The organism is Pseudomonas sp. ZL2 (assembly GCF_054788455.1).
Window position 1 is genome coordinate 55,939 of record NZ_JBGOGX010000008.1, and the last position, 53,640, is coordinate 109,578.

General features: G+C 59.8%; 61 protein-coding genes and 2 pseudogenes (2 of these 63 cut by a window edge). 12 read left to right on the forward strand and 51 right to left on the reverse strand.

All coding sequences use genetic code 11. The features are described 5' to 3' along the window. The 3 genes from ABM562_RS09315 to ABM562_RS09325 all read right to left on the reverse strand — a co-directional run. Window positions 1-383, reverse strand: partial view of a hypothetical protein gene (locus ABM562_RS09315; RefSeq protein WP_460421562.1) — the 5' portion only. It extends 127 nt beyond the left edge of the window; 383 of the gene's 510 nt are visible here — the first part of the coding sequence; it begins with the start codon at window positions 381-383; its stop codon lies beyond the left edge, outside the window. Between the two features lie 41 nt (window positions 384-424). Beyond that, entirely contained in the window at window positions 425-1,102 is a 678-nt protein-coding gene (locus tag ABM562_RS09320) for a helix-turn-helix domain-containing protein (protein WP_460421564.1), read from the reverse strand. A gap of 480 nt (window positions 1,103-1,582) precedes the next feature. Next, complete coding sequence (locus tag ABM562_RS09325; RefSeq protein WP_460421566.1) at window positions 1,583-3,232, reverse strand: pentapeptide repeat-containing protein; 1,650 nt, start codon at window positions 3,230-3,232, stop codon at window positions 1,583-1,585. Between the two features lie 382 nt (window positions 3,233-3,614). Here ABM562_RS09325 and ABM562_RS09330 point away from each other — a divergent pair, with 382 nt between their 5' ends. The 4 genes from ABM562_RS09330 (at window position 3,615) to ABM562_RS09345 (ending at window position 8,252) form a co-directional block, all read left to right on the forward strand. Next, window positions 3,615-4,091, forward strand: coding sequence for a hypothetical protein (locus tag ABM562_RS09330; RefSeq protein ID WP_460421568.1), 477 nt, complete (start codon window positions 3,615-3,617; stop codon window positions 4,089-4,091). 1,194 nt (window positions 4,092-5,285) lie between these two features. After that, window positions 5,286-6,389 (forward strand): hypothetical protein, encoded by a 1,104-nt coding sequence (locus tag ABM562_RS09335; protein ID WP_460421570.1) that lies wholly within the window; start codon window positions 5,286-5,288, stop codon window positions 6,387-6,389. Between the two features lie 7 nt (window positions 6,390-6,396). Next, window positions 6,397-7,569, forward strand: coding sequence for a hypothetical protein (locus ABM562_RS09340; protein ID WP_460421571.1), 1,173 nt, complete (start codon window positions 6,397-6,399; stop codon window positions 7,567-7,569). Continuing rightward, complete coding sequence (locus ABM562_RS09345) at window positions 7,566-8,252, forward strand: hypothetical protein (RefSeq protein WP_460421573.1); 687 nt, start codon at window positions 7,566-7,568, stop codon at window positions 8,250-8,252. The genes ABM562_RS09340 and ABM562_RS09345 overlap by 4 nt, the downstream gene beginning before the upstream one ends. 480 nt (window positions 8,253-8,732) lie before the next feature. On the opposite strand, the gene ABM562_RS09350 is transcribed toward ABM562_RS09345, so the two are convergent. From ABM562_RS09350 to mobH, 4 genes are all read right to left on the reverse strand, one after another. Beyond that, complete coding sequence (locus ABM562_RS09350) at window positions 8,733-11,345, reverse strand: AAA family ATPase (protein WP_460421575.1); 2,613 nt, start codon at window positions 11,343-11,345, stop codon at window positions 8,733-8,735. Between the two features lie 308 nt (window positions 11,346-11,653). After that, entirely contained in the window at window positions 11,654-11,914 is a 261-nt protein-coding gene (locus ABM562_RS09355; protein ID WP_460421577.1) for a hypothetical protein, read from the reverse strand. Next, window positions 11,896-12,732, reverse strand: a complete 837-nt coding sequence (locus ABM562_RS09360) for a WYL domain-containing protein (RefSeq protein WP_460421579.1) — start codon at window positions 12,730-12,732, stop codon at window positions 11,896-11,898. The genes ABM562_RS09355 and ABM562_RS09360 overlap by 19 nt, the downstream gene beginning before the upstream one ends. 83 nt (window positions 12,733-12,815) lie before the next feature. Continuing rightward, complete coding sequence (mobH, locus tag ABM562_RS09365) at window positions 12,816-14,537, reverse strand: MobH family relaxase (protein WP_460421772.1); 1,722 nt, start codon at window positions 14,535-14,537, stop codon at window positions 12,816-12,818. A gap of 223 nt (window positions 14,538-14,760) precedes the next feature. Between mobH and ABM562_RS09370 the strand changes: the two genes are divergently transcribed. Both ABM562_RS09370 and ABM562_RS09375 read left to right on the forward strand, forming a co-directional pair. Further along, complete coding sequence (locus ABM562_RS09370) at window positions 14,761-14,955, forward strand: DUF7740 domain-containing protein (RefSeq protein WP_460421580.1); 195 nt, start codon at window positions 14,761-14,763, stop codon at window positions 14,953-14,955. A 126-nt stretch (window positions 14,956-15,081) separates the two neighbouring features. Beyond that, window positions 15,082-15,447 (forward strand): annotated as a pseudogene (locus ABM562_RS09375) (histone-like nucleoid-structuring protein, MvaT/MvaU family). A 128-nt stretch (window positions 15,448-15,575) separates the two neighbouring features. On the opposite strand, the gene ABM562_RS09380 reads toward ABM562_RS09375, so the two are convergent. The 3 genes from ABM562_RS09380 to ABM562_RS09390 form a co-directional block, all read right to left on the reverse strand. Further along, a complete protein-coding gene (locus tag ABM562_RS09380; RefSeq protein WP_460421582.1) occupies window positions 15,576-16,472 on the reverse strand; it encodes an ArdC family protein in 897 nt (298 codons plus the stop codon). 86 nt (window positions 16,473-16,558) lie between these two features. Next, window positions 16,559-16,882 (reverse strand): hypothetical protein, encoded by a 324-nt coding sequence (locus ABM562_RS09385; protein ID WP_460421584.1) that lies wholly within the window; start codon window positions 16,880-16,882, stop codon window positions 16,559-16,561. 267 nt (window positions 16,883-17,149) lie between these two features. Next, window positions 17,150-17,515 carry a DUF3085 domain-containing protein gene (locus tag ABM562_RS09390; protein WP_460421586.1) on the reverse strand — a complete coding sequence of 122 codons (366 nt, stop codon included), beginning with the start codon at window positions 17,513-17,515 and terminating at the stop codon, window positions 17,150-17,152. A gap of 466 nt (window positions 17,516-17,981) precedes the next feature. Between ABM562_RS09390 and ABM562_RS09395 the strand changes: the two genes are divergently transcribed. Next, window positions 17,982-18,338, forward strand: a complete 357-nt coding sequence (locus tag ABM562_RS09395) for a hypothetical protein (RefSeq protein WP_460421588.1) — start codon at window positions 17,982-17,984, stop codon at window positions 18,336-18,338. Between the two features lie 4 nt (window positions 18,339-18,342). On the opposite strand, the gene ABM562_RS09400 is transcribed toward ABM562_RS09395, so the two are convergent. The 4 genes from ABM562_RS09400 to ABM562_RS09415 are packed head-to-tail and all read right to left on the reverse strand — an operon-like array spanning window position 18,343 to window position 22,525. Beyond that, complete coding sequence (locus ABM562_RS09400) at window positions 18,343-19,881, reverse strand: conjugal transfer protein TraG N-terminal domain-containing protein (RefSeq protein ID WP_460421589.1); 1,539 nt, start codon at window positions 19,879-19,881, stop codon at window positions 18,343-18,345. 9 nt (window positions 19,882-19,890) lie between these two features. Then, entirely contained in the window at window positions 19,891-20,196 is a 306-nt protein-coding gene (locus ABM562_RS09405; protein ID WP_460421591.1) for a hypothetical protein, read from the reverse strand. Then, window positions 20,193-21,548: an integrating conjugative element protein gene (locus tag ABM562_RS09410; RefSeq protein ID WP_460421593.1), complete on the reverse strand. Its 1,356-nt coding sequence runs from the start codon at window positions 21,546-21,548 to the stop codon at window positions 20,193-20,195. The genes ABM562_RS09405 and ABM562_RS09410 overlap by 4 nt, the downstream gene beginning before the upstream one ends. Beyond that, window positions 21,548-22,525 carry a TIGR03756 family integrating conjugative element protein gene (locus ABM562_RS09415; protein ID WP_460421595.1) on the reverse strand — a complete coding sequence of 326 codons (978 nt, stop codon included), beginning with the start codon at window positions 22,523-22,525 and terminating at the stop codon, window positions 21,548-21,550. The genes ABM562_RS09410 and ABM562_RS09415 overlap by 1 nt, the downstream gene beginning before the upstream one ends. Between ABM562_RS09415 and ABM562_RS09420 the strand changes: the two genes are divergently transcribed. Beyond that, window positions 22,524-22,652 carry a hypothetical protein gene (locus ABM562_RS09420; RefSeq protein ID WP_460421596.1) on the forward strand — a complete coding sequence of 43 codons (129 nt, stop codon included), beginning with the start codon at window positions 22,524-22,526 and terminating at the stop codon, window positions 22,650-22,652. The two genes, ABM562_RS09415 and ABM562_RS09420, sit on opposite strands and share 2 nt — an antisense overlap. A gap of 93 nt (window positions 22,653-22,745) precedes the next feature. Here the strand turns inward: ABM562_RS09420 and ABM562_RS09425 are convergent, their stop codons facing one another. Genes ABM562_RS09425 through ABM562_RS09465 form a run of 9 tightly spaced genes read right to left on the reverse strand, consistent with a single transcriptional unit; the run spans window position 22,746 to window position 30,162 of the window. Then, window positions 22,746-25,487 (reverse strand): conjugative transfer ATPase, encoded by a 2,742-nt coding sequence (locus tag ABM562_RS09425; RefSeq protein WP_460421597.1) that lies wholly within the window; start codon window positions 25,485-25,487, stop codon window positions 22,746-22,748. Further along, window positions 25,487-25,906: a TIGR03751 family conjugal transfer lipoprotein gene (locus tag ABM562_RS09430; RefSeq protein ID WP_254468765.1), complete on the reverse strand. Its 420-nt coding sequence runs from the start codon at window positions 25,904-25,906 to the stop codon at window positions 25,487-25,489. The genes ABM562_RS09425 and ABM562_RS09430 overlap by 1 nt, the downstream gene beginning before the upstream one ends. Further along, window positions 25,869-27,377, reverse strand: a complete 1,509-nt coding sequence (locus tag ABM562_RS09435; protein WP_460421599.1) for a TIGR03752 family integrating conjugative element protein — start codon at window positions 27,375-27,377, stop codon at window positions 25,869-25,871. Before ABM562_RS09435 ends, ABM562_RS09430 begins: the two co-directional genes overlap by 38 nt. Continuing rightward, the gene (locus ABM562_RS09440; protein ID WP_460421601.1) at window positions 27,367-28,170 is read right to left on the reverse strand and encodes a TIGR03749 family integrating conjugative element protein; all 804 of its coding nucleotides are present in this window, start codon (window positions 28,168-28,170) and stop codon (window positions 27,367-27,369) included. The genes ABM562_RS09435 and ABM562_RS09440 overlap by 11 nt, the downstream gene beginning before the upstream one ends. Then, window positions 28,170-28,808 carry a PFL_4703 family integrating conjugative element protein gene (locus ABM562_RS09445; RefSeq protein WP_460421603.1) on the reverse strand — a complete coding sequence of 213 codons (639 nt, stop codon included), beginning with the start codon at window positions 28,806-28,808 and terminating at the stop codon, window positions 28,170-28,172. The genes ABM562_RS09440 and ABM562_RS09445 overlap by 1 nt, the downstream gene beginning before the upstream one ends. After that, window positions 28,805-29,206, reverse strand: a complete 402-nt coding sequence (locus ABM562_RS09450) for a TIGR03750 family conjugal transfer protein (protein WP_460421604.1) — start codon at window positions 29,204-29,206, stop codon at window positions 28,805-28,807. The genes ABM562_RS09445 and ABM562_RS09450 overlap by 4 nt, the downstream gene beginning before the upstream one ends. Window positions 29,207-29,213: 7 nt before the next feature. Then, a complete protein-coding gene (locus tag ABM562_RS09455; RefSeq protein ID WP_460421606.1) occupies window positions 29,214-29,585 on the reverse strand; it encodes a TIGR03745 family integrating conjugative element membrane protein in 372 nt (123 codons plus the stop codon). 15 nt (window positions 29,586-29,600) lie between these two features. Then, the gene (locus tag ABM562_RS09460; protein WP_460421607.1) at window positions 29,601-29,840 is read right to left on the reverse strand and encodes a TIGR03758 family integrating conjugative element protein; all 240 of its coding nucleotides are present in this window, start codon (window positions 29,838-29,840) and stop codon (window positions 29,601-29,603) included. Beyond that, entirely contained in the window at window positions 29,827-30,162 is a 336-nt protein-coding gene (locus ABM562_RS09465; RefSeq protein WP_460421609.1) for an integrative conjugative element protein, RAQPRD family, read from the reverse strand. Before ABM562_RS09465 ends, ABM562_RS09460 begins: the two co-directional genes overlap by 14 nt. A gap of 209 nt (window positions 30,163-30,371) precedes the next feature. On the opposite strand from ABM562_RS09465, the gene ABM562_RS09470 reads away from it, so the two are divergent. Beyond that, complete coding sequence (locus tag ABM562_RS09470) at window positions 30,372-30,581, forward strand: hypothetical protein (RefSeq protein WP_460421774.1); 210 nt, start codon at window positions 30,372-30,374, stop codon at window positions 30,579-30,581. Between the two features lie 9 nt (window positions 30,582-30,590). On the opposite strand, the gene ABM562_RS09475 is transcribed toward ABM562_RS09470, so the two are convergent. From ABM562_RS09475 to ABM562_RS09500, 6 genes and pseudogenes are all read right to left on the reverse strand, one after another. Then, entirely contained in the window at window positions 30,591-31,025 is a 435-nt protein-coding gene (locus ABM562_RS09475) for a bleomycin resistance protein (RefSeq protein ID WP_460421611.1), read from the reverse strand. Window positions 31,026-31,182: 157 nt separating this feature from the next. After that, window positions 31,183-31,332: pseudogene (locus tag ABM562_RS09480) on the reverse strand (lysis protein); the annotation flags it as partial. A 4-nt stretch (window positions 31,333-31,336) separates the two neighbouring features. Beyond that, window positions 31,337-31,546 carry a hypothetical protein gene (locus ABM562_RS09485; RefSeq protein ID WP_460421613.1) on the reverse strand — a complete coding sequence of 70 codons (210 nt, stop codon included), beginning with the start codon at window positions 31,544-31,546 and terminating at the stop codon, window positions 31,337-31,339. A 325-nt stretch (window positions 31,547-31,871) separates the two neighbouring features. Beyond that, window positions 31,872-32,528: a Bax inhibitor-1 family protein gene (locus tag ABM562_RS09490; RefSeq protein ID WP_460421615.1), complete on the reverse strand. Its 657-nt coding sequence runs from the start codon at window positions 32,526-32,528 to the stop codon at window positions 31,872-31,874. Between the two features lie 431 nt (window positions 32,529-32,959). Then, entirely contained in the window at window positions 32,960-33,229 is a 270-nt protein-coding gene (locus tag ABM562_RS09495; protein WP_460421616.1) for a hypothetical protein, read from the reverse strand. Between the two features lie 136 nt (window positions 33,230-33,365). Continuing rightward, entirely contained in the window at window positions 33,366-33,566 is a 201-nt protein-coding gene (locus ABM562_RS09500; protein ID WP_460421618.1) for a hypothetical protein, read from the reverse strand. Between the two features lie 264 nt (window positions 33,567-33,830). Here ABM562_RS09500 and imm45 point away from each other — a divergent pair, with 264 nt between their 5' ends. Further along, the gene (gene imm45, locus ABM562_RS09505; protein WP_254285004.1) at window positions 33,831-34,163 is read left to right on the forward strand and encodes an Imm45 family immunity protein; all 333 of its coding nucleotides are present in this window, start codon (window positions 33,831-33,833) and stop codon (window positions 34,161-34,163) included. A 193-nt stretch (window positions 34,164-34,356) separates the two neighbouring features. Further along, complete coding sequence (locus ABM562_RS09510; protein WP_460421620.1) at window positions 34,357-34,875, forward strand: hypothetical protein; 519 nt, start codon at window positions 34,357-34,359, stop codon at window positions 34,873-34,875. Window positions 34,876-34,994: 119 nt separating this feature from the next. Here ABM562_RS09510 and ABM562_RS09515 read toward each other — a convergent pair whose 3' ends face one another. The 13 genes from ABM562_RS09515 to ABM562_RS09575 form a co-directional block, all read right to left on the reverse strand. Beyond that, window positions 34,995-35,723 carry a TIGR03747 family integrating conjugative element membrane protein gene (locus tag ABM562_RS09515; RefSeq protein ID WP_460421622.1) on the reverse strand — a complete coding sequence of 243 codons (729 nt, stop codon included), beginning with the start codon at window positions 35,721-35,723 and terminating at the stop codon, window positions 34,995-34,997. Between the two features lie 35 nt (window positions 35,724-35,758). After that, on the reverse strand, window positions 35,759-37,885 hold the full coding sequence (gene traD / locus ABM562_RS09520) for a type IV conjugative transfer system coupling protein TraD (RefSeq protein ID WP_460421624.1): 2,127 nt from the start codon (window positions 37,883-37,885) through the stop codon (window positions 35,759-35,761). A gap of 9 nt (window positions 37,886-37,894) precedes the next feature. Then, window positions 37,895-38,314, reverse strand: coding sequence for an integrating conjugative element protein (locus ABM562_RS09525; RefSeq protein ID WP_460421625.1), 420 nt, complete (start codon window positions 38,312-38,314; stop codon window positions 37,895-37,897). Continuing rightward, window positions 38,311-38,865 carry a lysozyme family protein gene (locus tag ABM562_RS09530; RefSeq protein ID WP_460421627.1) on the reverse strand — a complete coding sequence of 185 codons (555 nt, stop codon included), beginning with the start codon at window positions 38,863-38,865 and terminating at the stop codon, window positions 38,311-38,313. Before ABM562_RS09530 ends, ABM562_RS09525 begins: the two co-directional genes overlap by 4 nt. Further along, window positions 38,847-39,566, reverse strand: a complete 720-nt coding sequence (locus ABM562_RS09535) for a TIGR03759 family integrating conjugative element protein (protein WP_460421629.1) — start codon at window positions 39,564-39,566, stop codon at window positions 38,847-38,849. Before ABM562_RS09535 ends, ABM562_RS09530 begins: the two co-directional genes overlap by 19 nt. A gap of 10 nt (window positions 39,567-39,576) precedes the next feature. Beyond that, on the reverse strand, window positions 39,577-40,248 hold the full coding sequence (locus ABM562_RS09540) for a hypothetical protein (protein ID WP_460421631.1): 672 nt from the start codon (window positions 40,246-40,248) through the stop codon (window positions 39,577-39,579). Beyond that, entirely contained in the window at window positions 40,245-40,754 is a 510-nt protein-coding gene (pilL2, locus tag ABM562_RS09545; protein ID WP_460421632.1) for a PFGI-1 class ICE element type IV pilus protein PilL2, read from the reverse strand. The genes ABM562_RS09540 and pilL2 overlap by 4 nt, the downstream gene beginning before the upstream one ends. A gap of 129 nt (window positions 40,755-40,883) precedes the next feature. Further along, complete coding sequence (locus tag ABM562_RS09550) at window positions 40,884-41,600, reverse strand: DUF5983 family protein (protein ID WP_460421634.1); 717 nt, start codon at window positions 41,598-41,600, stop codon at window positions 40,884-40,886. Window positions 41,601-41,665: 65 nt separating this feature from the next. Continuing rightward, the gene (locus tag ABM562_RS09555; RefSeq protein ID WP_460421636.1) at window positions 41,666-42,160 is read right to left on the reverse strand and encodes a JAB domain-containing protein; all 495 of its coding nucleotides are present in this window, start codon (window positions 42,158-42,160) and stop codon (window positions 41,666-41,668) included. A gap of 66 nt (window positions 42,161-42,226) precedes the next feature. Further along, on the reverse strand, window positions 42,227-42,484 hold the full coding sequence (locus tag ABM562_RS09560) for a hypothetical protein (RefSeq protein WP_460421638.1): 258 nt from the start codon (window positions 42,482-42,484) through the stop codon (window positions 42,227-42,229). A 67-nt stretch (window positions 42,485-42,551) separates the two neighbouring features. Then, complete coding sequence (locus ABM562_RS09565; protein ID WP_460421640.1) at window positions 42,552-43,091, reverse strand: STY4534 family ICE replication protein; 540 nt, start codon at window positions 43,089-43,091, stop codon at window positions 42,552-42,554. Window positions 43,092-43,833: 742 nt separating this feature from the next. Further along, window positions 43,834-45,801: a DNA topoisomerase III gene (locus ABM562_RS09570; RefSeq protein WP_460421642.1), complete on the reverse strand. Its 1,968-nt coding sequence runs from the start codon at window positions 45,799-45,801 to the stop codon at window positions 43,834-43,836. 97 nt (window positions 45,802-45,898) lie between these two features. Continuing rightward, window positions 45,899-46,243: a helix-turn-helix domain-containing protein gene (locus ABM562_RS09575; protein ID WP_105642033.1), complete on the reverse strand. Its 345-nt coding sequence runs from the start codon at window positions 46,241-46,243 to the stop codon at window positions 45,899-45,901. 199 nt (window positions 46,244-46,442) lie between these two features. On the opposite strand from ABM562_RS09575, the gene ABM562_RS09580 reads away from it, so the two are divergent. Next, window positions 46,443-46,610 (forward strand): hypothetical protein, encoded by a 168-nt coding sequence (locus ABM562_RS09580; RefSeq protein WP_460421644.1) that lies wholly within the window; start codon window positions 46,443-46,445, stop codon window positions 46,608-46,610. 93 nt (window positions 46,611-46,703) lie between these two features. On the opposite strand, the gene ABM562_RS09585 is transcribed toward ABM562_RS09580, so the two are convergent. From ABM562_RS09585 to ABM562_RS09625, 9 genes are all read right to left on the reverse strand, one after another. Continuing rightward, window positions 46,704-47,132: a single-stranded DNA-binding protein gene (locus ABM562_RS09585; RefSeq protein ID WP_460421645.1), complete on the reverse strand. Its 429-nt coding sequence runs from the start codon at window positions 47,130-47,132 to the stop codon at window positions 46,704-46,706. Further along, window positions 47,129-47,632: a DUF3158 family protein gene (locus ABM562_RS09590; RefSeq protein ID WP_460421646.1), complete on the reverse strand. Its 504-nt coding sequence runs from the start codon at window positions 47,630-47,632 to the stop codon at window positions 47,129-47,131. Before ABM562_RS09590 ends, ABM562_RS09585 begins: the two co-directional genes overlap by 4 nt. Then, entirely contained in the window at window positions 47,629-48,384 is a 756-nt protein-coding gene (locus ABM562_RS09595; protein ID WP_460421648.1) for a PFL_4669 family integrating conjugative element protein, read from the reverse strand. Before ABM562_RS09595 ends, ABM562_RS09590 begins: the two co-directional genes overlap by 4 nt. A gap of 150 nt (window positions 48,385-48,534) precedes the next feature. Then, entirely contained in the window at window positions 48,535-49,752 is a 1,218-nt protein-coding gene (locus ABM562_RS09600; protein ID WP_460421649.1) for an STY4528 family pathogenicity island replication protein, read from the reverse strand. After that, window positions 49,746-50,297, reverse strand: a complete 552-nt coding sequence (locus ABM562_RS09605; protein ID WP_460421651.1) for a DUF2857 domain-containing protein — start codon at window positions 50,295-50,297, stop codon at window positions 49,746-49,748. Before ABM562_RS09605 ends, ABM562_RS09600 begins: the two co-directional genes overlap by 7 nt. Window positions 50,298-50,313: 16 nt before the next feature. After that, window positions 50,314-51,852, reverse strand: a complete 1,539-nt coding sequence (locus ABM562_RS09610; RefSeq protein ID WP_460421653.1) for a ParB family protein — start codon at window positions 51,850-51,852, stop codon at window positions 50,314-50,316. A gap of 14 nt (window positions 51,853-51,866) precedes the next feature. Next, entirely contained in the window at window positions 51,867-52,745 is an 879-nt protein-coding gene (locus ABM562_RS09615) for a ParA family protein (RefSeq protein WP_460421654.1), read from the reverse strand. Between the two features lie 3 nt (window positions 52,746-52,748). Next, window positions 52,749-52,964: an AlpA family transcriptional regulator gene (locus ABM562_RS09620; RefSeq protein WP_460421656.1), complete on the reverse strand. Its 216-nt coding sequence runs from the start codon at window positions 52,962-52,964 to the stop codon at window positions 52,749-52,751. 113 nt (window positions 52,965-53,077) lie between these two features. Continuing rightward, window positions 53,078-53,640, reverse strand: partial view of a hypothetical protein gene (locus ABM562_RS09625; protein WP_460421658.1) — the 3' portion only. 175 nt of this gene lie beyond the right edge of the window; 563 of the gene's 738 nt are visible here — the last part of the coding sequence; the start codon falls outside the window, past its right edge; it ends in the stop codon at window positions 53,078-53,080.

The window sequence follows — 53,640 nt, forward strand, 5'->3', positions numbered from 1 at the left end:
ACCTTGCGCCCGCCGCTGAACATCACCACCTGCGCATGCTTGGGTTTGTTCAGGCCAACCTGGCTTTGGCTGCAATACGCGCTCGTTATGATCTCAAGCACCTCGTCAGGAGTGCACCCGTCTTTCATTTGCCGGGCGAGCAGTGGATGTCTGATCGCTTCCAGGTCAAATCGGATACCTCTGCAGTTTGGTTCCGGCCACTGCTGTTGGCGGCATATTTTCCGAATTCGATCGAACTGCTTCGCCGTCAGGAGGTAAGTGAACTCTGCGACGTGACCGGCTTGATCGAGGCGCAGGCCTGCTTGCTCTAGACGCGTCGCATGTTCTATTAGCACTCGGAACGCTTGAGCGACTATCACATCACCCTTCTGGCTATTGCCCATTGCTCAGTCCTCGCTGGCCGATTGCGGTGGCATGCGAGGCGTTATTGCGAGGCCTTTGCTGCAGCGCGCGTAGGTTTCTTCCGGCTTGTGGCTACTGCTTTTGCCTCGCGTTCAGCAATCATCTGTTTGGCGAAGGTGCGGGCTGTCTTGATGAGGCCGTCGAACGAGTAACTGTTACTGAGATTGCCGCCGCTGGTGGCGAAGCGCTTGGTACGCTCGATGTAACCCTTGCTCTCGAGTTCTGCGATGGCACGTTGCACCGTCCGCGGTTCAACCCCAATCTTGCGGGCCAGGGTTGCCTTGCTTGGGAACGGATCATTTCCTTTACGCCACCAGTAGCCGGCGAGGTGAAGGATGATCACCATATCGAGTGTTTTGAGGCCCAGCTCCTGAGAGTATTCGAACAAGACGTTGGGGATTGCCGTCCAGCCAGATGCCGTCAGGTCTTTGCCCCAGCGGTCAGCGATCGATTTGTCCTCGGCGGGCGGCTTTTTGCTTTTCTTAGATTTGGCAGGTGGGGTTGCGCTTGCTGCCGTGGTCTCGCTCGCAGCTGGCTCGTCCGAGGCTGCTTTTTTGCTGTCCTCTAGCTGCTCTGCGGTCGTGCCAGGGGCATTGATCCTGGAAGCGCTGGCTTTCGCATCAGCCTTCTTCGTGCTTGGAGTGGTTTTGGATGCAACAGGCTTTTTTCGAGCGCTGGCAGGCTGAGGGGTAGTGGCCATGATGGGCTCCGCAATGTCTGAGTCGGAGCCGATTATGGGTGCGTCAAAATCGGTGTGGCAATAGGGTGGGTGGCGACCAGGGTGTCTCCCCCGCACTGTTATGCTGCGTGTGGATTTCGCTGAATGTGCTCCACAGTTGATGTGGTTAATTGCTGGATATATTTCGTAGGACGTTGGAGTCTCCCGGGATGGGGGCTTGAGGATCTCCCCCCTGGGGTCATTCTCGTCCTCCTGGGGAGGCGTGAATGTCTTGGGTATGCGCAAAATATTTTTCATATTTTTGCGTTTAGACCCTATTTTTCTGACGATTAGAGGGCCTCATAAGCCCTTTCTTGAGAGTCGAGAATAGGCATGGAGGTTCTCGGCACGTGGGATATTGATCGCTTAAGGCTACTGAACACTCGGACGCCGGCGAGCAGGGCAGGTAGGGATTTTAGCGTGGCTTTCACGAGACCTCGCTTCCTGCGTCCTCCTGCGTCCTTATCGCTCAATTGACTTGCTGTTCTCTACTTGGCTCATTGAGTGCTGGCCCTCGGGCTTCGCCGGCTTGCTACGTGGGAGCGCAGAGTCACTGTGTGCCTGGGCAGCCTTGTCCTTGACTGCGGCTGTGAGAATGCCCGCTACATCTTCCCTGAGGCCCCGATCGGGCAGGTTGTCGCAACCTTTGATCTTCATGAATTCCTGAATGGCTTTGGCAACCTCCGGCTCCGTACGCGCAAGCAGTAGTTTCGTCTGGACAAACAAGCCCCATGCATATGCCCAGTCTGGGCTCGGTTTTGGCTTGCAGAGATGGGCTTGGACGCTGTCTAACGCAGCTTTGGGGTTCACTTCAAAAAAGGAATCTCTGCTTTCCAACCAACCGTCTGATTCAGCTCGGGACATGATTTTTATGGGTTCCCGAGTGGCGAAGCTCACCTTGTTCCCGTTGACCTCAAACAGAGAGGTGGCCGGGAAGGATGTGCCCAGGAACTCCACATGATCGAAGGAGACATTGAAGAATGATGCGAGGGAGAGGTCAGCATTAACAAACGCTGAATTTTTCACTGTCACGTTGTCCCAAAGCGTGCCTTTCAGCCTGGTTTGGGTGAAGTCGGTGGACACGAGGTCGATGTTCATGAATGTCGCCCCGTCTAGCGAGGCCATGTTGAAATTGGCGCCGTTCAGGACGGTTTCCACAAAGACTGTCCCGTAGAGCCGGGCGAATGAAAAATTAGCGCCTGCAAGATCCGCATGTTGCGCCCAGATCCGCGGGATGACCTGCAAGCTGATATCGAGGTAGCGTAGATTGCGTGACCGCAGATCCATGGCCACCTCACGGGTCATGAAGTATTCCTTTGGGTCGGCGTGGCCCGAGAATGCTGCAAGCCCCGCATCCGTCTTGGATGGCCCCTTCCACAGCTGCTCGCCTCTATCAATTTCAATATGAGGTACCCAGAAGACTGTGCCGCCATCTTGGTTGTCCAGCCAGTGCGTGTGGGTCTTCAGCCATAGCACTGGAGAGAGGTGCGTGGGTAGGAAGATCACATCAATGCACACCAGCAGCCAGAGCTCGAATACCCCCGTGGCTAAACCTCGAATCCGCTTCGTATTGGATTGGATGCGCGTGCTGAAACTGGCAGCGAGCAGTTCCCTAATGCGAATGCGTGTGGCATAGCAAGCGCAGTAGAGCGCCGCTACGTGTAGTACGAAGAGCAGCGGGCTCTGGTAGGCCGTGAAAGTGGTGAGGATGTAGAACAGAGTTGCCGGGCCCGCAGACAGTAGGCAAATCAGCATCGCCAGGTCGGTGCGACGACTGAGTTTTTCTGACGCATTTCTTGGGCGTGAGGACTTGAGCCCTGCAAACATCTTGGGGAGCCTTCTCAAGGTCACCAGATGCCCTACCAGCACGATTAGCGGGCTCAGGAAGTAAAACCCAACGACAGACACTGTGGCGCTCACCAGCGGCAGTTGAATGCCGTTATTTGGCATGAGCAGCATAGAGTCCTTGGTGGACGATACGCTGGCCAATACGTAGAGAATGAGAAGGGCGTAGGAGAGGAGGGACGACAGCTCAGTCTGGTTCGCTTCCTCCTTGAGTGACGCTTTGCGTGGGAATACCGCCCTGATGGGCTGCTTACGGTTCACGGACATGGCGACTGGTGCTTAGAAAGTTGAGGTCGACAGGGTAACGAATTGTCTTTCTATGAGACAGGTCAGGTAGGCGCAACATAAGCGTCAGCCCAGCCCAGCCCAGCTCAGCTTGGGTAAGTCTGCGGCCGCTCCCGGCCCCAAAGGGAGACGCTGCAGCATCCGACCCAGCGGTAGGCATAGGGGCTATCAAGCTCCTATGGCTCTTGAGCGTTAGATGTCCCATGCCAGTACCTGACCTACCTGTCCATCTTTGTGGATAGCGCACTGGCGGAGCGGCGTGGTAGTGCATAGAGGTCAGCCAGGGATAGAAGTGCCACCAAAAATAGTTGTCTGTGACTTTTGAGCTGTTTAACGTATCCGGGTGTCATTCACGAGAATCCCTATGGACGATCAAACCCACACAACGCCTGCAGGCGACTTGCCGGATTCTGATCCTGGGCAGCATGTGTCCATCATTGATGAGCTGAGATCCGAGTTCCGAAGGCTCGAGCGCGAAGAGGGTGGCTGTTTTGACCCGTCGCTTACAGACGCTGGGCGCCGTAAGAGGGCCCATGAAGTGATCGGCTACATCATCGACTTAACCCTAGGCTCCGGCAAAACCGCGCACTACAGAACAATCGTTACCGCCATTGAGCGTGCGCGATTGGTGTTGAACGCACTCGATGATATCAGCGCGGCTATCGGCTTAACTGCGGGCTTGCAGCGCCAAGCACGTATCTGGACGAGTGTTCTGACCTACAGCCTTGCCGTCCTGGCGAGACTTTATGCGCTTCTTGCCTACTCTCGGCATGCGGTCTTGAGTATCCCTTTGCATGCTGACGGCCCTGAGCTCAGCGGCTACAAGCACCGCCTTCGTTAACTCTCCCTTCGAAATTTTCATTTTTCCTTTTTCGAATGGGGAGCTTTGCTCGTGCCTACTAAAAAACGTCGTGCATATTCCAAGCGCCCACATAAGGGCCGAGAGAGAAAATCCGTATCACCTTCCAGCGAACAGCCTAAAAGCGCAGGTCGCGAAAGGCGGTGGGTTGCACGCCTGATTGACCTCCTGAAAATCGGTATTGGCTTGGCCAACCTTATCTTGGGGTTACTCAAGCACTGAGAGCGCCGCCACCGGCCGAACCAGGGCGGCCATTTAATGCAGGATATTAGGGATCAAGCCGCGGCAGGCCTGGAGCACACGTTGCTCTAGCCTGTGCCGGTACCAGCCCACCCAAAACGCCACTCTGGAATAGCTCGCATACTGCGAGCTATAAGGGCCAGTAGTCGATGTGTCAGACCTGGTTGCACGCTGCAAAGAGGTACTGAGGATTTTCTACCGGGGTTCGAGCGACGATGAGGTGGGGCGATTCATTATGTCGTTCACGGAAGCTCAAATCAGTTCCGCAATGGAAAAGCCGACCCTTGCAGCACATGGGATTCAGGTGGTTTTGCATTGGTGATTTGCGGAATCGTAACTCTCATATGTATCTGTTTTAAAAGGAAAATTTCATGGACTTGAAAACCGTCGATGGGCAACTATCCTAGAGTTCGAATCTCTACGCTTCCGCCACTAATTCTCATTAAAGCCCTGATTTTTCAGGGCTTTTTTGTATCTGGTCGGTTTCAGCCCATACCCTAGCCCATACTTTGGGCGCTGGCTTTCAGTGAGCTCGCCTGGAATTTTCTGCTCAGCGGTCCCGAACCTCTGAGCGCGCCAGCGATTTTTTCAGAGCAAATGTGCCCGCGAACATCAGGGCTATGGCTTCGTATGGGTTGAGAGGGGGGGCGAGTGTTCGAATCACTCCGTTCCGACCAAATAAGTCCAGAGAATCCAGGCACTTAGCGGTGACTAGATTTTTTATGAGTCAGTGTCTTTCTTCGTCCGTCTTTTTACCCCACCGAATGAGTGGCAGCAATCGCCATCCAGCGTGTAATGATCAGGCTGCCAGCACTGTGCGCCTCTCCGCATGCGGTTGATGGAGTGATCTATCACCAGCGGGTGGTCGGGCTCAACGTTTTACGGTAATTTGTGATGGCATGAAGCCACACTTATAGCAGGAAGCACCTCGACGACATGGGCCAACGCTCCGCGGCCGTTGCTGTTCCTGCGCATTCTTTTGTGACAGGAACGACCATGTCAGGCGGCGAAACCGAAAAAATAGCGAGGCTCGCGGAGCTCGTTTCCAACGACATCTTCAATTTTTTCCGCTGGAAAAAAGAGGGGCCTGCCAATCTCAACTTCGGCTGCGTGAAGAAGGAAACACACGCACCTTTGAAGAAGTCTGAGCACACGCACCCGACTGATGTGGTGTTCAAGTACGCAGACCCTTACCTGAACAAGGCCGTCTTCCTTCATACCGATTTGAAGAGCTACGCGGTTGGCTCCATTACGCTGGACTCGATCAAGAAGGCCTTGAAATCCCTAGGCAAGACCATCGACTGTGCCCGCGCCTCGCCGGAGTGGCAGACGCGCTATCACCTGAACAAGCGTGAAAAGTATGAAATTCGCGGCATGCTGTTCGTGTACAACCACGACGACGAGTACGACAAGGATTTCTACGATCACTTCAAGGACTACAAGGGCGAGAACCTGCACATCAAGGATTCTCAGCAGGTTCATATCGTCGAACCTTCACTGATCAATTACCTGAAGACCCTTCAGGTCGATGTGAACGCCCTCAGGGCGGCAGGGACATTTCCGAAGAATAACTACACCTTCTATTACCCCGACCTCGTCCTGCACAAGGCCAGTGGTGAGTACTGGGAGCGTGCGGCCACTGCAGAGCTCATCGCATCGCCCTACATGATCATCCACCACAAGGAGGTGATCTCGTACTGCGAGAAAGCCAAGGCACTGGCCGAGACGTATAGCGAAGGCTACCTGATCTATTATCGCCGCGATGGCAGTACCGAGATCGAGTTCAGATACCTTTTTGATGCCCTGTCCAGGTTTCAGATCCTCAACGCAAACAAGGACTTGAAGATACGGATCAGGGTTGCCAATCGCTACCATCACAGCAGCATCCTCAGCAACTTCAACGCTGCTATAAACAGCTACGTGACTGAGTGGGGCGAAGACGAGAATCGCAAGCGGAAACTGCAGGCGATCGAACTGGACATCGTGAATCACGCGATTCCGAACTATAAGCCCGAAGCGATCGGCTGGGAGCGTGATTGACATGAGAATGGGTAGCCTGTACTTCGCGTCCGACAAAGCGATCTTTGACGCGCTCACGCAGCGAAGCCTGACGAGCGCTGAGCTCCGGAAGGTCTTCCTCTCCAGAGGCATCGTGATCTCCAATGAGTCGGATAAAAAATTCCTGGCCAACCGGTTCAGTGCCCTGTTCCATGATTACTACGACTATCGGAACCTGTCGCTTCTGGTGGGTGGCCGTGACAGTCGTGAGAAAACCACGAATGTGGTCGTCACCACGGCGGTTACGAAAGAGCAGCTGACCGATGCGCTCACCTCCGTCAAGGAGTGGCTGATGGATGATCAGCATGAGCAAGCTGAAGTGGCGATCCATGGGGATCAGCTCAAGCTCACCGTCAAATACCAGAAACTGGATCTGAGCCAGGCCGAGTTCCGCCAAGTCGTTGAGAAGACGGCGGAGGTCATCGTTGAGAAGCAGGGCAGCGGCTGGAAAATCACTGGCCCCATGAACGACAAATTCAAGGACATCACCGATCAGCTGTATTCCCAGATCGAGATTGTCACTGACAAAGACGTGGCGACGCGAACCATCTCTCTGGAGGCGATCCCGGATGCCGATATCAGGACGAACTTCCTTCGCAGTTTGATTCGCAACCTCAAGGACATGGAGGTGGTGGATGTCGTCGACGTCTCCACGTTCAACCCAAAAGACCGTGAGGATGATGACTTGGATCTCAGTGACGAGGCCCTTGTAATCGAGGAATCGATCGAGGTTGAGTCTGGAGATGAAGGTGAGGAGGGGGAGGATGGCGACACCGAAGCCGAGCTGGCCAGGCCGCATACTGAAGCCAGTGTCCACAAGATCATCCGTATCGACAAGGCATCTCTGAAAGGCAAGGGGGTCTTGGAGTCCAAGCAACTGATGGAGCTTGAAGGCCACGGTTTTTACCTGTGGAAGATTCGGTGGACTGCTCGCGAGAAGCTTGTAGGGTCAGAGATCGTTCAGTTCGAGGCTCAGTTTGGTAACCAGGCCAAGTACTGCGATTTCTCCTACATCGTGAAAGGGGTCTACAACTACAACAACGGGAAATACGCCAAGAACCTGGTGCGCGCCGAGCCGTTGTTTGAGCAGAAGCTCAAGATCCGCTTGGAGGAAGCGGCGCAAAAGACACTGGATGATATCGAAAGGAGTTTGTTGACATGAAGTCAAAGCGGCTGAAACTATGGGTTCTGACCGCTCGCATTGACTTTCAGACCCTCGTGCATGGGCTTCGACAGCAGCCGTTCAACGACCAGAATCGGCTCGGTGTCGAGATTCTTGAGACCCTGGATGGCAAGGCAACCTTTCGGTATCACGAGCAGCGGGATATCACGCAGTCGTTCACGAACCCTCTAGGCGAAACGGTCGAATCGAGTTACTCCACATTCATCAGCTTCGACATGGTGTTCGAATCGCTAGGGGCGGATCGTTTTTCGATCTGCATGAGTTCGCCACCCAAGGATTTGAAGCCGTTCGTGGAGCTGATCCGTGCGGCAGCCGGGACGAACTTTGCGCTGGAGGTCGTGAAGCCAGATATCTCAATGGTCTATCAACAGCTCAAGGCTGACAAGCGCTTAACGAGGGTTATGGCCAAGCGCATCGTATCCGGAGCGGTTACGTTTGATATCGAAAGCAGCTATCGAGTGGATATCGCCTCTACCGGGAATGCGATGACGAAACTGCTGGAAATTACGGGTGGGCGCGCGGCGCCGATTGATAAGATCAAAATTGTCTACGTCTACAACTCAAGGCAAGTTCAAATTGAGCTGTCGCGTTCAGGTTCGGTCGCAGTGTCCTGGGATGATGAGGAGCACATGCACCTGTTGACAGCGCTCTTGATCCGGTAGATTGGCAATGGTATTGAGAGGTTGATTGGAATATTTCAGGGTTGATTTGGCCGGTTCGGTCCTTAGGGCGCTCATAAAACCTATTGCGGTCGAACATATCTCTGGCTGCCAGAGGCGACCTCTACCCCTCCGGCTGGGGGCGCCTGACTTGATGGAATGATGACCGGTATAACCGTGCTCGAGCGTACTGAGCGAAGTCAGGCTATTTATGGGATCTCGCCGGTACCGCTAGAAATACTTTGGCTTTCCGTCGAGGCAGCTTGTGCCTGATGCAGAACCCTGATAGGGCATAACTCACATATAACCGGGTAAGGAGCGGAAGGTGGGCCCGGTAAAAAACTGGGGCCAACACTCCCTGTTCAACACCATGCTTGTACACACGGAGGATCGTGTTGACCCGTACATGGAACAGGTGTGCTGGCGAAGGCAAAGGTGAAGCGGCCAGGACCGATAGGCCGCTATTACCCCAAGTCTACTAAATCATCCCCTAGCCTTTGCCGTCTCTCTCAAGCGCTTGTCCAGTGAGCCTCTCCACGTTGACAGTTTTTCAATGTCTTGCTCAAGCTCATCGGGCTCTGGCATAGGAAGTCTTCCAACCGGTGTTGCCGCGTCGTGTTCAAACTTTGAGCTTTTGGACATCCCGGACTCGACTTCCCGGTAATCGTCATCTGTCACGACTACAGATTTGAGGCGCTGCGTCGATACACCCTCGCCAAACCGTTGTACGGCACCGTTTAGCAACACCTCTTCTATACACCGTTCCCAAGCAAGACGAAGCCGGCCGTAGCACACCGACGTTAAACGTCGATGCTCGTCCTCCTCGCCAGCTTTCAGTGCTTGGCGTATTGCCATTAATTCCTGCCGCAGTCGCCCCAAACGATCCTTAGTTCCCAAGACGTCAAAAGGTAGGTCCTGCGAGTGAACACCATACCCCTGCGCAGTCCGGCGGATGTAGTTCTTGGTCAACGCACCACCCAGCTCCTCGAGCTTTTGCTCCAAAATGCAAAGGAAATAAATGTCGTGAGTGAACACTATGACCTGCCGGTTGAGCGACTCACGGGCCAAGCGTTCCGCCACTTCCCAGCGGCGGCGGTGATCCAGTGATGAAACTGGGTCGTCTAGCACAATCCCTCCACGGCCCTTGCCAAGCTTGATCTCGGCGAGGAAGGAGGCAATCGCGATTGCGCGTTGCTCCCCCTCACTGAGAATGGCAGAAGGAGTGCCCCCTCCGGGCAGTTGTAAAACTAGTTTAAATTGGGTTTTGCCCCCAGGAGACTCTGGTTTCATCACCACCTGAAGCTGGTGCACTTTGAGATGCTGGAGTTCTTGGTTCAGTGCGTCCGCTAACTCCTGGCTCGCCGTCGTCCGCGACAGGTCTGTCGACTTTCTGGATATGCCCCGTGTGTCCATGCTGTCAATGCATGCCTGAAGTTTGCCGCAGAGCTCATGCTTCGAAATTGCTTCGAGTACCGCAGCTTTGATTTCACCTAGGCGCAAGCGCGCATCCAGCTCCCGCTTCTCCGCCGTCATTTCCCCCCGCACTTTCTGGTCGGCAGTCGCTTCCAGCGCTTTGGCTTCATCCAGTAAGCCCTCGATAACGCGCGCCAAGCCCGGCTGCGGATCAGCCGGGAGCGCGGGGATCTGATCCCACTGAGCTTCAGCTGCTGCTGCCTGCATCACCGACTGCCGGCGACTGGTGAGGCACTCCTGCATGGACGAGCACGCCACAGAAAGCGCCGGATCTATCTCCGTCGTTTCTTCGACCAAACCATCGCGAAACATCATATCCAAAGAGGCCTTCTGAATTTCCCGGTAAGCCGTCGCGGCGGTTTCTCGGCTCTCCTTGGCGGTCTTCTCCGCTGCTTGCTGGATGAAGGTTTCGAATTGAATCAGTCGTGCAGCACCGTCCGGCCCAAGGCTGTTTTGACAGAGAGGGCAGTTTGCATCTGCCGGGAGGGCGGGAAATACATGTTCCGGGTGGCTCACCAAGGCATATAGCCGGGCTGCTTCAAACAGCGCCTTCCACTCATCACCGCCGGTACCCGCAAGTTGCCCAGGCGACTGTTTGAACTCAGTTGCAGCCAATTCTGCGGCGGCCTTTGCGCTGTTCGACTTATCAATGAGCTCCCTTAGTCGAGCGACCTTGTCATCATTGATCAGAGCCGCTGCTGCACCGATGCGGGCCTTCAATCCCGAGAGACGCAACGCCTTCTGGCGCAACGCCTGAGCCTTTTGCTTCGGATCTGCTTCGGCCAGGGTTTTAGTCAGCAGGGCTTGCCGATCAAGCTCCGCCTGGTTGAGGGTGGCCAAGAGTTCAATATCCCCGGGTCCGGTCTTGGCGGGGATGCCGGACAATGCTGCGGCCACAGCTGTCTGCTCTTTCGCAAGCATGCTGTACGCTGCGTCACTGGGCGCATTTGCTGCTTTCTCTTGCGTGGCCCGCTGTTTAAGTTTGCTGCAAGCGCCCGCCAACCCTTCCAGGATGTCTAGGCCGTAAGGGGCGTAGGCAAAATCGCCATGGTTATCGATATATGCGCGAGCGCAATGGGTGTCGAAAATGGCGATTTCCGAGAGCGGCTCAGGGGCAACTGAACCGTATTGCCAAGGAAGGTCTGTGGGCACGCCGTCGATGACTGCCGAAAAGACGGCTTGGGCTACACCGGTTTGTTTTGCATCTAGGTGCGCGTTCGGAAGTATAGGTTCACGTCTATCGCGAGCACGACAGGCATGCTTGAAGACCCTGGAGTAACCCGATTTACCCGCACCGTTTTCCCCGTAGATTACGGTCAGGCCGGTCAAAGCGATCGGTACGCCACCGCCATTTGCCAAGGCATTGACATGGTTCAGATCTTTGACTGCAACCAGCTGAACAACCCGAGCGGGGTCAGCCGGAGGTGCAATCTGAGCGTCCTCGAGCTTGCTCGGCTTTCGGCCATCGCGGTCCAGAATACCAACATCCGCCTTGGCTAGTGCGTAGAGGTCCTCCAAGTCCGCGGCACCGAGCGAGCGGTCTTGGTAGAGGCGTGCAATCGCATCTTGTTGCCAAGCAGGTAATCCTTTAGACCACTCATGAATTTCCTGAATAATAGACACCTGTCCTCCCTGGCGTATTTTCACGCACACCTGTTGGTTTTCAGTGATATTGCAATTTGCCCTCAACTATGTGTAGCAGGGAAAGGAGAACTTGGAAGTGCGGGGCGCAAAACCGGCCAGTAGCGAACAATTTGCTCGCCAGCTTGGCACTCGTTGTTGGGCGACTATGTCGCACAGCAAGTGCAGGTTTTGCGTGGTAAACCTCCGTCACCAACGAGCATTGACCGAAGCCCGGCTACAGTGCCTCTTGCTCGACCGTGAAGCCACAAGTCAGCTACGCTTCGCTCACTTCGTGCCAGCCAGCCTGTTCAGCAAAACGTGTCTTCCTCATCTTCTGGTTGCCAGTTCGGAGCAAAGCGGATGTGATCCTCAATCTCCTGGAGGAGTTCGCGCTGCACAAAACCATGGCTAGGTGGAAGCGGCGCATCGGGTCCAAAGCGGCGGCGGTACAAGTGGCAGAGTAGTGCCCAGAACTGATGCCTATTGGGTGAGGCCAGTGGACTGAAGAGCCGGTCTTGAGTTTTTTCGAATAGCTTTAACCCATCATCATCTAAACCGTGAACAGCCATGGTCGCAACTCCTCCATGTTCTCCACCGCAAGCTGGTACTCGGGTGGCAACTGCTTGGCAGGATCAGTGGCCGCCCATAGGCCTTGAATGAAATACGCCGCCATCGCGGCGCGACAGCGCTCAACTCGAGCGGCGGTACTCGCGAAGTATTCGAAGCGAATCATGTCCTGCTGATCCTGATCCATTGCTGGATGAGCAATCAGGCGGATTTCGAGCAACGTGTGCCAGGCAAGATCTTCATCGGCCAACCGCGCACTGGGTGCGCTGAGCAGGGTGGGGGAATCGATTCGACCTAGGGCGAAATCGCGAAAATCTTGCCTGCTTGAACAGAAGGCACGGACATGCCAACGTCGGCCAGCACGTACGACGCTGTGGGGTGAAATCACGCGTGAGTGCGGTCGGGGATTGTTCATGGACCGGTAATTGATCTGCAGTTGCCTGCACAACTCAATGGACTCGGTGATTTGAGTAAAAATACGAGCCGTGGGTACTGAAAGATCGGGAAAAGCGTTCCACAGCGTTCGCTTGTTGGGCGCTTCGCCTTTCGCGTGAGGGATGCCTACAAGCGACAGATATTGGCTTAGTGTCGCCGCCGAATCGAAACTACTGCGGTAAAGGGCTGGTGTGGCTCGATAGCCGCGTGAGATCGCGTCCCACTCCACCCAATCAGGGTGTGCTTGATGAAATTCACTGATCAACTGGCTGACCCGGGTAACCTTCATGCCGAGCAGCTCACGCAGTCGAGCATTGCCAAGGCGTCCACCCCAAAGCAACAAGGTCTTGAGCAGCTCAGTGCGAGCGCGGGGTTCTTTGATCATGGTTGATCGCCCCTCACAAGGGCATTCGGATCATGGCAGTGCTTACAAAAAATGTAGCTTACAAAAAGTGAAAGGCAAGGAGCTCAAGGCGTCGGAGACTGGAGAGAAAGGAAGGGGTTGTCTGGAGGAGGCGGCAGACCAAGGAGATTCATGTCACGCAGGATGTAGCCGTTGAGGGAGGTGGTTTTCCGCGGGCCTCGTACAGTGCAAGTCCAAATGTTCTGGCTATTGGGCTTTCTCAGATGAGCATCCAGCTTTTCAAATTGACGTTGGATTCGTCGCCAGGCGTCGCTTTGAGGGTCTGCTTCGGCCGACTCGGGGTGTTCGGCGGCGTAGCGTTGGAAAATGCCCGGGGTGACCAGGAAAAAAGTGCCGTCTACGGTATGGACCTTGGCCTTGCTGTCGTTGACCACCAAGCGATGATTGAGAACTGCTTTGCGCAGCCATTCGAGGAAGGCCAGCCCCTCGGCATCCTTGGGTGGCGCAGTGGTGGATTGCAGGCTTCCCGCACTTGGTCCAGTTTCGACCTCGCTCGGTTCTTGCAACATGTCCATCAAATCGTCGAGATAGTCAAAATCCTGGTTCGGGTGCTCGGGTACGGGCTGTTTTTCTTCCGGCGTTGGTTGCGGTCGATCCAAAGCCGACTCGCAGGTTTCACCGGCCGGCAGAGGATGTTCCATCATCGGCTCAACCGTGCCACCAAAGCATTCTGGCCGGGATTCATCGGCCCAAATTAGGCTCGGCTGCAGGCGGAGGAAGGTAAAGCGATGCTGCCAGCCATTGTCCGCTACGGTGGCGCCCCATACCGCTTTGCCCTCCGGTGTCGCATCCACCAGTCCATGTGACTGCAGCTCATCGAACAAGGCGATGTTGGAAGAGGGGATGCCATCCACCACCTGAGCCAGCAGGTAGGCGCGTAGTTTGTCGGTCGCGGTTTTACTGACCAACCACAGATGATCTTTGGTGAGCCAACCGGTGGCACCGGGCTGGTTGAGTTTGAACTCGTTCTTGACCAAGTGACGCAAGCCCGTCAACAAGTGATGCTGCAGCGAGTGTTTGGGTGCCTGCAGAGCCTTGGTGGGGTTGGCACCGATATTCTGCGCAGTGGATACCCGGTCAGCTTGCAGTACTAGTTCCCCGAGGGTGCCGGCATGCTCGTAGTGGTTGGCCAGCAGGAATAGTAGGTGGCTCCACAAGACCGGATAGCTGCTGAGCCAATCGAGGTGACGGGGCGCCAAAATATGTGTGTACAGCAGCCCCGTAGCGGCGCCGTGTAGCTTGTAGTCACGACCGATCACATAGCGAAACCGATAGGGCTGGTTCAAAGGGCCGTGCCAGGGGTGCCAGACCTCGCCATTCTGATACTCCACCTGCACGTCGACGGCAATCTTGCCAATGTCGTGGAGCAGTGCGCCGTAGGCAATCGCGGCGCTCCAGGCATCGGCCTGCGCGGCCTGGTCTTCCGGTGCGGCGCCGCTGGGCAGCAGGTAGGACTGGCGTAACTTCAAGCTGCACGCCACCAGTTCCAGTCCATGGTCGAGCATGCCTCCTGGATAAGCATGGTGATGGCTTTCGCTGGCCGGTAGCTGCTGCACATAGCTGGCATAGCGGCGGATTGGCTCGAGGTAGAGTTGCTCGAACTGCGGTTGGGAGACAGCAGTGTATTGCCAGATGCACTCGAGTAGCCTTTTCCGGTGGTCGGCGGCGAGTAGTGATTGCGCCGACATTGGGTCAAGGAAGCCCTCGGTGCCTGAAGCGGCGATCTGGGCATGGCCTTTTTCATATTTGAGCCACCAGCGTTTCATCGCATTACCTGCCTTGCGTTCAAAAGGTCCTTTTGCCTTTTTGGATAAGGCTCTTACCCTTGTGCCCCCTTCCATTGTCGCCATTACCCTTTACCGCCTTTGCCTTTTTTGCGGGTGTGGTAATCCGAAGTCTGGCACGTCGGGTTAGTCTGCTGATCGGCATAGCCGCCCCTTTCGAGTGGGGGTAGACTGCCCGGCATCGTTTTTCTGAGCTGGGGCGCTCATGACGCTGAGTGATGCGGTACTGATCGTTCTACTGGCAGATCGGATTCATGGCACTGATGTCGCCATTCGGTCTGCCGCCAAGCGCTGCGCGAAGCAGCTGCCGCGCAGCCAGCGCGACATTTTGTTCAAGATTGGGAACAGCGCGGCGCCCCGCGAAGTTGTGGCCCACCTTTGCCAAAATCTGGCTGACTGATCTGTCACAGATTTTTGTAAAAATCGACTACCAGAATGGATCTGCAACTGGGAATAAACGCTCGGATAAGATCTGTGCCTCAGTTACTATTCCTTCACGTGTCTCATACCTAGGAAATACTTCCCCATGTCCAAACTTGCTGAATTCAAAGCACTGGAAGCTCAGCTGGCCGCGCAACTTCAACAGCTGGACGCGATGAAAAACGATTCCGGTCTGAAGCAGTAAATCGAGTTTGAACAAAAGCTCAAGGTGTTGCTGGAAGAGTACGGCATGAACCTGCGCCAGGTGATCAGCATTCTGGATCCGTCCAAGGGCGTGAGCGTAAGTGCCGCGAGCGCGTCAAGTGGCACTCAGCGCAAGCCGCGCGAGGTCAAGCGCTACAAGAACCCGCACAGTGGCGAGGTCGTGGAAACCAAGGGCGGCAATCACAAGATCCTCAAGCAGTGGAAGCAGGAACACGGCTCGGATACCGTCGAGAGCTGGCTGCAGTAATCGACTACGGATTTGCAGCGGCCGATGCTCGGCGCTGCAGGCAAAACAAAGGCCCCGATCGGGGCCTTTTTGCTGGTTGAGGGAAGTCACGCCGTGAGTCGTTCCATCGATTCAATGGCCTGATCGGACTAGAGCGCCAGTAGGTACTCGGAGGCCTCACGGGCGTGGCCACTGGCGCGGAAGATCGCACGCTTGTCCTCCTTGAGGATCTTCAGCCAGGAGGCCAAGTACTCCTCGTGACGCAGCTCGCCCTGGGTGCCTGTCAGCGCGCAGAGAAACGCTGCGCCCATTTCCGCGACCAGTTCCTCGAAGGCGTATGCTGCGGAACCGAACGCATGCCCGCCGGTGATACCATCGCGGTTTAGACGCGATCGGTGACCCGACGAGTGTGTCAGTTCATGAAGGGCCGTCGCGTAGTAGCTGCCGACGTCCTCGAACTGGGCCTTGGTGGGCAATTGAATGCGATCGCGCAGCGGCTGATAGAACGCGTCATCGCCATAGCAATGCTCGATCTGCGCACCACTGGTGACCAGCAGTTGCTCGGCAGGGGCATGATCGATGAAGGTTGACGGCTCGGTGTGCTCGGCGAGCTCTGGCTCCTCGCCGGGCAAGCCTTCGGCCTGCTCTATATTGAACAGGCAGTGCGTCCGCAGGAGTGCGAACTGCACCATCTTGATATTGCCCTGTTCATCGCGAACGACCTGGCCGTCCTCGTCATGCGCTTCCTTGCTCATCGGTTTGTACAGCACTGCGAGAGTGGATTGCTCGCCCTTGCGCACATGGCCTCCGGCTTTGCGCGCCTGGTTGAAAGTGAGCCAGCGATCTTGTGTGAAACCTCGCAGGCGCGCCTCGGCCCACAGCAGCGGAATGTTGATGCCGACGTAGGGGCGCCGGGTGATGGCGTTGATGGGAAAAGGGCCGTCAGCGCTGGAGCCTGTGGTGGTCCAGGGTTTGATCCAGGGGATCACGCCCTGACTCAGGGCACTGACGATCTTGTTGGTGACGTCCAGGTAGATGTCGGACATGGCGTTCTCCGGTCGTGAAATGGGAACGCTGCCCGACCGGGAAGGGTTCCCGGTCGGGTAGAGGGGCAGTGGTGGTGCTGACAGGGTCAGAGGGCGGCGATGTTTACCGCACTCTCACCGGGCAGGCGGAGGAGCAGAAAAGCCGGGCCGCTGCGTGGCGTGATGCGAGCCAGCTGAAGTTGCGGCTGGGGGGCAGATACTGAAGTGCCGTTGCGCTGCGGGTGGTCGAGCTGCAGTTCGAATGGACACTGCAAGGCACGCGGTGCCGAGGTCAGCACGCTGTTGAGCAGGTCTGCTAAGCGTAGTGCTGACTGTCCAGTCGGTTCCTCGCCTATGGCAGGTTCAATGAACTGCTGCCAAACGCCTGGGCTCAACACCACGGCGTTGGAAAAGAGCTCTATCCTGGGCATTGGGACCTCCGAGTAGCTGATCCCGCGACACCTCATCTGAGGCTTGAACGTGGGAGCGTCCATGTATTAAACCGCACTTGGACGTGGGGTCAATCTCCGATCTAGACCTCATATGGAAGTATCTATCCAGGGCGTTCCAAGGGAGACTATCTGTCTTGGGAATCAGACAAACGGCGATCTCCAGTCGAATAATAGATGGTGCGAAAAACGCCCAGAGAGGCCCGGTTAAGGTGCCTCTCTGGAAGCGCGTGGTGGTTGCTTCTGTGTTCAAGATTGTCCCGCAGGATCAACCTCGGCGGCCAGGTACAGGTGGGTGGAGGTTGCCTCCACCACCAGCGATCCTGCCGTACCGCGAAGGCTGGCGAGGACAGGATCATCGATGTCGAAGTACTCGGCAAAGTCATCGCCGCCAAATTCATCGCGGGCGCGATTCCACCAAGTGTCGAAGTCGTCGACGTCGGGGTTGCAGCCGGTGGCATAGGCCACGCGTTTGCGGCCACCACCATCCGGTTTGCTTTCGCCGATCTCGGACATGAGGTAGACACCGTGGTCCTTGACCAATATCACTCTGCAGCCATTGATACCGGCCTCGGCCAACACGGCGTGAAGTTCAGTGCCTGTGAAGCGCAGCATGATGAGATCCTCCAGAGGGTGCGGAGGAACGCCACCCATGTGGGAGAGTTCCCAGCACTGGAATGGATGTGAGTAGGGTTGCATTGAAGACACAGGCTCATTGAGCCCGGGGGGGATTAGAAAGCGTCCATCACCGGGGAGCGGTGACCATGCGAGCTGCCGAACGCGAATCGCATTGGGGGATAACCATCACGTGAGTGATGTAGCCTCGAAGGCTATTGCTACCTGGGGTGCTGGAAAACCAGCGATTGCACAATTGGTGTACCAAGCGAACCGACATAGCGTCAATGGCGCTTATCGGTAGAATCAGCGGTACCGCTCCACTGAGCGCCACTGACGATAATCCGCGTTGTCCAAGTGATCAACGGTCATGGAAATCAGCAACAGAGGAGTAAGCTAAAGCTTGGATCCAAATTAGCTGTAGCGGTTTGGCCGCAAGCGCAGTGACGGGTAAGGAGGCAATCAAATGTCGACTCCAGCTTCTTCCAGTTCCGGCCGGACCGACACCGGCAAGTATCTCATTCGCGCTGCGGTTGGTGCAGGTCGGATGGTGAACAAATTCGAATCCAAGGTTTTGAATTCCGACGTTTTGGCTCCTGTGCCGTTCAAGTATCGCAAAGTCGGTTTCCATGTATTCAAGTTGGTGCTGGCGCTCGCAGTTGCTTCAGTTGCGTTGTTTCTCGCGGTCGGGATGATTGCTGTATGGACGATTGCTGCGCTGCCAATAAGTGCTGATAGACAGCCCCGGATCCATGAAATGAGCCACCCTCGACATCATCTCAGATTCCCTGAAATGTACGACGATAATGGGGCCCCCAGGTGATTGGTTATTTCAATCGACGGGCTCCAGACATAACCTGTGAAGATCCCTTCTCTGCTTGTACCTGAGCACCTTCTGTTCCCCGGGTGAGGAGCGTTTGCATACCGCTGCCCACGTTGTATCCCGCCCAGCTCATTACGCCGAGAAAAAACATCGGTAGTACCAAAAACATCGCGCCCATGACGTACTCGATCACCTGAGCGGTGACTGTCCCGTCCATGAAGCCTGCAGTCGGCAACGACAACAGCGCCTGGTCAGTGGCAGAGACTTGGTTGTATAGCGTTTCCAGCATGCTCGAGTCGATCCAGCGCGCGAGCTCCCACCAGAAGGTGAGCATGTGTAGGGTGAACAGCGCGAATGTGATCGTCATGAGCGCCTTGAGCTGGTAGGTGCTGATCAGCAGTACCAGCGGCAGACTGATGATCGTGCCCATGATCAGAAAGGCCTGGACCATCGGCAATGCCGCACGCAGCGCATTCATCGCCGGGAAGTTACTGAACGAGCCCAGGGCCAGGCCGGTGTTGGTGGCCAGGTTGTTCAGGCCTTGCGTCAGCGAACCGCCCCGCGCGCTACTGCCGTAGTCCTGGAGCACCTGCCCAGGCGCCATGTTCAATGACTGCTGCCGTGGGCTCACCAGCTCGCGCAATGTGGCGTCTTCGATCTCCGTAGAGGTGCGCCCCGTCAGCCAGCCCCGTAGCTGCGAGAGCAGTGATGGATCAACCTCGGCCACTAAGCGATCGCGCAGTCCGATCGTGCCGTCGCTCCACCACTGCTTGCAGGTAGGGTAGCCAGCGCCGCTGTCGAGCTGGGGCAGGGAGGTGTCCCGGGTCTCATCGTATGGCCAATCGACACGGGGCGTTCGCGAGCGGTCGGTATCGTAGTAGCCCGGTGTGTTGAGCAGGTAGTTCGAGCCTATCCAGGACGCATCGTAGCTTTGCGACTCGTCCAGCTCGGGCCGATTGGTGAACAGCCGCGAGCGCGAAAAGCCATAGCAGTCTCGGGTGAAGTCGGCGACTTCCTGCAGCAGTATCTGGTCGTTGATCCGCGAACTGTCGATCTCCATGCGCATCGCACGGATGTCGGGTGCACAGGGAATCGACGCGGTCGCGGCGGCGGTGATGCCTTTGCTCATGGCATGCACGAGAAACCACCACACCGGCACGTTCGCTGACTTCTCGCCGATGGTGTTGAAAGTCGTGCCCCAGGCCGTGTCGGCGGGTCTGGCCATTGACACCCCACAGCGCTGGCTCGCGGCATCGTCGAAGGTCACGGATGAAAGGTTCAGCGGGAAGAACGGCATGCAGCCGAACAGAATGACCACGTAGCTCATCCACAGCCGGTTCTCGACGCGAGGGATCGACAGCAGGCCCTTGTTACCCTCGTCGGCCCCCTGTTGGCGGGCCGAAAGCCACTCCTGCAGGATGATCGCACCGAAGGGGGCGGCGAACAGCCCGGTGTCCGCCAGCGTGTTCCAGATGCCGTTGTTGATGATCCAGGCCAGCAGTGACAGGTAGTACTCGAGGTAGCTGTTGGTGCTCATGTTCATGGCTGCACCTCACACACGAGACAGTTCGACCAGGATGATCGAGCTGAAGCCGATCAACCCCAGGCGCTTCAGCCGTTGCTGGTCCACAGGCGCAGCCCGCATGCGCAAAGCTGCGGCCCAACCGGCGAACATCAGGGTGTATAGAAGGGCGCGCCACCACGCGAAGTAGGGCGTAGTCGCCTGAGCAGAATCGAGCCTATCTAGGTGGATGGCGGGCAGTTGCAGCGCCATCCAGGCAATCAGCAACATGATCAGCATGGCCCCGAGGATCAGCAGCACGCGGGCAATCATGGACTTCATAGAAATCGGCATCATGGCGTGTTCCTCTCCTGTTCAACTCGACGCAGTCGGTCCGGCTGAGGGTCGCGCTGATCGATGCTGCGCGAGGCATCGGCGCCGCCGGCATGGCGATCGAGGACCAGACTGGCAGTATTGGTGGCCAGTGACTGGCGCACCTGCAGCTCGGTTTGCAGCAGGCGGATCTCGCGCTCCAGGCTTTCGACGTTGCTGGTCAGGGCAGTGGTAGCGGGTTGTGCCGAGGCGACATTGGGTTCGTGGCTGCCGGCGAATAGGATGCGCTGCAGCAGCATCGCCTTGTAGATGACGCTGGACAGTGCGGTCTCACTGGCCAAGCGACGGGTCAGCAGGTTCTGGTCGGGGTCGTCGCGCAGCCCCTCGATGACGCCGCGAGAGACCTGCAGCAAGGGACTGGAGACCTTGCTGAGGTTCTCCGGACTGGGCTGGTCGGCGCCCGAGACCATGCGCCCTAGGCCTTCCAGGTGTTCCGTGTAGGTTTCCTGTATCAGCGGCGAAAGGCCTGTACCGGCGGTTACGCGCAGCGTCTCGCAGTCATCGCAGGTTTCCACCTCGGTTTCACCGAGCACCCGTGTCGCCCATTCCGAGGCCTCGTCGGGATTCGACCAGGCCTGACAGATGGCGCCATTCTGGCAGCCCGAACCGACGGCCGAGGTGTCCTCGACGGATCGGTTGTGCAGCAGGTTGTAGCCAGCCCTGACCACGTCAGACGTCACCCGGATGGGTTGCTGTCCATTGCCGCCGGCTTTCTGCCCGCCGACCCAGCTGACGCCGTTGTTGCCGTTGTTCGACTCAGTGTCCTTCACTGCCGTCACGGCATCACCGCCGGACTGCTCGAGGTTGTGCTGCATTTCCTGATTCTGGGCCAGCGCGCCCCAGCCGGCTTGGTCGACTTTGTCGGCCATTCTCGCCGCCATCGCCTGGCAGGTGAGCTTGGAACGATCGAAGTCGATGCGCCCCTGCAGCACGCCATTGCTCAGCAGCTCATACAGACCAGGATTGGCGCGCTGGATGATCATCGCCGGCAGCGACATGACCGCCTGTGTGGCGTTCTGGATGACGTTCCCCATGATCTGCTGGAAGCCCTGGGTGACGCCATTTAGTTGGTTCTGCAGGGTGTTCGAGAGATTCATGTTTCCGCACATCATGTTGGCCCGCCATGACATACCGACGCCGAGGCCATTTGGGCGGTAAAGCGAGGAGGGCGCACCGGCTGCTGAGCCGCCACCGATGGTGTACATCACGCGGTCGTCCAGGACCGGGGCCTGGTCACCGAGGTGGTAGCCGTTCTCAGCGGCGTAGCCCGCGGCACACACAAGGAAGCACACCAGCCCAAGCGCGAGGTTTTTCATCATTGGCCTCCATCAAAGTCGATGCTGAACAGGAAGGTCTGGCCCATACGCTGGCAGCAGCGGTAAGGCCGCCACAGTGACCAGGCGTAGGCGCCGTCGGCGCTCTGGATCGTCGGGCTGGGGAAGATGGCGCAGGTGTTCTGGATCACCGGGGTGAGTAATTGCCAACGGTGATTGTTGACGTTGTTCTCGATCACCGGCTGCGGTGGCCAATAGCCGGGAGCTGGCTTCGGCTGCAGCGGTAGATAAACGTGCGGCTGGCCGACGCGGGTGATGAAGTCGCTGGCGCGCTGGGCCATCACGGCAGCCGCTTTGAAATCATCGGGCTGTACCAAAAAACCGTGGCGCGGATACACGCTGCCCCACATGTCCCCAAGTGCCTGGTTGCCGATCTCGCGCATCCCCGGGACCAGCGCCTGCGGGTAGACGGATTCGGGAACGGCCTGACGCCAAGCCAGCGGGTCGAGCGTGCTGAGGTAGTAGGGCGCAAAAGATACGGCCCCACTTGGGCAGGCATAGCCGAACGTATGCGCCAGGGCAGTCAGGGCTGCCCCGCCGGGATGCCCAATGCCGTCGACATTCTTGAACCTGGGCAGGTTATCGCGCTGCGGCGAAGGCGTGATCAGGTTGCCACCCCCTTGCGACGCCGGCGTCGGCGTCGACAGCGCCGACACCTCGCTCCAGGGATTGCCGCCGGTGTCGGCATAGCTCGATACCACCAGCTCGGGAATGAAGTGACGGATCTTCGGTGAGGTTCGCACCGTGCAGCCGAACGGTGTGCAGAGCAGCCAGTAGCAGATCCCGACGACCCGATACTCCAGGCACTGCAATGAAGTGACGGAGGCGGTGATGGTCGGGGTGGTCAATGCCAGACACTGTTCGGCGGCAACCAGCAGAGCTGCCGCGGTGAAGGCACGGCCACGGCGAGCCGTTCTGGGTTTCGGCGCTTTGCTTCGGGTGAAGGCGGTCACGTTCATGGGCAACGCTCGGCAGGTGGCAGCGGTGTGCATCCGTGCGCCAAGTTTCAGCATCCCGGATCCGGTGCTGGAGGGGGACGGACAAATCGAGTCCGGGGTGATCGGTTTCGTCGGGCGCTCGATTTAGCGGCGCGAGATAAGCAAAATGCCGGAGGAGTACAAATGTGCTCTTGTCGTTTTTTTCTGAACAGAAGGGCTCGAATTGCCCTGACGGTGTTGTTCACGAGATGCCGCGCAGGCGATCAATCTCCGCCGCGACCTGCAGGGCAGCCTCCAGCTCGGACTGCTGGTGCTTTTCCATCAATCGCCAGCGCTGGGCTTTTTCTTCGGGCTCGGTCATGGCCAACGCGAGGTACAGGCTCGGTGGCACCGCGCGGAATAAAGTCTCCAGATTCTTCGACAGGACCACGCCCTCGGTGTACTTGCCCGAGGCTTTGCTCGCGGAGAGCAGCAGTGCCTTCTGCGCCGGCGTGAGTTTCTTGAAGCGGGCAATTTCCTCGATTTCCGCTGGCGGCATATTCAGGCAGATCCACCACTCGATCATGTTGAGCATGGTCTGCGCCGCATCGGGCAAGTCGGCCATGTTCTGCGTTGCCAGCCAGAACCAAGCGCCGAGCTTGCGCCACATCTTCGTGCCCTTGACCACGAAGGGTGCCAGCAGCGGATTCTTGGTGATGATGTGGCCTTCGTCGGTGACCATGATGATCGGTCGCCCCAGGTACTGATCGCGCTCGGCGATGTTGTTCACCGTGTTCATCAGGCTGATATAGCTGATCGACATCTGCGCCTCGTAACCCTCACGGGCATAGGTGGCGAGGTCGACGATCGTCACGTCGCTCTCCGGCCAGGGCGTGCCGTGCCGGTCGAACAAGGCACCTTCGAAACCCTGACAGAACAGGTCGATGGACTCGGCCATTTCCTGTGCGCGCTCGCGGCGCTTGTCGGGCAGGTGGGTGTCGCTGGCGATCTTACGCAGGGCATCTCGTACATGGCGGGTCAGCACCTGCTGCTCAGTCGTCGCGCAGAGACGGGCGGCATCAAGGATGCACTCGCGGATCAGGCTGCGGTCTGCTCGGGTCAGGCGCGCCTCTTCCTTGGCTTCGCCACCGGTGATCATCAGCCGCGCGGCGATCTCCAGCTCGCCCAGCACGTCACGCTGTTCATCACTGTCCGGCGCGGCTTCATCCAAGTCTTCGGTCGACAAGCTAGCGACCTGGTCCGGATGCTCGATCAGACGCCGGGCATGGGCGAACGGCGCCAGGCTCACATCGCTGCCTGGTTTGAGCTGAACCTTGTTGACGGACAGCCCGAGGGTGGCGAAATAGTCGCCCTGCAGGCCAAAGGAGTTGCCCGCTTCGACGATGAACAGCCGCGGCCGGTACACGGCCATGACCTGCATCAGGATCGAGACCAGGGTGGCCGACTTGCCGGCACCGGTCGGGCCAAACAACAGCAGGTGGCCATTCATCGAGCGGTCGAAGCGTGACAGCGGATCGAACGACAGCGGCGCACCACCGCGGTTGAAGAAAGTGATGCCTGGGTTGCCGGTACCAATGCTGCGCCCCCAGAGGGGCAACAGGTTGGCGACGTGCTGGGCAAACAGCAGCCGGGTGTACCAATTGCGTGTGTCCCGCGCTGGGTTGTAGACCATCGGTAACCAACGCAGGTAGCTGTTGCAGGCGGCCACTTCATCGCCCTCGCGCACCGGCTGCAGGCCGGCGCCGAGCAGGACGTTGGCAGCTTGGACCGAGCGCTGGCGCAACTGCTGTTCATCGGCGCCGCGCAAGTACAGCGCCAACGTGCCGCGGTACAGTTTGTGTTGGCGCCCAATCAGCGCGCGGGCCTCTTCCACGTCCTGGCGGGTCTGGGTCGAGGCGAGGTTCTCGCCGATGGCTTTGCGCGCCAGGCGATTGAGCTGCTCCTCGAGCACATCCTGGGGCGTGATCACCAAGGTCAGGCTCATGACCGCCTGCTCGGGCAACTGGTCGAACAGGGCGTTTAATGCTTCGCCCTTGCGCGTCTCGCCGGTCAGCTGGCCGATATGTGGTGGCCTGCGCAGCTTGTCGACCACCATCACAGCGTGGGGCTGCTGATCGAAGTACCACAGACCTTGCTCGCTATCGGAACGTGGTTCATTAAAGAACAGCCGCTCGGCGAAATCGTGGTCGAACGGCAGCGGCAGCTCCTCGCCGTCATCCACTTCCGGGTAGGGCACACGTCGATAGAACGCGGCAGGCGATTCGTCGGTGAGGGCAGGGGCTGGGTTGAACCAGGGCAGCAACCAGGCGTAGAAGTCACGCCCGGTCAACCGTCGAGGGCTGACCCCGCAGACCTGAAGCGAGGCCACCAGGCGATCGCAGGTGCGGTTCAACAGTTGGGCCGGGTCCTGCCCATCATCGTCGGCCTGGTCTCCGAGCCAGCGGTAGACCACCAGGCGAATCCGCCGATTGCTGCCGCGCCACGGCAGGTGAGACACCACATGGTCGTCGAACAGCCCACCCGATTTGCCGACGGCGTCGAGGTGACGCTGCATCGACGCGAGGAAAGCCTCGGTGAACGCAGTGCCTCGAGCGCGCGGCGCGATATAGCGCTCCAAGCGTTCGAGGTACGGGGCAAAGTCTATGTCGTCCTGGCAGAAGAACTGCACCACCCAGGGCGCCTGGTCGAGCTCGTCGAAGCTGTCCTGCAGCGCGTCTTCCAGGGCGTCGCGCGCAGCCATCAGCCACTCGGGCTCACGGCCCTCGGTACCGATCGGCTGCAGCTCGAACACGGCTCCCACGGAGTGGTTGTCATCGAGCAGAAAGCACTGCTCATCCTCGAGGTATTCGACCCAGGGCAGGTGGTCGGCGAAGCTGGGGTTGTGCGCATACTGGGCGGCCTCGTCGGCCAGCGTGGCGCGCCGACGTTGCGCTGCGCGCCAAGGCTTCCAGGATGGCGGGTCGCGACTCGCGTCATCGGCCATCACAGACCGTCCAGGCGCTCGCCGGGGAGCGCGTACTGGACCTTCTCGTACAACGGGAACACGGTTGAGTAGCCAGGCACCGGCGTCTGTTGGGTGCCGGCCAGGTGCGGGTACACGTACATGACCAGGTCCGGGTTGGGCAGGCGCGGGAACTGGGCACGGATCTCGTTGGCAGCCGTGCGCGTGTAGGCGCTCTGGTCATTGATCAGGCGCTCGGGGTCCAGCACCGGGCGACGCAGTTCTCCACGTGCCTCCAGCAGCTGTTGCTGAGTACCGACCGAGCCACCGCCGTTCCAGATATCCAGCATGGTGTGATCACCGTGGGGCAACATTTCTTCCTTGCTGGTGGAGCAGCCGGCCAGGTGCAGGCCGAGCAGCAGGCTAATCCAGATCCAGTACCGAGACGGATGCGCTTTCATGGTTCACTCTCCGGCCTTTGGGTTCGTAGTCGATGCTGATCTCGTGATCCAGGTGCAGGGCCACTTTGGCCCCGGGTGGCACGTAGATGGCGGCAAAGGCTTCACCGTAAAGCTTGTTGATCCACTCACGGATGTCGCCGATGCCGCCGCTGATGACTGAGCTCAGCGCGCTGTTGCCGCTGTTCTGGGTCAGACCCAGGCTGCCGCTGGCCGAGTGGATGAACGAAGTGTTGGTCTGCTCGCTGCCCAAGGCTGCAGCGAAGCCGGCGCCGGCCGCGGTGATCAGGCTCTGGCTGCCCAAGTACTGCTGGGCGTTGGAGCGACGCTCGCCGGAAATACAGGGAATGCCGTAGGGGTCGGAGATATAGCCCAGGCCGCCACGGATCTTCTCGGTGTCCGCGGTCTGGGTACTGCTGCGATTGCGGCTGACGACCTTCTGCGGCTGTGGCACGGTGCGCACGGTACCGTCGCTGAAGACAAAGGTGATCGACTCGACCTGGCCGCGCACGCAGGACAGCGTCCAGTCGCCGGCAGCGGTGCCGCTCATGACTGCGCCGACCACGTCCGGCAGGTCGATGCCGTTAGCGGTGAGGTTGTCCGGCCCCACCAGCACCTTGAACGGATAAGGGTCGTTCACCGTGCCGTCCACCGGCACCCGGCCAATCAACGCAGTCATGGCGATCGAGCCCATCAGGGTGGAATTTTCGGGGATGGTGTAGGTGGGCCGGGCGCCCTCGGTGCGATCCTGGGCGTTCTCCAGGTCACGCGCGCCTTTGGCGACGGCACGCAAACGGTCCTGGCCACGGTCGAGGGCGTTGTTGTCCAGGCCGTGCAGGTCCTTGAACTTCGACGTCAACGACGACAGTGGACTATCAGCCTTGCCGGTGTCTTCCTGGTCGGCGCGTGTATTCGACGGTTCGACCCACTGCACCACATCTGCCGGTGCTTGAGCCCCTGAAAACTCCTGCTCGTCGCCTGGCTCGAGTCCGAAGCCTACGGGCACATCTGACTTCGCGGCCGGCTTGCCGGTGATCTGGTCCTTGAGCCTGGAGAGCAGGCCCTGGGTCTCGCGGTGCTGCTGCTCAGCCTTATGCCGGGCATCGTTGGCCTGCTGGCGCTGCTCGGCGACCTGCTGGGTGACACTGCTCAGCGTGCTCTGGATGCGCGTGTCGATGTTGCCTTCGCGCGTGTGCAGCCGGTTATTCTCGGTCTGCAGCACATCATTGCCTTTCTTCAGCGTCTGCATCTCGCTGCGCATCGCTTTGACCTGGCCGATCAGCGTGGCCACGGTATCGCGCGGGGTGTCGCCGGCGATGCCCAGGGCCTTGGCCTGTTCCGTGCTGAGCGTGGCCTTGTCAGGATCGTGAGCGGGCTCGCTGTTTGGCGCGGCCACCCAGGATTTGATGATGATCAGCACGATGCCCAACAGGACCCCGGGCACCAGCCACTTCAGCAGGCTGTTAGCTTTCATGATCGACAGCCTCCGGTTTTGGCGGGGGCAGCAGCGCGTGCTTCAGGTCGCCGCCACGGGTAACCAGGTAGGCTACGGTGGTGTCTTCAGGCGTGCCGGCAAGGCCGAGGTCCGCGTGCTGGAACGTTGCCGCGTACAGCGTGGCTTGCAGATGGCGTGGGTCCAGCACCACCTTGTCGGGACCGCGGTTCACGATCTTCACTGCCGTCACCCAGTAGTCACCCAGCCGCCAGGCGGCAAGCGCCTTGATCGAAACCCGCTCGGTGGGCAGCAAGGTGTTGAGCGCGGGGGAGTCGCTCAGCGGTACCCGACGCACACCGGGCAATCGCGCTACGGTACGCAGGGGCGCATAGAGGTTCTGCGCCGCATAGCGGGTGAGCACCACCGCTACCGGCGTTGCTGCAGGTACCGCCTCCTTCGCAGCTTCCACGTCCGGTGCCGGAGCCTGGGCCACGATCTTGACCGGCTCCAGCGCCTCGCTGCCCTCGAGCGCTTCGATATCGATCAGGATGATGTCGCCCGACTTTACCGACTGCAGTTGCAGGCGGGTAGCAGGCAGGGTTTCTGCGGCACGCAGGTACACCGTGCCGCCGACCGACTGTACGCGTAGTTTGCCGGCAATCGTACTGGGCAGCCCGACGCGTACGTCTTCGTCCAGCATTAGGATCCGCTCCTGGCCCACCGTGAGCGGCACGGCCAGCGGCAAGCGGTCCCAGTATTTGACCTCAACGGCGCCAGCGGCTGAGCACCAGCCGGCGGCCGCCATCAGGATCAATATCAAGACACGCATCATCACGCACCTCCCGGCAGCGTCAGCTTCTGCGGTGTGCCTTCGTAGCAATCCAAGGCCAGGCCCCACTTGTTGTGCTCGGGGTCGACGTCGAAGCGCACCACCCGTAGTGGGTAGCGCACCACCACGCGTTTCACCGGCTCGGCCGCGTAGTACTCGTCGGCATTGAGGTCGAGCTTCACCAGCCAGCTGTGTGTATCCAGCTGCTTTACCCGCAGGTCCGGGTCATCGCTATAGCCACTGCCCAGCACCTCGTAGACCCCACGAACCCGGCCGCGCAGTTCACCCGCGGCTTTGCGGTACTCGAAGTCACCGTCGAAGAAGCTCTTGCACGCGGGCGTCAGGTAGGGCTGTAGGGCAAAGATGGCGCGCTGGTAGTCGACCTCGCCGTCAGTGGGCCAGCGGTTGAGTTGGCCAAAGATGTACAGCGCGAAAGCGTAGATATTTTCCGGCGGCACATCCCACCACTTGCGCGTACTGCCAGAGCGCAGGTCGGGAGGCACATGAATGGTCAGCTCAGACGGCGCGGACTGCCAGCCATACCAGAGCCCGCTGCACAGCAGCGCCAGGATCGCCACGGCCAGGCGCAGACTGAATATATGCGCCTGCTGCGCATCCACCTTATTGCGGAAGTGGCTCATGGCGTGCCCCTCGCATGCCGGCGCGTACGGCGCACGGTCCAGGGGCCGGAGTGCAAGATCAACTGGTGAGTGCCGATGCCCCAGTGCACTGCCAGGTGCCACTGCATACGCCGGTACAACCAAGTTTCGGGGCGGGCACGCTTGGCCCGGCGCAACAGCTTGCCGCCGCCGAGCAACACCAATGCCATGCACAGGAACATGCAAGTGGGGAGGATAGCAATGGAGGCGGTGGCTACCGCCAGCGGCGCGCCGAAGACCACACCCAGCGCGGCACCGACAATCAGGGCGACCCACATCTCATCGTTGGTAAGACCACGCAGGACCGCCGGGTCGCGGTTGAGGCGCTCCGGCAAAAAGGCCAACGTGCCGTCAGGCAGGGTGGTAGGGGTGTCGGACATGGTGACCTCACAAGATCGTCGCGGCTTTGGTGAGGAACCAAAGGATCACTACTACCAGCAGCGCGCCGACGCCGACTACAGCGCCGAGATCCTTCCAGGTCTTGCGCTGGTTCTGCACGTCGGCGTACGTGAGCGAATGCCAGGCCACACCCAGGAAGGCAAGGGTGGCGATCAACAGGCCGAGCAGGATGCCGCCGTCGTAGGCGTAGTTCTTGATGGTATCGATCAACCCCGAGCCTTCGCCGCGAGAGGGTGCTTCCATGGTCGGCAGGTCGGCCCAGACAAACGTCGAACTCAGCAGCATCAAGCCGCCGATCAGGGCTTTCGAACAAATATTCCGCAGCAGGAGCAAGCAGCGGCAACGACGGGAGAGGTTCATGGCAAGGTCTCCTGGTTACGACAGCATGAAAAACATCAGCACAATCAGGGCGAGAGCCAGGCGTAACGTGCTACCGCCCAGCGCGCCAAAATTGAGGTTGCCGGCCGCCCACCCGCGGTAACCGGTCCACATCGCCCAGGCGCACCAAAGCAACGCCAACACCAGCACCGATGAGCGCCATAGCACCGAACTGAGCTGCGGGGTAAACCCGGCCACGGCAGAGAACGCGCTGAGTTGGGCGTCAGTCATGCTCATCGGAGGGGATCCAGTGGGGGACTTCATCACGGTAATCACCGGTCAGCTCGACCAAGTCAGCTGGCTGTGCGCGGGAGGGCGACAGGTAGCTTTGGATGCCTTGACGCACACGCTCGAGGTCCGCAGCAAAACTCGGATAATCGAAGCGATAGCGGGCATCAGCGGCATCGACTGAGCCGCTGCTGGCGCTTTTGGCCAACTGTTCGATGGCAATGATCTGCCGCTGCACCAGGCTAAGATCCGAGCGCTCGCGTACGTCTTGAGCGGCAGCACCGAGCGATACCAGACAGACAAGTAGCAGGGAGAGAGAGGTGGTCTTCATGGCGAAATCCAGCCGTGGTAACTGGCATTTACCCTGAGTAGTTAGAGAGCATTTGGCATGGGTTAAAGGGATCTGCGAGCTTTCGCTTTAGAACAGAAGGATGCAGCTAGAGCACCGTGCACCATCCGTAGCTCCGGCTCCAAGCGGTCTGCCACCGTCAGCACCGGCAGCTACACTGTAACGACTACCAGTCTTTGATCGAAAAGCAGATGATGAGAAAATCGCCACAGTTCCTCAATCCCGATCATCCCATGTACACGGATGCGGTAGATGCAATGAAGCGGTTCCACGAGGCGCAGGCTATGGGCAAGGCTGCCGAGGAAATTGAGCATCTGCGCCTGATCGCCGAGGCGCAGTTCCAGGCGGTTAACGATTACCAGCTCAAAGAGTCAGGCGGTCATGTTGGTCATTCTCACTGACAGGCTCAATCAGATCGCTTGATGCTCGACTGCTCTGAAACCTAAGCTCTGAGTGAACCGCAACAGATAGCCATCTGGATCAAGCACCAAAAAATTAAGCTCTCCGTGCAGGCGCTCTTTATCTCGGTACCAGCACTCTTCAATGGGTCTGCGCAATTCAATACCAGCGTCTTCGATGGCCCTAGCCAAAGCTTTGGTATCAGAGCACTGAATCGAAAGATTCATCCCTCGGCCATAGGGTGATAATAGAGGGCCAACACGCCATGGAGACTCTTCCAAGTCATCCTGCTCCAGCATCAATTGGCTCCCTTGAAAGGACAGGAAAGTGAATCTGTCTTCAGGCCTTTCGTATTCAATTTGGAAGCCCAGAATCAGGCAGTAAAAATCTAAGCTTCGTTTTAAGTCAGAGACAATCATCTCTGGAACTAACGTGTTCATCTTCATAAATGGACTCCTTGTCGTTGATAACACCCCTCAAGCAGTGGGATGGCTGTCCATCTCTGCTCCGCACTGTTTGTACCACGATATCTACTTTTGGTCGCAATTCCGCGAACGACCGTTTTGGGTCGAAAGCAGCCGTCTGGGCTTGCCTTTCTCCAGCTCACCGCCGAATGTCTCGGACGTAGGCTTGGCACGCCCGCAGGGCAATTAATCCTTGGTCACCAGCATCAGTGATGGCGACAATTCGTTGAGCAGCCGCTGGGTCAAGTTCGCCTCGTGAGGCTCCATGAACCACGCCGCAGGTGTCGGACTATTCAATGGAGTGAGCGCGCCGGTCCACCAAGCGCTCGGAGCTGGTACTCAGTGACCGTCTGGTACAAGGACTCGGCCTCCAGCCGCAGGCGTTCGACTTCCTTTGCTGGTTGACCGGCATCCTGGGCCGCATGGTAGCGGCGTAGCGCATCGATGGCCTGCTGAATCAGCGGCTCACCCGCCTCGATAACTCCCGCCAGGGTCTTCTTCACGCTGCTGCTCCGGCTATTTGATCAGAGCAGTATAGGTCAACGGCCATTCGGGCTTCGCTACGGATCAACCAGATCAGCGACGACCACCAATGTCACCTTCCGGCCAAGAGCTGACGGTCAGCACTGATAGCAATCGCGAATAATGCTCCGGCTTGTGCTTGCTGCCAGGCAACCTGGTGCTGGGAGATACCGAAGAGTAATTGCCATTCCGGTAGCGGAAGTGGCGGCATTGTTGCCCACAGCCTTGGCCCTATCGGTGATGCATGGGTTGATTTAGCCTGCCTGAGGCGGCGGAGATTTCCGTCAGTCTAATGCTTGGTGTTCGTTATTTCTTGGACATGATCCGCAGGATGCGTAGGAACAGATTGATGATGTCCAGGTACAGCGCAGCGGCACTGTCGATCGCGTTGTCAACGGTGCGCTCGATCTGGTTGGCGCGTCCCCAGTCCACGCCGATGTAGCCGCAGAAGACCGCAGCGACGATGTAGTCCATTACCGCCAGATGAATGCCGAACAATAATGCCTGGCCCAGCTCGACGACGATCGACACCACCAGGGCGATAAACAGTGACGACTCGATCCGTTTAAAGAATGCGGGGAACACGGTCCCCAGTATCATCATCCCCGCAGTAAGGAGGATAGTGGTCTGCATAGCCTGAACGATGTGGTCATGCGAGTACCTGGGCAGAACCACTACAAGCAGCAGGCCGATCGGCACCACGATCAGGTTGTAGCCGAGGAAGCTGTACTCCGGCTCCTGCGAGCGGAAGATGATGGCGACGCCGGACATCGCCAGGACGAAGTAGCCAACGTAAAACAGTATCGGGGGAATGGCTAGAATGACCTCGGCCGGAACCGTGGTGACCAGATACCAGTTCACCGCAAAACCCCAAAGCAGCACGGCACCGAGTATGAGGTTGTAGATGTTGGCCGAAATCTGGTGGTTGGTACCGACCCGACTGAAGGTATCGTTTTCAATCATGTGTTGGGCTTTCCTTTGCTTAGTGTCCGTGCCACGGCAAGGCCGATGAAGGCTGGCACCATATAGTTCGATGGTTGACCATGATGGCACATAGCTGCATCGCAATTAAAGAGACTAGACGGCATCCGCAAGAGCACGAGAAAGGCCTGGGACAAAACAAGATCAGTGAGACTGATCAGCTCTGAAGACTGATTCTCTTGGTTGTTCATTAGATGGCTGCTATCCGACCCAGAGCGGCCCTTCGGGGAGGGCAAAAACGGCCCTCCAGGAGAGTTCTATTAATTTCCGACGCGAACGTCCAAGCCTTTACGGTAATGCTTCGTTCTAATTATCCGTATCTTGACCGCCATAAATACTATTGCACGAGATCAATGATATCTGCGGCCATTGGATGCCGCACGGATGCAATGCGACCTCCAGCTATTGCTCCACTATATAGGCTCCAAATACTCTATGGATACCTCTCCGCCGATGTAAGGGCCGCCATCACTATAATCCATTGCCGGCTCATCAAAATTAACCCAAACACTGGTGATAACTCTTTCTTTACCGGCAATAGTTCGCTGGACACTAGTGAACCCCACCTCGCCACCCAAGGCTTCTTTTACAAATTCTGGTGGTAACGAAACCACTCCAACTCCGCCATTCGGCCACCAAAAGTGGGGCTTAACTTTTATTCTATAACCATCTTTAAATTTCATTTATTTTTGGCCATGTTGCCGACTTTAATTTTTCATTTACCGTTCGGTTAAGGGGCGGACTTTAACCCGTCCAGTGAGCGAAGCGAACCATTTTAGCGCATTTTTATGTCTTGCTGTTTCCCACTAATCTTGCTGGTCAAAGATTGGCATTGGCCGCGCCGCGCATCACCAAGTGCAGTGGCTTGCCGGCTTCAATCGAAAAAAAGCCCTCCGGCGTCGATACATTCTTATAAACGGAAACCAGCTGCCCTCCCGGCGCAGTCGCCACGGTTCTCCCGTATTTGCAGCCGATAGCAGGCGCCTCGACCAGAGACACGCCGTTTCGATAACTTTCCATCGACACCAATTCGCTGCGGATAAGCGCATGCCCCCCCCGCAGGCAGAAGGTATTTTGGCGCTGGGGTAACTAGCCTGATGAATCAGAATGGGTCCAGCAATGGCCGCTCTTGGCCGTGAACTGCCCTCCACGAACGGCAGCTAGCGACCCAGAGCTGCCGTTCGACAAACAATATCTTGGGCCGCCCAGCAGGAATTTGAGCCACGAGTTGTCATACACTGCGCAACGCCTTGGGCTACCTGAACATAAGGAACAGTGAATTTCATGACAACGCTTCTTGAATGCTCAAATGAGGTTTTCAGTCGCGGAACCATATTCAGAGCCAGGGGCTCATACCCGTATGAAGAGGTTGTGGATTTCATGGTTTTCGAAACACTGGACGAGGATCGTCGCTTTGGGCTGATGGTTACCACTGGGTACAAAGCCGGCCTACCGCTGGTTTTGCTGCCTGGGGAGAGCAATGGAGGATGCCTGGGCCTCAGTAGGGATTGGGTTTTGGCCAACTGGGGCAAGTGGATCTATCCGGACTGTGAAATCTCGCAGGTCCTTGTTATTGATGGCTATAAACCTGACTCGCACGCGGAGTTGTTTGAGTAACCCTCCGAGCCGCCGAGCGGTTGGTGTCGCACCAGTCATGCTTGACTGCAACCGAAGTACGTACAGAGGTGTCAGGGGCAACTGCTGCACCAGGTCGTGAGCGACACCTGTGCCAAGCCTGCTGCTGCTGAGCGCTGTGGGTCGAAAGCAGCCGGTCATGAATGACAGTTTTCACAAGGAGCGGACTAGGTCAATGGAGCGCATCATCAACTGGCATCGGTTAGAATCCGCAGCTTATTTCGACAATGCTTGCTACAAACGAGGAAATTCCATGACAAGGATGGCCGCTGTTTTCACTTTACTGAATTGCATGGCGTCGGCCTCGGCATTGGCGGCGTCTGATTGTCCGTTTCCGCAGGGAATTCAGGCATCCATAGGTGCGTCGAAGCAAGCTATTGCGGCCAGGCAAGCGGGCGTCGCCAAGGATGATCTGCTCACCAGGATTTCCCCCGCTGCCAACGGGCAGATGTCCCAGATGCTAAAGAGTATCGTCGACGAGGTTTACGATTATCCAGCACTGCTGCCCGAGGTGTATGCCGCCTTCCGGTTCGAGCACTGCTTTGTTTCGCAGCAGCACGCCGAAGAGGTGGCGGCTATGAAGTTTGCCGATGCCTATCCGCTGCTGAAGAAATGCGAACAGCTCGACCCGGAAGGGGCTCGACCGCCTTGTGCAATGCGTGTAGTGCATACGTTAACCGGAATTCCCGAGTAAACGATCCGTTAATTTGCTAGCGGGAATGCATGCTGTGTTGTTGCGTCCTGAAATCGAGAGCGAGAAGTCGTCTCCATCCTTGTCCGCATCGAATGTCCGCTTCAGCCGATAGCGGACAGTCAAAGATATTTTTTAAACGTTGCAGCCGTGATTGCCACCATCCATCCAAGCAATACAGCGCATGGAAGTAGTATCAATATGGGATTCACCGAGCAGGGCAGGGAGAGGTAGATCACCCAAGGGCTCACCATCAGCGGCAGCAACGTCCGCTTCGCTCGATGGTAGACAAAGCTGCTTTCGCGATCCGCCCCGAACTTGCGCAGGTCACGGCGCATCAAACCGTCGACGGCACCGGTGATCATGACAAGTAGGAACAGGGGCGTAGCGAGGGTGAGGACCGCTAGGCGCACTACAAAAGTGAAGACCGTGAACAGTGCTGCCAGCAGGTAGTCCTGCATCACAACGTAGGCCTGCGCGAACTGTCCCTGTACTGATGCTTCTCGACTGAGCAGTTTCAGCTGGGTATCGGATTGCGCCCACCCAGAGCGCACTACGACCCAGTCATTCAAGTGCTCGAGTACCTTCGAGGTAGCCTGCGCCGGTTCTTGCACGAGCAGTGAACTCTTGAAGTGATTACTGAGCCAGCCGAGCTCACTCAGCCACATGGCATGGCTGTGATGCCAGCCCTGCTCGGGCCAGAACCAGAGCATGCCTACAAACTCCAGCACGATGGAGAAGATCAACGAAGCGAACAGCAAGCCGAGCAGTCGTAGACAAAGCTCGAGCATAGCGAAAATGAGCCCCGGGCTTCGCTGCACAGGAGGTGGTCTAGCTGGGGTGGTAGGCATATGGGCTCCACAGTACTCGGTTGTTCACGGCGCGCTCACGAGGCGTGTCTGTGCCCTGGTGGAGGTATTTCCGGATCGAAGTCGACCGTCGGTGCACCTCCCGCGCTGCTCCACCAACTCCCCGCATTGGCGTTGTAGGAATCGCGCATGCGCGCGGCCAGGGTCTGCAGATCTGCAGGCATTGCATCGTCGCTGGCTGGTTTGGGTAGCGGCATACGCACCTTCCACAACTGACCGCCTTCCTGGAGCGAGAACATCTGGCCCTTGGGCAGGGCGATGATGTGCGCGGGTTCGATCAGCGGCACGGCGGTGGTGGTGACCCGATCCTGCGAGGAAGAGGTGAAGTCGGTGCGAGCATCAGGGTCGGCGGTGTCCGTCGCGCCGGAGACCAGGGTGCGTGTTTGCACGTTGACCTTGGGTAGCTGGTTGGTCAGCAGTTCTGCGGTCGCGGTTTCCCGCACACGCAGCATCTGCAGAGTGTTGAAATTGCCGATGACCTGGCCGGCCTTAGCGCGGCTGCCGATACGCGCCTCGATATCGCTCAAGGTCTGGGTGTAGGCAGTGACCTGGATACCGGCACCGCCGCCCTTGTTGACCAGCGGAATGAACTCGTCGCCCATCAATTCGTTGAATTCATCGGCGTGCAGGTTGATGGGCACCTTGTTCGCTGCGCTGGAGGAACCTGGCAGACCGTGATCAATACCGTGCTTGTAGATGTGGCCGGCGACAGAGACCAGATCGGCAAACATCGAGTTACCGACGGCAGCGGCGACTTCGGCGTCGGACAACGCATCCAGGCCGACGTAGACGATGCCACGCTTGCGAATGACCTGCAGCCAATCGAAGATTGGCCGTGAATCATCGAGGTCGGCGTAATTTGGGGCGAGTAATTGCGCGGTCTTGCCGCTGGTGAGTTTTTCCAGCAGAGGTAGCAGTGAAGCCACGATCTTGTCGAAGTAGGTGCGGTCATAGCGCACGGCCGAGCGCAGGCCATCCATCACCGGATCGAAGATACGCTTAGCAGTCAGGTACTGCTCGATGGCAAACACGCGCTTTTCCCGGCCAATCATGTGTCGCGGTATGTTCTTCTCGGTGAGGCGGCCTTCGATCTGCACGATCGCTTCCCAGGCCTGCGGGTCATGGCGGGCGAAGAAACGCTGGGCGTACTCGATGAACAGCGCATCGATGTTCACCACGTGCCGCTGGATCTGTAGGTAGTCGGGGCGCCGGCCAAGCTCGATCAGGGCCCGGGCGATGATGTTGACGAAGCGCCAGGCGAACTCGCGAAACGCTGCCGAGTTGCCTTCGCCGCTGAGTTGGCCAGCGATGCGGGTGGCGACTTCGGAAATGCGGCCGAAGCGGCCGATGGCGTTGTAGCGGGCGGAGATCTCCGGCCAGCCCAGGTGGAAAACGTAAAACTCATGCGCGCGGCCGGCGCGGCGTGCTTCCACGTACATGCGCTTGAGCAGGTCGGCATCGCCCTTGGGGTCGAAGACGATCACCACCTCCTGGCTCGGCCGGTGGATGTCCTGGGTGATGTACACCTCGGCCAGACGCGTCTTGCCAACCCGCGTGGTGCCCAGTACCAGGGTATGCCCGACGCGTTCGCCCAGCGGCAAGCTGGCTTCCTGTTCCTTCGGCTCGACGCCGTGCAGTAGCGGTGAACCGCCAACCGGCGGCAGCGGACGCACCGGGTTGAGTGGATTGTCCCATGCGGTCAGGCGGGGCAGCAGCGACAGCCCAGGTGGAGCCTTCTCCAGCAGACGTTCCATCCGTCGCGCCCACTGGTGGGCGGCCGATTGGTTGACGTAGCGGGCCAGCGCCGGGTCCTGAGCCTCAAGCAGACGCTGGGTGTGCAAGCGGGTCCAGCGAAAACCACGGCCCATGAACAGGCGCTTGCCGCTCACTGGAATCTGTCGGCTGGTCAGCGAGTAGCGCGGCAGGCGGCGGATATTGCGCCAATAGCGCAGGACGATTCGCGCTTCGTTGAGTCGCTTCAGGCCGAAGAGAGTGTAGGCCAGGGCCATGCCTGCTCCCACCTCGGGCGACAGGGCCACCGCCCAGGGCGAGTGCAGGCACAACGCTCCGGCGCCGGCACAGATGCCCACGGTGTACAGCTCCACCGCAGGGCGTAACAGGGACTCCATCGCATGTTCGCCCATGGTGCACCCTCACTGTTCCAGGTCGGTGGGTGTGATCAGCACCGGGTAGTGCTGCAGTTCCAGGCGTTCGGCGATGTCGTCACCACTCACCGGCCAGATGCCTAGCCCCGGGGCTGCCGCCTGGATGCGGCGCAAAGCCTGAGTGTCGGCAACTTCAACAGCCAGGCCGCTGGCGCCCAGGTCCTGCAGCGTCTGTGCATGCTGGGCCAACCATTCCAGGGACGCGGCGTCTTGCCCGACCAGGAACAGCGGCGTGAACCCAGGCAGGTTCAACGCCCTTGGCGGAACGGCACCGGGTGATAGGCGTGTGCTGTGTACGGGCAGGGCCCATGTCAGCGTACGGGGATTGGGCAGTTGGCTGGGGGCCGCGAGCGCGCCAACCGTCCACCACAGGCAAGTACACAGCGTTACCCAGTGCGGACGGTTCATGGCTGCGGCCCTTTCGGAGAAGCCACGACCGCCTGGACACGCTGCCAGTGCTGACTGAACTGTCGGCGGTACTGCGCTGCAGGCTTACCGCCGGCAGGCCGATGATAGCGGCCCGCAGCCACGACCCAGTCACCGCTGTCGGCGTAATGGGCGCGCAGCAGCTCGGCAGTCACGGCCAGGTTGGCGCGTGGATCGAGGGCATCGCAGGCGCTGTGGTAGCGATCCGGGTGGTAGCCGAGGTTGGTCTGGCCCAGCCCGACATCGATGCGCTTGGTATCGTGGCGGACCAGCGCCAGTTTGAGTGCGGCACAGGCCTCCTCACGACGGGCGAAGCGCTGCGGCGTGCCGGCGACATTCAGGGTCCAGGGCCAGGGCATGAGGTGACCCCGCAGTGGCGTACCGCTCTCCTGCAGGGCGATGGCGAACAGCACGGAGGAGGGGATGCCGGCGCGCGCGGCGGCCAGTTGATATGCAGGCGGCGGCAGCGCGCCCGCGTGAACGGCTGTGATGCCGGTCCAGGCCAGCGCCAGGGTCAGTCGATGCGCTGCCATTTCCCATCCACCTGTTGGAAGCGCGCCGGTAAGGGGCGGATGGCGCCCAGGGCGAACCAGCGGCCGCGATCATGGTTGAGGGTGACCTGGCCGCTGCTGACCTGGACGGGGGTAATGCCGGCGTCACGCTCCCACTGGCGCAGACGTGCATCGTCACCCCGGCTGCCTACCAGGTACACGTCAAGGTACGCACCGGCACGCAGCCATTGCCGGGTATTGGTGACGCAGGCCGGACAGCGTTCCTCGACAAACAGGGCAAAGCGGCTGTTGCTGGTTGGTGCTGGATCGTCGGCCATGCCCTGCACGGACAGCATGCCCGGGAACAGGCGCGCCCAGGCGGCGGTGTAGGCCTTTTGGTAGGCCAGCTCACGCTCGGCGCGTTTGGCTTCGAGACGGACCTGCAGTTCGGCGTAACGCTGCCGTTCTTGGTCCGAGTCGGCTTCCACGCCGAGAGTGGTGAGCGGGTCGAGCTGCGGCGACCAGTAGTGGCGGGGCCCAGCCTGCAGGCGCTCGAACTTGGCCCATTCATCATCCGTCAGCCCCCAGGCCTTGGCCCGAGCCGCATCGGATGCCTGCCGATCCAGCGGCGTCTGTTCGCTGAACTGCGGGGCCGAGTCGACCAACTTCGGTACGCTCCACGCCAGTCCTGAGAACAGGCAGCTGGGGAGCAGGATAAGCGAGAGGATGGAGAGCTGAGCCATACGCACCTCGTTACGGCAGGGGCAGTGTGTGGTCGCCATGCCCAGGGACGTGGAACACCACCTGGTCCGCACGAATCGTACGCAATTGCCAGTTGTTCAAGCTGTCGCCGGGCTGCAGCAGGTGTACGGTTGTCAGCGAGCGCGCGCCGGAGGGCAGGGCTGCCACGAACCTGACGTCACCTCGGGTCTCGATACCCAGTAAGGTGAAGGGTGGGGGCAGAGGCTTGGGCTTGGCTTTTTCACCGGTGGAGGCCTGCGGCTGCGTGTTGGCGGCCGCTGGCGCAAAAGGACGGGTCGACAATTTCTCGAGCGTGGCCTCTGCCGTGGCCAGTCGTTGTTCCAGTGCCGTCAGATCGTCGCTGCTTGGACCAGGCGGTGCTGCCTGGAGGGTCTTGAGCGAGGCGGCCAGCCCATCCTGCTGCCGGCCGAGGGCTGCCTGCGCCGCAATGTGTCGACCTTGCGCCTCGTCCAACGCCACGACCTGCGGCTGCAGCGTCGTGAGCCTGTCGGCCAACGCATCGATATCGCGGCGCAGGGCAGGCGCTGGATCGGCCGGGGCATTGCGGGCGGCAGCTTGAAGTTCGGCCAGTTGCTGATGATGGTTGTAGGTTTCGGCGGCGAGCACGGCGGCGCCCAGGCACAGGGCGCCGACCACCAGGGCCTGAAAATGGAGGACCTTCATGGCGTGAACTCCAGGGGCGAGAAGGGGGACGCAGGCGGTGGCACGCGCAGGGCATAGCAAACGGTCCGATCGACCGGATTGATGTCGAGTCGCCAGGCCGGGCCGCCGATGATGGTCAGGGCGTCCAGCAGCGAGATCGGTCCGAGCTGGTGCTGCACTGCGGGTAGTGGGCGGCGGAACAATCGATCCACCCCAGCGCTATCGGCACACAGCGCGTAGCCCGAGCGTTGCAGCACGTGACGCAGTGCTTCACCTATGGTGGCGTTCAGTGCCGGGGCGATCTGCACGTTGACCAGTTGAAACAGCGGCTGGCGCTGCTCCAGTGAGGGTCGTGTATTGACCAGGGTGTAGCGGTCCTGGCGGACCCAGGCCGGAAGCTGGGTTTTCGGCTTCGGCGATGCCGCCGGCAATGCGGGCGGTACCGTGGGCGCTGGCGCTGGTGGCGGAGTGCTGCAGCCCGCCAGGGCGATCATCAAGCCGAGGGTGGGGAGTGTGGGTGTGTGCATGACCGGTTCTCGACAAATGTTGCCGATACGATGGCGAAGGCGTGAGGCGAGTCCCCACTGGAAAACCGAATTCGGCGAGCCAGATTTTCCGCCGGCCGCCAAAAAAAAGCGCCCGGGAGGGCGCCTTGGTCAGTCTTCGGTGAATAATGGTAGTTCCGCCAGTGGGGAGGCATCCGGGTCGAAGATCAGTAGGCGGGTGTCTGCCTGGCCTGCCAGCATCAACAGCTGGATTAGCACTGGCGGGACATGGTCATCGCGCATGCGCGCGCAGACTTCGCTGGCGCTCCAGCCGATACTGCTGGCTTCATGTGCCGCTATCCAGGGTGTCGAGTACAGCTTGCACCCCACGGCATGGCTACTGTTGAGCTCGAAGCACTCGAAGAGGCCTGCTGGCGAATTACACCAAGCGCGTACTTGCAGGTACTCGAACTCTTCTGCGGGCAGATGCGCGCTGCTGATTTCCCTGCTGCGGCTGTAGTGCCCGGTGGCAAAGGACAGTTGTTCGATCAGGTTTTGCGCAGCTTCCACGTTGCCGAGGTCGCCGATATGCATGGGGCGTCCGAGCTGATTGCTCATGATCTGGTAGAGCACAGTGCTCACCAGACCGTCGGCCGGGCAGCGCATGCGCACAAACTCGGGTACGCACACACCGTCGGTGATCACCGCGACGTCGTCATCGAACAGGCACGGCTGCAGATTGATGGCTTCATTGGGCAGCTCGTTCTGCGCCGGATGCAGCGCGCGGTAGCACGGCGGGCAATCGTCGGCATAGCTGATCTGCAGGACACGCTCGTAGCGCAAGTCTTGGAAACCGCGAAGAAACGGATTGGGCAGGGAAGGGTGCATGGTGGTTCTCCGAAAGCGCCGAGGCCACCCCGAACGGGCGGTGACCTCATGGGCAAAGTGGGCTGTCAGATCCAGCCGTGTTCGGCCAACGAAAGCGGGGTGCCTTCTCCGACGATGATGTGGTCCAGGACGCGTACCTCGACCAGGGCCAAGGCCTCGGTCAGGCGGGTGGTGAGCACCCGATCGGCGCCGCTCGGTTCCGAGCAGCCGGAGGGGTGGTTGTGGCTGAAAATCACGGCGGCGGCATTGTGTTCGAGTGCCTTGATGACCACCTCGCGGGGATACACGGAGGCACCGTCAATGCTGCCGGTGAAGAGGATGTCGAAGCTCAGCACACGGTGGCGCGAGTCCAGGCAGAGTAGGGCAAACACCTCGTGGTGGTAGGGAGCGAGCTGCAGTTTCAAGTAGCCTGCGGCATCGGCGGGGGTTACCAGCACCTCGCCGCGCTGGAAGTGACGCTGGTTCAGCAACTGCAGGGCCTCGGTGATCAGCGCATCCTCACGGGCGCGTTGGGCCATTACGGCGTCGAGTGGCTCGACCAGGTTCAAGACAGTGTTCATGGGCAATTCCTCGTGGCAGATGGAGCGCCCCCTGGGGGAGTGCCCCAGGCTGGTTTAGGTGTGTGATCAAAGGCGGGTGAAGCGATGTCGAGTGCCGTGCAGCGGGCTTTGGCAGCCATCGCACGGTTGCGTGGAAAAGGCCTCGATCCCGGCGCCGGTGTGCGGGTCGAAGTCGGCGCTCAGGGGTAGCAGGGCCTGCAGTTGCGCGCGCATGTGGGTGATGCGTTGCTCGACTTCAGCGTCGCTGTAGTACAACGACAGCGCGCTGAAGTCGTCGTAGGCGACCGCCTGCAGGCAGTCCTCGCAGAGCCAGAAGCTTTCCATAGCGACCTCCGACCGGAATGAACAACAGGCGCTCTTGAGAGCGCCTGCTGCGGGCGGCCAACCTGCCTCAGGCAGACTGACGTGCGGCAGTGGATTTACGTGCGGCGGGCGGTGTTGGCTGGCCTTGAGCGGTCTCACCGTCGCTGTCCGCCTGTTCCGACCCTGCTGAATCAGCAGCCTCAGGGGCGGCGGAAGCGTCGGTCCGAGCCGGCGCACGGTAGCTGAACTGGCCATCGACCTTGATCCACTCGATGAAGATCAGTCGGCCTTTGAGGCTGGCGCCGGGTTGCCCCTTGCGTTCGCCTTTCTCGTACATGAAGGGATCGACCCAGAGATCGCCGATGCGAAACGCGATGAGGACCTTGCGTTCAGCGCGGACGTCTTCCAGGTGCTCACGGATCAGCCGGTCGGCTTCGCCGCTGGCGACCTTACAGTCGAAGCGGGTGTACTCGACGTCGTCCGAGGCACCGTGCAAGGCAGCGATGTCACAGGCCATGAACGCTTGGCCACGGCGAACGGGGACTTCGCGAACACGGTTGAGGTAACCGATGCCTTGGGTGTGCAGGTTGAAGTAGGTGGTGGGGGCGTTATTGCTTGCAGTAGTCATGATGGAGCTCCTGTTCAGCAGAAACGCGGACATCCACCGGCCCTGGCGGCTGGTGAGTTCCGCAAGGGGAGGTGCAAACACATGATCGGTAGAGAAGGCGCTCATCACCGACGGGACGGTGACCGTGCGAGCTGCCGAGCGCGAGTCGCACTTTGGGGGAGAACCACCCGAAACGGGCGTAGCCTTGAAGGTCCTGGCTACCTGGGTGCTGTCAACGACAGCGGTGTGCAGCTCATCTATAAAACGCGCACTAGAGCCCGTCAACCGTGAAGTGCCGGCAGCTCGAGCAAGTGGAACTCGGTGGTCTTCAGTGGATTATCAGCGGCGAAAAAATAGCCCGACGGTCATCAGGCTAGGAGGAGTTGGACCACCTTTGACCCGGCGATGTGGCACCGAAGTCCGTCGCAGACCTCCACTGCCGATTCACCTGGATCAACCGACCCTTGTCGTGGCCTGGGTCGGAATCAACTGGCACGCATCCGCGCACAAAAGGTACCCAGTGTTTCGCCGGCGGGCACCGGAGCTGAGCATCGTCGCCGAAGCGGATGACCCCTGAGGCCTGGTACAGGCCGCATGGGTCATCCGCCTGGGGGACTTGGAACGCTGAGAAGTCATCCGCAGATGCGCTGAAGTGTGGCTCCGAACTCTAGGAGTCTGACCGAGCTGCCCGGAGCGAATCGGTCTTGGTCGCCAAGCGGCGAGGGGCCAGATCACTACACCAGCGCTGTGGTGTGCCGTCAAGTCATGCATTTTTCGCCCGTCGGGATTTCGCCACCGGCTTGGTGCCCTTGCATTCGGGGTTGCGGATGCACGACCAGAAGCTGCCGGTGCGACCTTTGCGCTGGCGCATGGCGCTGCGGCACACGGGGCAGAATGGACCCTTGCTGGGTGGCGGGCGCAGGGTGAGGGTGGTGTTACTGCGCACCAATCGGGTCAGCCAGTCTGTCTGCTTGGTGAGAAAGGTCTCGACGCTCAGCTGGCCCGACTCGATGCGGTCCAGCGCCTGCTCCCACAGCGCGGTCATGACCGGGTCGGCCACCTCCGGTGGCACCGCTTCGATCAGGGTATGCGCTGCGGCTGAGGCGGCCAGGCTGCGTTTCTTTTTGGTCAGGTAACCGTGGTCGATCAGGCCCTCGATGATGGCCGCGCGGGTGGCTTCAGTGCCAAGCCCGCAACTGTCCTTGAGCTTCTGCTTGAGGCGCGGATCGGCCACCTGGTTGGCGATGGTTTTCATTGCTTTGACCAGGGTGCCTTCGGTGTAGGCCTTAGGCGGCTGCGTGCGCTGTGCGTTGAGCGTGGCGTCGATCAGCGCCACCGTCGCGGATTCACGCAACGTCGGCAATCGCTGCGCCTGTTCGGCCGGCTCGTTGCCGTCGGCCTCGTTGATCACCGCCTTCCAGCCGCGAACCAGAATCTGTTTGCCGCGCGCCAGCAACTGGTCGGATTGGCTGTGCAGCTGCGTCTGGGTTTTCAGGTACTCGTGCTCAGGCAAGAACTGCGCGAGGTAGCGGGCGCGGATCAACGCATAGACTGCCCGCTCGCGCTCGGAGAGCTGCGCCAGATCCAGCGACACGGCAGTGGGAATGATGCCGTGGTGCGCGGTGATCTTGCTGCTGTTCCAGGCGCGGGAGCGGCGGCAGGGGTCCACCTCTTTTAGAACTGCCCCCAGCGAAGGCGCGGCGGTGGCCAGGGCGTGGAGGACACGCGGCACTTCATCGAGCATGCTGTCCGGCAGGTAGCCGCAATCGGTCCGCGGGTAGGTCGTCGCCTTGTGGGTCTCGTACAGGGCCTGGGCGGTGGTCAGGGTCTCCTGTGCACTGAGCCCGAGCTTGGCCGAGCAGATCTCTTGCAGCGTGCTCAGGTCGAACGGCAGCGGTGGGCCTTCGCGCACGCGCTCGACTTCGACGCTGTCGATCTGCGCGGAGCCGGCTTGAGTGAGGCGCCTGAGCGTATCCTTCGCGGCAGTTTCGTCGATGCAACGTCCAACCGCATCGCTGACTGCGGCCGGGGGCTGCCAACGCGCGTGAAAGCGGATCCTGTCCTGCTCCAGGTGCGCCTCGACGGTCCAGAATGGCTGCGGCACAAAGCTCGCGATCGCCCGGTCGCGCTCGACCACCAGGCGCAGGGTTGGCGTCTGCACGCGTCCCACCGGCAGCAGACCATCGAAGCCGGCGCGGCGGCCGAGCAGCGTGAATAGCCGGCTCAGGTTGATGCCGACCAACCAGTCGGCACGGGAGCGGGCCAGCGCACAGTGGTACAGCGGCAGGGTTAGCTCACCCGGACGCAAGCTGGCCAAGGCTCGGCGGATCGAAGCCTCATCCAGGGCGGAGAGCCACAGGCGCAGAATCGGCCCCTGGTACCGACAGCGCTCGAGAATCTCCCGGGCGATCATCTCGCCCTCGCGGTCGGCGTCGGTGGCTATAACTACCTCGCTGCAGGTGCGCAGCAGCTGGCTGATCACCTTGAGCTGACTGGCGACTTTCGGTTTAACCACCAATTGCCAACGGCTGGGAATGATCGGCAGGTCGTCCAGCGACCAGCGCTTGTAATCGCCATAGGCTTCAGGCGGCGCAGTTTCCAGCAGATGGCCGACGCACCAGGTGACGGTGATGTTCTGGCCCAGCAGGCAGCCATCGCCGCGGCGGCTGGCCTGCAGCACCCGGGCGATGTCGCGGGCTTGGGATGGTTTCTCGCAGATGAACAGGCGCATACACGGGCCCTCTCGGTGGGTACCGACAGGGTGGGAGTGTGGTCAAGAAACGCCAGGGTAAATCCGAAGGTGCCGAGCTCATATCGGCGGGCGAGCGTTACTTGCGTTGCGCCAGATGGGACGCCAGGGTTTGCAGTAACTCCAGGGTAAATTGCTTATCGGCTTCACCGAGGACCTTGATGATCGACGTGATCTGCTCACTCTGGTCCTGGGGCCGTGGACTGATCGCCAGCAGCAGCTCATCAGCGGGACAGCCATACAGGTCGGCTAACTGCAGCAGCTTGGTCACGGACAACTCAACCAGGCCACGTTCCAGGCGCGACACAGCTTCACCGGTGATGTGCAAGTGATCGCCAACCTGGTCTTGGGTCAGGCCACGCGCGCGGCGATACTTCGCTAACTGGCGGCCAATGTGATGTGGGCTAGGCTCTTTGACTGGCAATGGGGGTTCTCCAATTCAACCCATATGGTTGACCAGTAACCCAAAGATATGAACGATCCAAAAGGTTGACTGCCAACCCAATAAGTCGTATCACCGAAAAATAGACGTATGACCTACCCGTCACTACGGAGGCAGCGACTTGCACGGATCCCACCAGAGTGAGGCAGATGCGTTAGCGATCAAGGCCTACGAGCTGTTCATGGCCACCCATCTGGAACCGGACAATGGGGAGGCACGCGCCCGGTTGATTGCCTGGGTACAGGAGAGTCCGGCGCACTGGCGGGCATTCCTTGCCCTGGACCAGTACCTCGCGGAAGTGAAGCAAATGCTGGAGAGTGAGCGGCGCGGGAATGCCCGGCGAGAGTGATCACAACGCGGCCGCCAGTGTTGCCCGCTGAGCTGTCTGCACCGTTCCAGTGATTTCGCGCTGCGGGGGGCGGTTCCACTGAGTACCACGCACTTATCCGGACTTGCGCGGCGCTTTCTTGCCACTTCCCTTGCGCGGAGAACTGGCGTTGTCGCTATCCTTCACGCGCATGGTCACCGAGGCCAGGCGGTGCGGCAGGATACCGATGCGCCGGGCCTCCACCTTGAACGTCACTCGCGCGTTGTCTTCGCTGTCCTCCCATTCCTCCTTGACCGTCCGCCCCTCGACCAGGATGCGCATGCCCTTCTGGTACAGCGTGCTCCAGTGTTCGGCGTCGCGGTTCCAGAGCTCAACTGGCGCCCAATAGCCGCCACGATCCTCGTAGCCGCCTTCACGCGGTACCGGGTTGTCGAAATAGACATTCAGCCGCAGCAGGCGCCGCGGTTCATCCGGGTTGGTGTTGAACTCCTGATACTCAGGAACGCTGCCGATGTTGCCTTCACCAACAAACAAAGTACTCATGCGGGATACTCCTGGGTGGGGGAACGAGTTAGGGCGAGCTCGGCGACCTCGAGCTTGCTGACACCGGCGATGGCCTGGCGATACAGTGACTGCAGGCTGCTCATCTGCAGGTTCAGCACAACGCGGTTGGTCTCCAGCTGATACAGAGCCTGACGCAGTTCAGGGTGCAGACGCGGATGAACCACCGCCTCCTGCCACACCTGCACTCCCATGCGCTGGAAGTCCGGGCTGCGCCAGCGCAGGAAGTCAGTGCCCGTCGCGCTGTGCTGGACGACTAAGCGCAGGTCCAGCAACGAGAAGGGGGGCTGCGCCATGATCGCGAGCATCACTGCCATCAACTCGGCGACCTGGATGCGCAGGCGCAGGAGCGTCTCGGCGAACTGCTGCAGATCCCCCTTACCCTTAAAAGGCTTTAAAAGGCCTTTTAGGGAGGCACCTTGTGCGAACCCGCGGTAGACATCCGTTGACAAGCACCGGGCGATGGCTTCGGCCAGGGTCATGCATCACCCCCTTCAATGGCGGCGTCCGGGGTGGGTTGTTCAACGAGCGTTGGCGTGCTGGGGCTTTCGATTTCCGGCGTAGCGTTGCTGCGGGCGATCGGCGGGGCGAACTGGGAGCGGCGCGTCCCTTTCAGAATGTCCTGCGGAGGGATACCGAACTTGTCGATAGCTTCGCGGGCGCGGGCGTTGTTGGCTGCCATGTCGTCCCGACTCACCCCGGCCAGGCGGTAGCGCTGCGCCAGGCCGAACAAGCTGCGCAGCAGATGTGCACCGCCATCGATCCAGGATTCCATGTCGCCCCGGCCGATCAGCGCCGTGTGGTGGGCGAGCAGCACCCGCCGGACCAGGGTGTCGTAGTCGGTGAGCAGGTAGATCGCGAGAAAGCCCAGCTGGCTGCCGATGAACAGCGGCAGGGTGACGGGATGGATGTTGAGGTTATCGCCGACATCGACCTGAGTGGGCAGGGCACGTTCCACTCCGCTGATCTGTTGCGTCAGTGTGGCCATGTCGACCCTGGCCTGCAGCAGCTTTTCCTCCAACTGCAGCATGAACCAGTCCGCGTACGGATCGCCCTGGCTGCTGGCGTGCTTGAGCAGGTTGGTGACGCTGATGTAGCCGGGCATTCCCAGGATCGGGTGTACACCTTCCTGGCCGCTGCGCCCTTGCCACAGTCGTGCCGCATGGTGGGTGTGCAGGGTGAGGGTGATGCTGCTGCGCAGGGAGCCCAGGTTGAGTTGGTAGTGATCGACCATCGCCGGTACCTCGCCGTCGGAATGACGCCGACGATGGGCCAATCCCTGGCTGGCGACGCGGATCAACGCGAAGATGGCTCGCTCGCATTTTCAAGAGGTGGACGTTCTTGGAATCGATGGCATAGGCATGGAATCCACCGAGATCCAGTCCTAAGTTGTGACGCCGGTGCCGCGACACCGCTGTTTCAGTTCCTCCAGGCAGGAGAGGGCGAGTGGCGAGACGGTGCGTTGACCGCCGCGCTTGGGTCGTTCGCTGGGTGGCTCCCCTGGCACAGGCTTCGCTGGGCGTGAGGGCGTGGTCGCGGGTGCCTCTGTTTCGGTGCGGGCGGCCCATAGGGTGAACTCGCCTTGGCAGGCGCGCTTGATCAAGCCCATCAGGTAGGCGACGGGTTTTCGGATCTCACCGCGGGCGCAGCGCACCGCCGCTTCATTGATCACGGCTTGTTGCTGTTCCGGCTCGAGCTGACGCATTGCCTGGGAGGCCATGCGTCGCTCGTTCGGGTTCAGCGGTAAATCCCCGGGCCATCGTGCTCGGCCAAACTCCACCTGCGCCAGTACCGTACTTTTTTTGCTTTTGTCTTTCTGTACTGTACGGCCAGCGTCGGCATTCCGAACCACAGCCAAATCCGGTGCATTGCCGCAGGGTTCGGGAACTGTTGCCCCAGCCGGGGAATTCCGAACGGGGTCGTGTGCGCCAGTTTCGGAATTCTTTATAACTACTTCTTCGCTCATCAGCGGCAGCTTTTGCTGTTGGGCCGGCGGCAGCGAGCCGAGTCTGTCCTTGTCGCGCAGGGCAACCTGCGGATCGGCTTGGATTTCCGCGATCACATGCTGCGCCACGTCCCGCACTCCTTTGGTGGCATGGGAGAGGTTCTGTTGCAGCAGCGCCGCGTAGCCGGTGTCCAGCTCCAGCTGCTCGGCAGGGGTCAACGGATCGCCGTGCAGCACGTAGACGCAGCCACGCAGGCAGCCGTGGGCGTCGCGCGAGCGGTCGACCAGGCTGAGCCAGCGGGTGGTGCGCAAAACGTTGAGCGCTCGAGCGATGGTTTCGCGCGACGCCAGGGTGCCGCAGGGACTGGTCGCCAGATAGGGCTGCAGGTCCTGGTAGCGCGGCGTCTTGACCTGGCGCTCGGTGATCAGCCAGCGCAGTACTTGCCAGGTGTTACGCTCCAGTGGTGTCAGCCGGCGATCCAGCAACAAGGTCTGCGGCAGTGGGTTGTTGTCGCCGTAGTAGATCGTGCGCACCGCTGGCTCCTCGGCCGATGCAGTTAATTTGGCCTGCGCCGCGTACCACTCATTACGGCGCCGAAGTGTGTCGTAGCACTGGCGCACCACATCCTGCCAGTCGACCTCGTAGAAACTCAGCATGGTGTGCCTCCGTAAAGCTCGACCTGTTGCCAGACCAGCATCAGGCTGATGTGTTGTTCCTCGGCCAGCATCATCATGGTGTCCAGCGGATCGTTGTCCGGGTCCTCCGCCCGCAACTGACTCCAGCGATTCCACACCGCATGCTCCTGCGTTTCGCTGAGCTGGACCGGGCGACCGCGATGGGTCTCGATCTTCAGCATGCGTCGACGCAGCGCAGTTTCCGAATGGTCCAGGCCAAAGTAGCGGTACATGATGTTGGAGCTCGCGCCCAACTTGAGCGCCCGATTGATCAACCGCTCGTTCTGCTCGTCGCGCTCGGCCTGGACGATCAGGCGGCGTAGCACGGTGGTGTCGACTTTCACCTCGACCCAGGCGATCGACGAGTGCGCCAGGTGGGACAAGGTGGTTGGCGTCAGTGACTGCAGGACCTCAATGTCCTCATCGGCAAGACCCAGGGCTTTGCAGCGCTGCAGGCGGCCGTGGCGCAGCTCATGCAATACCTGGTTCAACATGGCATGGTTCAACAGATTGAAAGTCGTGCTCATGAGGTTGCTCCTCACGTTATCGAGTGGATGACAGCGTTAGCGCTATCAGCTGACGGGCGTGGCGGATCAGCGTGAACAGCTGTTCCAGCTGGGCGTCGGGAAGACGTTCAAGCCCGACCGTCAGGGCTGGGCGGTCGGTGAAGGGCAGGTCATAGGCACCGATCAGCAGCTGACCAAACAGCGCCGCGGGCAACTGCTGACGTTGCTTCCAGGTCACGTCGTCCTGCAGGCGCAGCAGGGCTGAGAGCAGCAGCTGAATACCGGTATGCCGCGGGCTGAGTCGTTCGCTATGCCCCGGTGAAAGCGTGAAGCCCAGGCCGTCTGCGTGCGGGCTGACCATGGCACCGGCGTCTGCGTAAGCGGCAAGCTCGGCGGCCAGGGTGGCGCAACTCGTGCGCAAGGTGCTGATATTGTCCAGTGACGCTGGGGGGAATGGCGCCGCACCGACCGTACTGGGAGCTTCCTCGAACTGTTCCAGGGGCTTTTCCAGCAATGGCTCGTCACCCAGCGCCTGGCGTATCTCGGGCAGGCGTAGTGCTGGCCGCGGAAGGGTGTCTCCGTCAGTCTGGTCTGGCTCAGGATTGGGCCCTGCGGTCGACGTTTCCGGTGGATGATCAGGTGTCGGCGAGGGCACATGGGGCTCGCCAGCTGGATTGGTTGGAAAGGCAGGAGTGCCGTCCGTAGAGGGCAGCGAGGGATGTTGCACCTGGTGCAACTCCAGAGCCAACAGACGAGGCGTCTGCTCCAGGCTCACCGCCATCTTGGCAATCAATTCATCCTGCAGCTCACTCGAATCCAGCTCGGGCTTCTCACTGTCGAACGCTGACAACACTTCAAACCACAGCAGCGGGAACTGCTCGGAGCTACCGAAATACTGGTTCCAGATCGACTCCGCCCGCCGCCGCAAGCTGATAAGGCGTCCGATGGCGGGTTTCCCCAGACCCGCATAAAGCACCTGCGGAATGACGGGGAGCAGGTGCTCCAGCGCGTCGAACATGCGACTGATGTGCGATTGCGAGATGGGATAGCCACCCTCACTCAAGCGCGTCGCGAGTTCGCGTTGGGTGAGGTGGGCGTCCCCTTGCTGAAACATGTCTTGGAGTTTTGCCACGGCGAGGGCCCGCTCGATGAACGTCAACTGACCATGCAGGTCGCTCTCGGCTAGGTGCCCGAGCAAGGCATGTGACTCGGACTGCCAGGGCCGAAACAAGCAATGGATACGGAAGAACCGCTCTTCGCGCGTTTCCTGCCACAGCTCGCCGAGGATGCTTAGGCGCGTGTTGCCGCCGTTACGGATGATGAAATGCGATTCATCGGGGCGGCGGGTGATGGCGGGTGGCTGATCCAGGCCGCGCTCGCGGATTGAAGCCTTGATGTCGTCATAAAGTGGGTTGCGCACCACACGCGGGTTAAGCTCGTAGGGCCGCAGTTGCTCAAGGCTGACCACCATCGGCGTGTCGCCGACGGGGGCTGCTGCGAGGTCGCGGCCATGCTTCTGCGAAAAGTGCGCCTGTTGCAGTTGGCGGGTGATGTCTTCAGAGGTCGGCGGCTTCATCACTCATCCTCCGATCAGCCGCGACTGATCAGCTGGCGCTCGGCAGCGGCCGGGGTGCCAGGTGTTGGCGCGGCAAGAGCGCCGATCTGCTCGGACCACTTCGGGAACAGCTCGATGGCCAAGCCGCGCATGACCTCAGCGGCGCAAGGAGTGCGACTGCCGGGCGGAGGGGTGAACTCCACGCGGTGCACGGGCAGGCCCAACGAGGCGGCATTCGGATAAGCCACGCGGTTGGGGATCACCGTGCTGCAGACACTGACATGAGGGTCAGCCTGAAAAGAGGCTTGCAGGCTCTGCATGATCAAGCGCGTATCGCGGCGATTGGCGTTGACCTGGTTGAGCAGCAGCCGCACCGACGGCAAGGCCACGCCAATGCAGCGGTAGGGCTCCAGCTCTTCAAACAGGCCCAGCGTGCCCCGGCGCAGCTCGCGCGCGGCGAGCATTTCTGGTGGGACCGGGCACAGGGCGCAATCGGAGGCGAGGATGACCATCTCCACGACCACGCTGCGCGCACCCTGGGTGTCGATGATCAGCACATCGTAATGATCCTCCAAGGCAGGCAGTAGGTTGCGCAGGCGCAGCCGGCCATCGGCCGCATGCAGCAGCAGAGTGCTGATATGCCCGGCGCGGTCGTTGGACACGACAAGGTCCAGGTGCTGGATGACGGTGGTGGATATCACCTGTTCAGCCGCCGTGAGCCGCAGTGCAATGAGCTCGTAGCTGCCGGCCTCACGGGACTCGCACAAGGCGTAGTAGCTGGACAACGTCGGTTGGCTGTCCAGATCCAGCAGCAGGACCCTTAGCCCCGCATCGGCGAGTACGCCGCCCAGATTGGCGGCGACGGTGGTCTTGCCCGCGCCACCTTTGGTCGAGATCAGCGAGAGGACGTCCATGATTTAGTCCCCCGTGGACAGTCGGTCCTGGACCCACTGTTCGATTTCCAGTGAGTCCCAACCGACGGCACGGGTGCCGATGCGCCGGCATTGCGGGAACTGGCCGGCCTTCATCAGGTTGTAGATGTGCGAACGCTTGAAGCCAGTTTTCTGCTCCACTTCATCGCGGCGCATGATGTGACGGTCCACTGGCAGTGGGGCTGGGGTGGTCGGTTGCATGATGTCACTCCGTAGCACCGGGTGGCGCGTGGTGGGATGTGACAGTCAGTGAAGGTCGGAAGAGGGGTAAAAACATTGTCAGGCAATGACGGGCATTGCCTGACAATGCGGCGTCAACCCCGTCCTGCCTGGGCTAAATGACGGCGAGCGTCGGCAAATCGCCGATCGATGGTACTTTTGCTCAGGCCATCCACTCCAGGAAATCGCAGCAGAATGGCTTGGACCAAAGCGGCCTGGCTTGGGTAGATCGATTGCATCTTGCCGCTTTTGGTTTTCCCTAGCGTGGCCTCGAGCATTGCGCCGATCAGCGTGTTGTGCATGACTTCAGAGGTCTCGGACGGGATGCCAAGTGAATCGAGTCGCGCTTTCAGCTTGTTGTTGAGCGTGCTGAGGGCTGACATTTCATCAGCGGTGGCAGAATAGGTTTGCTGCAGCTGCTCAATCTTATGTAGGGCAAAGTCGAGTTCGGCTTGTTTCGCTAAATGGGCATTCAGGCTTACGCATCCCGAGTGATCAACGTTTTGGGAAAACAGAAAGGCGGGTTTCTGATCTGGGTGGCTGCGTACGAACCAGACCAGGAGATCGGTGCGCCGAACGGAGTAGTACACCCGGTGTAAGTGACTATCCGAAGTAATCGGGTGTCCCAAGTAGGTTGCTGGCAATTCGCCGCTGAGAA

Bases quoted from the DNA above. Each gene is read 5' to 3' on its own strand.
- ABM562_RS09320 (WP_460421564.1), bottom strand. From the start codon at position 1,102: ATGGCCACTACCCCTCAGCCTGCCAGCGCTCGAAAAAAGCCTGTTGCA.
- ABM562_RS09325 (WP_460421566.1), bottom strand. From the start codon at position 3,232: ATGTCCGTGAACCGTAAGCAGCCCATCAGGGCGGTATTCCCACGCAAA.
- ABM562_RS09330 (WP_460421568.1), top strand. From the start codon at position 3,615: ATGGACGATCAAACCCACACAACGCCTGCAGGCGACTTGCCGGATTCT.
- ABM562_RS09335 (WP_460421570.1), top strand. From the start codon at position 5,286: ATGGGCCAACGCTCCGCGGCCGTTGCTGTTCCTGCGCATTCTTTTGTG.
- ABM562_RS09340 (WP_460421571.1), top strand. From the start codon at position 6,397: ATGGGTAGCCTGTACTTCGCGTCCGACAAAGCGATCTTTGACGCGCTC.
- ABM562_RS09345 (WP_460421573.1), top strand. From the start codon at position 7,566: ATGAAGTCAAAGCGGCTGAAACTATGGGTTCTGACCGCTCGCATTGAC.
- ABM562_RS09355 (WP_460421577.1), bottom strand. From the start codon at position 11,914: ATGGCTGTTCACGGTTTAGATGATGATGGGTTAAAGCTATTCGAAAAA.
- ABM562_RS09360 (WP_460421579.1), bottom strand. From the start codon at position 12,732: ATGATCAAAGAACCCCGCGCTCGCACTGAGCTGCTCAAGACCTTGTTG.
- mobH (WP_460421772.1), bottom strand. From the start codon at position 14,537: ATGAAACGCTGGTGGCTCAAATATGAAAAAGGCCATGCCCAGATCGCC.
- ABM562_RS09370 (WP_460421580.1), top strand. From the start codon at position 14,761: ATGACGCTGAGTGATGCGGTACTGATCGTTCTACTGGCAGATCGGATT.
- ABM562_RS09380 (WP_460421582.1), bottom strand. From the start codon at position 16,472: ATGTCCGACATCTACCTGGACGTCACCAACAAGATCGTCAGTGCCCTG.
- ABM562_RS09385 (WP_460421584.1), bottom strand. From the start codon at position 16,882: ATGCCCAGGATAGAGCTCTTTTCCAACGCCGTGGTGTTGAGCCCAGGC.
- ABM562_RS09390 (WP_460421586.1), bottom strand. From the start codon at position 17,515: ATGCTGCGCTTCACAGGCACTGAACTTCACGCCGTGTTGGCCGAGGCC.
- ABM562_RS09395 (WP_460421588.1), top strand. From the start codon at position 17,982: ATGTCGACTCCAGCTTCTTCCAGTTCCGGCCGGACCGACACCGGCAAG.
- ABM562_RS09400 (WP_460421589.1), bottom strand. From the start codon at position 19,881: ATGAACATGAGCACCAACAGCTACCTCGAGTACTACCTGTCACTGCTG.
- ABM562_RS09405 (WP_460421591.1), bottom strand. From the start codon at position 20,196: ATGATGCCGATTTCTATGAAGTCCATGATTGCCCGCGTGCTGCTGATC.
- ABM562_RS09410 (WP_460421593.1), bottom strand. From the start codon at position 21,548: ATGAAAAACCTCGCGCTTGGGCTGGTGTGCTTCCTTGTGTGTGCCGCG.
- ABM562_RS09420 (WP_460421596.1), top strand. From the start codon at position 22,524: ATGGGCAACGCTCGGCAGGTGGCAGCGGTGTGCATCCGTGCGCCAAGT.
- ABM562_RS09415 (WP_460421595.1), bottom strand. From the start codon at position 22,525: ATGAACGTGACCGCCTTCACCCGAAGCAAAGCGCCGAAACCCAGAACG.
- ABM562_RS09425 (WP_460421597.1), bottom strand. From the start codon at position 25,487: ATGGCCGATGACGCGAGTCGCGACCCGCCATCCTGGAAGCCTTGGCGC.
- ABM562_RS09430 (WP_254468765.1), bottom strand. From the start codon at position 25,906: ATGAAAGCGCATCCGTCTCGGTACTGGATCTGGATTAGCCTGCTGCTC.
- ABM562_RS09435 (WP_460421599.1), bottom strand. From the start codon at position 27,377: ATGAAAGCTAACAGCCTGCTGAAGTGGCTGGTGCCCGGGGTCCTGTTG.
- ABM562_RS09440 (WP_460421601.1), bottom strand. From the start codon at position 28,170: ATGATGCGTGTCTTGATATTGATCCTGATGGCGGCCGCCGGCTGGTGC.
- ABM562_RS09445 (WP_460421603.1), bottom strand. From the start codon at position 28,808: ATGAGCCACTTCCGCAATAAGGTGGATGCGCAGCAGGCGCATATATTC.
- ABM562_RS09450 (WP_460421604.1), bottom strand. From the start codon at position 29,206: ATGTCCGACACCCCTACCACCCTGCCTGACGGCACGTTGGCCTTTTTG.
- ABM562_RS09455 (WP_460421606.1), bottom strand. From the start codon at position 29,585: ATGAACCTCTCCCGTCGTTGCCGCTGCTTGCTCCTGCTGCGGAATATT.
- ABM562_RS09460 (WP_460421607.1), bottom strand. From the start codon at position 29,840: ATGAGCATGACTGACGCCCAACTCAGCGCGTTCTCTGCCGTGGCCGGG.
- ABM562_RS09465 (WP_460421609.1), bottom strand. From the start codon at position 30,162: ATGAAGACCACCTCTCTCTCCCTGCTACTTGTCTGTCTGGTATCGCTC.
- ABM562_RS09470 (WP_460421774.1), top strand. From the start codon at position 30,372: ATGATGAGAAAATCGCCACAGTTCCTCAATCCCGATCATCCCATGTAC.
- ABM562_RS09475 (WP_460421611.1), bottom strand. From the start codon at position 31,025: ATGAAGATGAACACGTTAGTTCCAGAGATGATTGTCTCTGACTTAAAA.
- ABM562_RS09490 (WP_460421615.1), bottom strand. From the start codon at position 32,528: ATGATTGAAAACGATACCTTCAGTCGGGTCGGTACCAACCACCAGATT.
- ABM562_RS09495 (WP_460421616.1), bottom strand. From the start codon at position 33,229: ATGAAATTTAAAGATGGTTATAGAATAAAAGTTAAGCCCCACTTTTGG.
- ABM562_RS09500 (WP_460421618.1), bottom strand. From the start codon at position 33,566: ATGGAAAGTTATCGAAACGGCGTGTCTCTGGTCGAGGCGCCTGCTATC.
- imm45 (WP_254285004.1), top strand. From the start codon at position 33,831: ATGACAACGCTTCTTGAATGCTCAAATGAGGTTTTCAGTCGCGGAACC.
- ABM562_RS09510 (WP_460421620.1), top strand. From the start codon at position 34,357: ATGGAGCGCATCATCAACTGGCATCGGTTAGAATCCGCAGCTTATTTC.
- ABM562_RS09515 (WP_460421622.1), bottom strand. From the start codon at position 35,723: ATGCCTACCACCCCAGCTAGACCACCTCCTGTGCAGCGAAGCCCGGGG.
- traD (WP_460421624.1), bottom strand. From the start codon at position 37,885: ATGGGCGAACATGCGATGGAGTCCCTGTTACGCCCTGCGGTGGAGCTG.
- ABM562_RS09525 (WP_460421625.1), bottom strand. From the start codon at position 38,314: ATGAACCGTCCGCACTGGGTAACGCTGTGTACTTGCCTGTGGTGGACG.
- ABM562_RS09530 (WP_460421627.1), bottom strand. From the start codon at position 38,865: ATGGCAGCGCATCGACTGACCCTGGCGCTGGCCTGGACCGGCATCACA.
- ABM562_RS09535 (WP_460421629.1), bottom strand. From the start codon at position 39,566: ATGGCTCAGCTCTCCATCCTCTCGCTTATCCTGCTCCCCAGCTGCCTG.
- ABM562_RS09540 (WP_460421631.1), bottom strand. From the start codon at position 40,248: ATGAAGGTCCTCCATTTTCAGGCCCTGGTGGTCGGCGCCCTGTGCCTG.
- pilL2 (WP_460421632.1), bottom strand. From the start codon at position 40,754: ATGCACACACCCACACTCCCCACCCTCGGCTTGATGATCGCCCTGGCG.
- ABM562_RS09550 (WP_460421634.1), bottom strand. From the start codon at position 41,600: ATGCACCCTTCCCTGCCCAATCCGTTTCTTCGCGGTTTCCAAGACTTG.
- ABM562_RS09555 (WP_460421636.1), bottom strand. From the start codon at position 42,160: ATGAACACTGTCTTGAACCTGGTCGAGCCACTCGACGCCGTAATGGCC.
- ABM562_RS09560 (WP_460421638.1), bottom strand. From the start codon at position 42,484: ATGGAAAGCTTCTGGCTCTGCGAGGACTGCCTGCAGGCGGTCGCCTAC.
- ABM562_RS09565 (WP_460421640.1), bottom strand. From the start codon at position 43,091: ATGACTACTGCAAGCAATAACGCCCCCACCACCTACTTCAACCTGCAC.
- ABM562_RS09570 (WP_460421642.1), bottom strand. From the start codon at position 45,801: ATGCGCCTGTTCATCTGCGAGAAACCATCCCAAGCCCGCGACATCGCC.
- ABM562_RS09580 (WP_460421644.1), top strand. From the start codon at position 46,443: ATGGCCACCCATCTGGAACCGGACAATGGGGAGGCACGCGCCCGGTTG.
- ABM562_RS09585 (WP_460421645.1), bottom strand. From the start codon at position 47,132: ATGAGTACTTTGTTTGTTGGTGAAGGCAACATCGGCAGCGTTCCTGAG.
- ABM562_RS09590 (WP_460421646.1), bottom strand. From the start codon at position 47,632: ATGACCCTGGCCGAAGCCATCGCCCGGTGCTTGTCAACGGATGTCTAC.
- ABM562_RS09595 (WP_460421648.1), bottom strand. From the start codon at position 48,384: ATGGTCGATCACTACCAACTCAACCTGGGCTCCCTGCGCAGCAGCATC.
- ABM562_RS09600 (WP_460421649.1), bottom strand. From the start codon at position 49,752: ATGCTGAGTTTCTACGAGGTCGACTGGCAGGATGTGGTGCGCCAGTGC.
- ABM562_RS09605 (WP_460421651.1), bottom strand. From the start codon at position 50,297: ATGAGCACGACTTTCAATCTGTTGAACCATGCCATGTTGAACCAGGTA.
- ABM562_RS09610 (WP_460421653.1), bottom strand. From the start codon at position 51,852: ATGAAGCCGCCGACCTCTGAAGACATCACCCGCCAACTGCAACAGGCG.
- ABM562_RS09615 (WP_460421654.1), bottom strand. From the start codon at position 52,745: ATGGACGTCCTCTCGCTGATCTCGACCAAAGGTGGCGCGGGCAAGACC.
- ABM562_RS09620 (WP_460421656.1), bottom strand. From the start codon at position 52,964: ATGCAACCGACCACCCCAGCCCCACTGCCAGTGGACCGTCACATCATG.